The organism is Xanthomonas sp. NCPPB 3200 (genome assembly GCF_056393585.1).
Map to the genome: position 1 here is coordinate 1,605,693 of NZ_CM150785.1, position 57,377 is coordinate 1,663,069.

At 66.5% G+C, this 57,377-nt stretch carries 47 protein-coding genes (2 of these 47 cut by a window edge); 15 read left to right on the forward strand and 32 right to left on the reverse strand.

From position 1 onward, the window contains the following. Positions 1 to 838: the 3' portion of a sensor domain-containing protein gene (locus AC06DU_RS06930; protein WP_478203876.1), read on the forward strand. It extends 74 nt beyond the left edge of the window; only the last 838 of its 912 coding nucleotides appear in the window; the start codon falls outside the window, past its left edge; its stop codon occupies positions 836 to 838. An 879-nt stretch (positions 839 to 1,717) separates the two neighbouring features. On the opposite strand, the gene AC06DU_RS06935 is transcribed toward AC06DU_RS06930, so the two are convergent. Both AC06DU_RS06935 and AC06DU_RS06940 read right to left on the reverse strand, forming a co-directional pair. After that, positions 1,718 to 3,025 (reverse strand): polyhydroxyalkanoate depolymerase, encoded by a 1,308-nt coding sequence (locus tag AC06DU_RS06935; RefSeq protein WP_039520278.1) that lies wholly within the window; start codon positions 3,023 to 3,025, stop codon positions 1,718 to 1,720. 487 nt (positions 3,026 to 3,512) lie between these two features. Then, positions 3,513 to 4,115: a methyltransferase gene (locus AC06DU_RS06940; protein WP_167704363.1), complete on the reverse strand. Its 603-nt coding sequence runs from the start codon at positions 4,113 to 4,115 to the stop codon at positions 3,513 to 3,515. Between the two features lie 74 nt (positions 4,116 to 4,189). On the opposite strand from AC06DU_RS06940, the gene AC06DU_RS06945 reads away from it, so the two are divergent. Then, on the forward strand, positions 4,190 to 4,636 hold the full coding sequence (locus AC06DU_RS06945; RefSeq protein ID WP_016902407.1) for a CopD family protein: 447 nt from the start codon (positions 4,190 to 4,192) through the stop codon (positions 4,634 to 4,636). Positions 4,637 to 4,923: 287 nt separating this feature from the next. Here the strand turns inward: AC06DU_RS06945 and AC06DU_RS06950 are convergent, their stop codons facing one another. The 8 genes from AC06DU_RS06950 to lpxD form a co-directional block, all read right to left on the reverse strand. After that, positions 4,924 to 5,679 carry a tetratricopeptide repeat protein gene (locus AC06DU_RS06950; RefSeq protein WP_046342159.1) on the reverse strand — a complete coding sequence of 252 codons (756 nt, stop codon included), beginning with the start codon at positions 5,677 to 5,679 and terminating at the stop codon, positions 4,924 to 4,926. Between the two features lie 85 nt (positions 5,680 to 5,764). Next, a complete protein-coding gene (locus AC06DU_RS06955; protein ID WP_016902405.1) occupies positions 5,765 to 6,724 on the reverse strand; it encodes an acetyl-CoA carboxylase carboxyltransferase subunit alpha in 960 nt (319 codons plus the stop codon). Between the two features lie 180 nt (positions 6,725 to 6,904). Continuing rightward, positions 6,905 to 10,492: a DNA polymerase III subunit alpha gene (gene dnaE, locus AC06DU_RS06960; RefSeq protein ID WP_065031798.1), complete on the reverse strand. Its 3,588-nt coding sequence runs from the start codon at positions 10,490 to 10,492 to the stop codon at positions 6,905 to 6,907. 289 nt (positions 10,493 to 10,781) lie between these two features. Then, positions 10,782 to 11,507 (reverse strand): ribonuclease HII, encoded by a 726-nt coding sequence (locus tag AC06DU_RS06965; RefSeq protein ID WP_115676597.1) that lies wholly within the window; start codon positions 11,505 to 11,507, stop codon positions 10,782 to 10,784. Continuing rightward, positions 11,504 to 12,823 carry a lipid-A-disaccharide synthase gene (gene lpxB, locus AC06DU_RS06970; RefSeq protein WP_478203877.1) on the reverse strand — a complete coding sequence of 440 codons (1,320 nt, stop codon included), beginning with the start codon at positions 12,821 to 12,823 and terminating at the stop codon, positions 11,504 to 11,506. Before lpxB ends, AC06DU_RS06965 begins: the two co-directional genes overlap by 4 nt. Further along, positions 12,820 to 13,611, reverse strand: a complete 792-nt coding sequence (gene lpxA / locus AC06DU_RS06975) for an acyl-ACP--UDP-N-acetylglucosamine O-acyltransferase (RefSeq protein WP_478203879.1) — start codon at positions 13,609 to 13,611, stop codon at positions 12,820 to 12,822. The genes lpxB and lpxA overlap by 4 nt, the downstream gene beginning before the upstream one ends. Positions 13,612 to 13,632: 21 nt before the next feature. Further along, entirely contained in the window at positions 13,633 to 14,094 is a 462-nt protein-coding gene (gene fabZ, locus AC06DU_RS06980) for a 3-hydroxyacyl-ACP dehydratase FabZ (RefSeq protein ID WP_016902400.1), read from the reverse strand. Further along, positions 14,091 to 15,104, reverse strand: a complete 1,014-nt coding sequence (gene lpxD, locus AC06DU_RS06985; protein WP_046342162.1) for a UDP-3-O-(3-hydroxymyristoyl)glucosamine N-acyltransferase — start codon at positions 15,102 to 15,104, stop codon at positions 14,091 to 14,093. Before lpxD ends, fabZ begins: the two co-directional genes overlap by 4 nt. Before the next feature lie 128 nt (positions 15,105 to 15,232). Between lpxD and AC06DU_RS06990 the strand changes: the two genes are divergently transcribed. Next, entirely contained in the window at positions 15,233 to 15,427 is a 195-nt protein-coding gene (locus AC06DU_RS06990; RefSeq protein WP_046342163.1) for a hypothetical protein, read from the forward strand. 71 nt (positions 15,428 to 15,498) lie between these two features. Here the strand turns inward: AC06DU_RS06990 and bamA are convergent, their stop codons facing one another. From bamA to AC06DU_RS07070, 16 genes are all read right to left on the reverse strand, one after another. Beyond that, positions 15,499 to 17,904 carry an outer membrane protein assembly factor BamA gene (bamA, locus tag AC06DU_RS06995; RefSeq protein ID WP_065031795.1) on the reverse strand — a complete coding sequence of 802 codons (2,406 nt, stop codon included), beginning with the start codon at positions 17,902 to 17,904 and terminating at the stop codon, positions 15,499 to 15,501. Positions 17,905 to 17,987: 83 nt separating this feature from the next. Continuing rightward, positions 17,988 to 19,334, reverse strand: a complete 1,347-nt coding sequence (rseP, locus tag AC06DU_RS07000; RefSeq protein ID WP_039528268.1) for an RIP metalloprotease RseP — start codon at positions 19,332 to 19,334, stop codon at positions 17,988 to 17,990. Between the two features lie 26 nt (positions 19,335 to 19,360). Continuing rightward, on the reverse strand, positions 19,361 to 20,551 hold the full coding sequence (locus tag AC06DU_RS07005; protein WP_054591613.1) for a 1-deoxy-D-xylulose-5-phosphate reductoisomerase: 1,191 nt from the start codon (positions 20,549 to 20,551) through the stop codon (positions 19,361 to 19,363). Between the two features lie 2 nt (positions 20,552 to 20,553). Further along, positions 20,554 to 21,381: a phosphatidate cytidylyltransferase gene (locus AC06DU_RS07010; RefSeq protein WP_126965527.1), complete on the reverse strand. Its 828-nt coding sequence runs from the start codon at positions 21,379 to 21,381 to the stop codon at positions 20,554 to 20,556. Further along, complete coding sequence (uppS, locus tag AC06DU_RS07015) at positions 21,378 to 22,139, reverse strand: polyprenyl diphosphate synthase (protein ID WP_024940375.1); 762 nt, start codon at positions 22,137 to 22,139, stop codon at positions 21,378 to 21,380. Before uppS ends, AC06DU_RS07010 begins: the two co-directional genes overlap by 4 nt. 17 nt (positions 22,140 to 22,156) lie before the next feature. After that, on the reverse strand, positions 22,157 to 22,714 hold the full coding sequence (gene frr / locus AC06DU_RS07020; protein ID WP_016902392.1) for a ribosome recycling factor: 558 nt from the start codon (positions 22,712 to 22,714) through the stop codon (positions 22,157 to 22,159). A 198-nt stretch (positions 22,715 to 22,912) separates the two neighbouring features. Further along, positions 22,913 to 23,635, reverse strand: a complete 723-nt coding sequence (gene pyrH / locus AC06DU_RS07025; RefSeq protein WP_024940374.1) for a UMP kinase — start codon at positions 23,633 to 23,635, stop codon at positions 22,913 to 22,915. A gap of 106 nt (positions 23,636 to 23,741) precedes the next feature. Beyond that, complete coding sequence (locus tag AC06DU_RS07030) at positions 23,742 to 25,265, reverse strand: sensor domain-containing diguanylate cyclase (RefSeq protein WP_024940373.1); 1,524 nt, start codon at positions 25,263 to 25,265, stop codon at positions 23,742 to 23,744. A gap of 283 nt (positions 25,266 to 25,548) precedes the next feature. After that, positions 25,549 to 26,427: a translation elongation factor Ts gene (gene tsf / locus AC06DU_RS07035; protein ID WP_016902389.1), complete on the reverse strand. Its 879-nt coding sequence runs from the start codon at positions 26,425 to 26,427 to the stop codon at positions 25,549 to 25,551. A 169-nt stretch (positions 26,428 to 26,596) separates the two neighbouring features. Beyond that, positions 26,597 to 27,418, reverse strand: coding sequence for a 30S ribosomal protein S2 (rpsB, locus tag AC06DU_RS07040; protein ID WP_026064294.1), 822 nt, complete (start codon positions 27,416 to 27,418; stop codon positions 26,597 to 26,599). Between the two features lie 471 nt (positions 27,419 to 27,889). Beyond that, entirely contained in the window at positions 27,890 to 28,597 is a 708-nt protein-coding gene (locus tag AC06DU_RS07045) for a fimbrial biogenesis chaperone (protein WP_478203880.1), read from the reverse strand. A gap of 2 nt (positions 28,598 to 28,599) precedes the next feature. After that, entirely contained in the window at positions 28,600 to 28,932 is a 333-nt protein-coding gene (locus AC06DU_RS07050) for a hypothetical protein (RefSeq protein WP_184455460.1), read from the reverse strand. Positions 28,933 to 28,980: 48 nt separating this feature from the next. After that, complete coding sequence (locus AC06DU_RS07055; protein ID WP_478203882.1) at positions 28,981 to 30,015, reverse strand: Csu type fimbrial protein; 1,035 nt, start codon at positions 30,013 to 30,015, stop codon at positions 28,981 to 28,983. Further along, positions 30,012 to 32,363: a fimbria/pilus outer membrane usher protein gene (locus AC06DU_RS07060; RefSeq protein ID WP_478203884.1), complete on the reverse strand. Its 2,352-nt coding sequence runs from the start codon at positions 32,361 to 32,363 to the stop codon at positions 30,012 to 30,014. Before AC06DU_RS07060 ends, AC06DU_RS07055 begins: the two co-directional genes overlap by 4 nt. Positions 32,364 to 32,379: 16 nt before the next feature. Next, the gene (locus tag AC06DU_RS07065; protein ID WP_039528245.1) at positions 32,380 to 33,150 is read right to left on the reverse strand and encodes a fimbrial biogenesis chaperone; all 771 of its coding nucleotides are present in this window, start codon (positions 33,148 to 33,150) and stop codon (positions 32,380 to 32,382) included. 8 nt (positions 33,151 to 33,158) lie between these two features. Then, positions 33,159 to 33,683: a Csu type fimbrial protein gene (locus AC06DU_RS07070; RefSeq protein ID WP_039530071.1), complete on the reverse strand. Its 525-nt coding sequence runs from the start codon at positions 33,681 to 33,683 to the stop codon at positions 33,159 to 33,161. 318 nt (positions 33,684 to 34,001) lie between these two features. On the opposite strand from AC06DU_RS07070, the gene map reads away from it, so the two are divergent. From map to asnB, 7 genes are all read left to right on the forward strand, one after another. Then, complete coding sequence (gene map / locus AC06DU_RS07075; RefSeq protein ID WP_047125669.1) at positions 34,002 to 34,778, forward strand: type I methionyl aminopeptidase; 777 nt, start codon at positions 34,002 to 34,004, stop codon at positions 34,776 to 34,778. After that, entirely contained in the window at positions 34,775 to 37,384 is a 2,610-nt protein-coding gene (locus tag AC06DU_RS07080) for a [protein-PII] uridylyltransferase (protein ID WP_478203886.1), read from the forward strand. Before map ends, AC06DU_RS07080 begins: the two co-directional genes overlap by 4 nt. Before the next feature lie 22 nt (positions 37,385 to 37,406). Continuing rightward, positions 37,407 to 38,573: a 2,3,4,5-tetrahydropyridine-2,6-dicarboxylate N-succinyltransferase gene (gene dapD / locus AC06DU_RS07085; RefSeq protein ID WP_478203888.1), complete on the forward strand. Its 1,167-nt coding sequence runs from the start codon at positions 37,407 to 37,409 to the stop codon at positions 38,571 to 38,573. After that, on the forward strand, positions 38,570 to 39,043 hold the full coding sequence (locus tag AC06DU_RS07090) for a hypothetical protein (RefSeq protein ID WP_478203889.1): 474 nt from the start codon (positions 38,570 to 38,572) through the stop codon (positions 39,041 to 39,043). Before dapD ends, AC06DU_RS07090 begins: the two co-directional genes overlap by 4 nt. Continuing rightward, entirely contained in the window at positions 39,040 to 39,396 is a 357-nt protein-coding gene (locus AC06DU_RS07095) for an arsenate reductase (protein ID WP_016902377.1), read from the forward strand. Before AC06DU_RS07090 ends, AC06DU_RS07095 begins: the two co-directional genes overlap by 4 nt. A 111-nt stretch (positions 39,397 to 39,507) precedes the next feature. Then, positions 39,508 to 40,641, forward strand: coding sequence for a succinyl-diaminopimelate desuccinylase (gene dapE, locus AC06DU_RS07100; protein ID WP_478203891.1), 1,134 nt, complete (start codon positions 39,508 to 39,510; stop codon positions 40,639 to 40,641). 294 nt (positions 40,642 to 40,935) lie between these two features. Then, positions 40,936 to 42,630: an asparagine synthase B gene (gene asnB, locus AC06DU_RS07105; protein ID WP_104608006.1), complete on the forward strand. Its 1,695-nt coding sequence runs from the start codon at positions 40,936 to 40,938 to the stop codon at positions 42,628 to 42,630. A 68-nt stretch (positions 42,631 to 42,698) separates the two neighbouring features. On the opposite strand, the gene hpaM is transcribed toward asnB, so the two are convergent. From hpaM to AC06DU_RS07120, 3 genes are all read right to left on the reverse strand, one after another. After that, positions 42,699 to 43,748, reverse strand: coding sequence for a type III secretion-associated outer membrane-bound protein HpaM (gene hpaM / locus AC06DU_RS07110; RefSeq protein WP_478203893.1), 1,050 nt, complete (start codon positions 43,746 to 43,748; stop codon positions 42,699 to 42,701). A 241-nt stretch (positions 43,749 to 43,989) separates the two neighbouring features. Beyond that, positions 43,990 to 46,134 (reverse strand): TonB-dependent siderophore receptor, encoded by a 2,145-nt coding sequence (locus AC06DU_RS07115; RefSeq protein ID WP_478203894.1) that lies wholly within the window; start codon positions 46,132 to 46,134, stop codon positions 43,990 to 43,992. Positions 46,135 to 46,357: 223 nt separating this feature from the next. Continuing rightward, positions 46,358 to 48,760 carry a penicillin acylase family protein gene (locus AC06DU_RS07120; RefSeq protein WP_478203896.1) on the reverse strand — a complete coding sequence of 801 codons (2,403 nt, stop codon included), beginning with the start codon at positions 48,758 to 48,760 and terminating at the stop codon, positions 46,358 to 46,360. 146 nt (positions 48,761 to 48,906) lie between these two features. Between AC06DU_RS07120 and bfr the strand changes: the two genes are divergently transcribed. Then, complete coding sequence (gene bfr, locus AC06DU_RS07125) at positions 48,907 to 49,392, forward strand: bacterioferritin (RefSeq protein WP_039511630.1); 486 nt, start codon at positions 48,907 to 48,909, stop codon at positions 49,390 to 49,392. Between the two features lie 275 nt (positions 49,393 to 49,667). Here the strand turns inward: bfr and AC06DU_RS07130 are convergent, their stop codons facing one another. The 3 genes from AC06DU_RS07130 to AC06DU_RS07140 all read right to left on the reverse strand — a co-directional run bounded on the left by AC06DU_RS07130 (position 49,668) and on the right by AC06DU_RS07140 (position 54,078). Continuing rightward, positions 49,668 to 50,324: a thiopurine S-methyltransferase gene (locus AC06DU_RS07130; protein ID WP_211915028.1), complete on the reverse strand. Its 657-nt coding sequence runs from the start codon at positions 50,322 to 50,324 to the stop codon at positions 49,668 to 49,670. A 598-nt stretch (positions 50,325 to 50,922) separates the two neighbouring features. Continuing rightward, entirely contained in the window at positions 50,923 to 53,166 is a 2,244-nt protein-coding gene (parC, locus tag AC06DU_RS07135; protein WP_065031781.1) for a DNA topoisomerase IV subunit A, read from the reverse strand. Between the two features lie 60 nt (positions 53,167 to 53,226). Beyond that, positions 53,227 to 54,078 carry an AraC family transcriptional regulator gene (locus AC06DU_RS07140; protein ID WP_478203897.1) on the reverse strand — a complete coding sequence of 284 codons (852 nt, stop codon included), beginning with the start codon at positions 54,076 to 54,078 and terminating at the stop codon, positions 53,227 to 53,229. Positions 54,079 to 54,201: 123 nt separating this feature from the next. Here AC06DU_RS07140 and AC06DU_RS07145 point away from each other — a divergent pair, with 123 nt between their 5' ends. The 4 genes in view from AC06DU_RS07145 to AC06DU_RS07160 are tightly spaced (at most 23 nt apart) and all read left to right on the forward strand, a layout consistent with a single transcriptional unit that may run on beyond the window. Further along, positions 54,202 to 54,642 carry a MarR family winged helix-turn-helix transcriptional regulator gene (locus AC06DU_RS07145; protein WP_016904051.1) on the forward strand — a complete coding sequence of 147 codons (441 nt, stop codon included), beginning with the start codon at positions 54,202 to 54,204 and terminating at the stop codon, positions 54,640 to 54,642. Positions 54,643 to 54,665: 23 nt separating this feature from the next. After that, a complete protein-coding gene (locus tag AC06DU_RS07150; RefSeq protein WP_311548425.1) occupies positions 54,666 to 56,153 on the forward strand; it encodes an AdeC/AdeK/OprM family multidrug efflux complex outer membrane factor in 1,488 nt (495 codons plus the stop codon). A gap of 10 nt (positions 56,154 to 56,163) precedes the next feature. Beyond that, positions 56,164 to 57,357 carry a multidrug transporter gene (locus AC06DU_RS07155; protein WP_478203899.1) on the forward strand — a complete coding sequence of 398 codons (1,194 nt, stop codon included), beginning with the start codon at positions 56,164 to 56,166 and terminating at the stop codon, positions 57,355 to 57,357. 6 nt (positions 57,358 to 57,363) lie between these two features. Beyond that, positions 57,364 to 57,377, forward strand: partial view of a DHA2 family efflux MFS transporter permease subunit gene (locus AC06DU_RS07160; RefSeq protein ID WP_024938907.1) — the 5' portion only. It continues 1,567 nt past the right edge of the window; 14 of the gene's 1,581 nt are visible here — the first part of the coding sequence; it begins with the start codon at positions 57,364 to 57,366; its stop codon lies off the right edge, out of view.

The window sequence follows — 57,377 nt, forward strand, 5'->3', positions numbered from 1 at the left end:
GGCCGGCGCGGACCCGGCGATGATCCAGGACGCGCTCTACGACGCCGAAGAGTACTTACGCGCCGAACTGGCCGAGCAGGCCGGCAAGAGCGAAGCGGAGGTGATCGCCGGCGTGGCAGGCAGCTATGGTGCACCGGATGAAGTGGCCGAGATCTATCGCGAAACCGAAGTGACAGTGACACGTGCACTGCGCCCGCCGCTGCCGCGCAGACGCAGCACATGGTTCGGCAGGTTCTTCGGCGTGGCTGCCGATCCACGCAGCTACGGCGCGCTGTTCTACATGTTGTTGTCGTTGGTCACCGGCGTGTTCTATTTCACCTGGGTGATCACCGGTGCGAGTCTGTCGGCCGGTTTGATGATCCTGATCATCGGCGTGCCGTTGCTGGTGCTGTTCTTCGGATCGGTGCGGGTGCTGTCGCTGGTGGAAGGCCGCGTGGTGGAGACGCTGCTGGGCGTGCGCATGCCGCGTCGTCCCGCCCATCCGGGGCCGCAAGGTGGCTGGCTGCAACGCATCGGCGCGATGTTCACCGATGCGCGTACCTGGAGCACGATGCTGTACTTCCTGCTGATGCTGCCGCTGGGCATCGTCTACTTCAGCGTGTTCACCACCTTGTTGTCGTTGGCGCTGGGCCTGGCCGCTTCACCGCTGGTGCTGCTGTTCGACAACACGGCGGTGCTGACCTGGGATGGTGTGGATGTCACCAGCGCTTGGCTGACGCTGCCGTTGTTCGTCGTGGGCGTGCTGCTGCTGTTCGTCACGCTGCATCTGGCACGCGCCTTCGGCAAGCTGCACGGCATGTTCGCCAAGCACCTGCTGGTCAAGAGCGGTGAAGGCTGAGTGCAGCGTGTGGTTGCGGGTTGTATGGCACGCGGCTGCGATCGCTGCAGTGTTACGTAGTCTGCAGTGCAAGGCCTGACAGACGCGACGATATGAAGTTCGTTTGTCGCGTGGGTGATTGGGTAGTTCGGATGGAGCAGTTGCAGGGCGACTGCCCTGTGGCTTGGCTGCAGGGCCCTTGCCCGCCCACCCTCGCAGGACACGCCGCAAGTACGTCCTTGTCGGCTCTTACGCGGCATCCATGCCGCGTAAGGTCCCGCGACGGTGAGCGGGCAAGGACCAGTCGAGATGGTCGTTGTGCAGGGTTTTAAACAAAGCAACCAACCAACTCTCTGGTGCGGTGTCCTCGCCGGTTGCGGGACCCTCAGCGGCATGGATGCCGCTGAGGAGCCTCCAGGGACGGATTCACGGCGTGTCCCGCGAGCGGCGAGGGCACCGCGCGCTCGAATCACAAGCTTTTGAGTTAAGCATCCGATTGTGGCTAAACGACGCCACCGTTTTAAGTCTCGATTGTTCTAGACGTTGCGTCATGAGGAGTCTGGATAGCGCGCATGGATCAGTTGTGGAGCGGCGGATCTGCAGCTTGGCTGCAGGCCCTTGCCCGCCCACCCTCGCAGGACACGCCGCAAGTACGTCCGTGTAGGCTCTTACGCGGCATCCGTGCCGCGTAAGGTCCCGCGACGGTGGGCGGGCAAGGACCATCGAAGATGGTCGGTGGGCGTGGTTGCAAGCAGTTTCAATAAAGCGACCGGCAAACTGTCTTGTGCGGGCGCCACGCACGTTGCCACGCAGTGCGCTGTCTTTACGCGAACCAAAAATCTGCGCATAAAAAAACGCCCCTTGATCGGTCTCGATCAAGGGGCGTTTTTTGTCGGCCGATCAGGCGCGCTTGCCGCGCTTGCGGATCGGGGTGACGGTGGCGGGGTCGCGGCTGCCGACCGGGTCGGCATCGTAGCGAGCGATGAATTCGCGCACCTGCGGGTACACCACTTCGCGCCAGCGACGGCCGCTGAAGATGCCGTAGTGACCGGCACCTTCCACCACCAGATGACGACGATGCGCCGCGTCGATCCCGGTGCACAGATCGTGCACCGCTTCGGTCTGACCAAGGCCGGCGATATCGTCCAGTTCGCCCTCGATGCTGAGCAGTGCGGTATTACGGATCGCCGACGGCTTGACCAGCTGGCCATCCACTTTCCACTTGCCCTGCGGCAGCAGGAAGTCCTGGAACACCACGCGGATGGTGTCCAGGTAATACTCGGCCGGCATGTCGAGCACGGCGTTGTATTCGTCGTAGAACTGCCGGTGCGCCTGCGCGTCCTGCAGGTCGCCCTTGACCAGGTCGGTGTAGAAATCCCAATGCGACATCACGTGCCGGTTGGGGTTCATCGACAGGAAGCCGGCATGCTGCAGGAAGCCCGGATACACCTGCCGGCCGTGGCCCGGATACGGGAACGGCACGGTGTGGATCAGGTTGTTCTGGAACCACTCGATGCCATTTTCGGTGGCCAGGTTGTTGACCTGGGTCGGGCTGCGGCGCGCATCGATCGGCCCGCCCATCATCACCAGCGAGCGCGGCGTGGGTTCGTCGTTGGTGGCCATCAGCGACACCGCCGCAAGCACCGGCACGGTGGGCTGACAAACGCTCACCACATGCAGGCGCTCGGCGCCGATGTGACGGATGAACTCCTGGATGTAGCTAATGTAGTCCTCGAGCCTGAAGGCGCCGGCTTCCAGCGGCACCATGCGCGCATCGACCCAGTCGGTGACATAGACCTTGTGGTTGCGCAGCAGGGTGCGCACGGTGTCGCGCAGCAGGGTGGCGTGGTGGCCGGACAACGGCGCCACCACCAGCACGGCCGGCTGCTGCTTCATCGTGCCGATCAGCTCGACATGGTCGCTGAAACGCTTGAAGCGCAGCAGACGGCAGAACGGCTTGCTCAGCACCTCGCGTTCGATGATCGGCAACGAATGGCCGTCGACCTCGACATCGTCGAGCGCCCAGGCCGGCTTTTCGTATTCCTTGCCCAGGCGATGGAACAGCTCATTGCTGGCCGCCATGCGTTCGGCGCCCGGGAGCGAGGCCCACAGACTGTCGGGGTCGGAGAACATCTTGGCGTTCGCCTGGGCCTGGTGCACCCAAGGGGCTAGCAGATTGCGGGTCAGCTCGTGCAGTTGATAAAGCATTCCACCCATCCGTGCGGCTCTTTGCTGCCGCGCAGCATACCCCCTTTGGCGCATTTGCACCTTAATGGGGCTGCGGACGGTAGAGGCTGTCATACGACTTATGGCAGGCGTCAGCGCGTTGATTGGCCGCGATTTTGTTTGCCGCGATTGGTGATCCTTCGGATGGCTGTGCGAGCCGAAAGCGCGCGTTCGTCCCAGAACCCTATGGCTGCTGGACGCGTCCTCTTTCCTGCAGGGCAGGGATGGGTGAGGTGCGCGGCAAAGCCCAGTGCACTCAACCCTCATCAGCGCTCGATCCCCACCAGGCTTCGCACGCACCCTCATCCGCCCCTGCGGGCACCTTCTCCCGGCGGGAGAAGGAAATGAAGCCGCTCAGCCTGCGAGGAGGGATGCGTGAACTAAAGCCCCTCTCCTGCAGGAGAGGGGGTGGGGTGAGGGGACGCGGCGAAGCCACTCGCCGTGCGTGCCTCACCGGCCAACGTCTTGCTCAGCCGCGCTCCAGCGCAGCCGCCTCATCGGCCAACTGCGGCGACAACCAGCAGTGCGAGCCGAGTGCAGCAAACCCCACGCTGGCGAAGCGGCGCCGATACCAGCGCGCCGGCCGCGCCTGAAAACCATCGTGGTCGCCTTCGAAGGCATCCTCTTCGGCGAAGGTTTCCAGAAATGCCACGCCCGCGCACATCTCGGCCAACCCCGGCAGGCCCTGGTTGAACTCGCGCGTGGGTACGTAATGCAGCACGTCCGAGCAGATCAGCAGATCCACCGGCGCGCACGGGCGCAGCCAGGCGAAATCGCCGAAGCGGGCAGGGTGGATCTGCCGGCTGCGTCCGTAACGCTGCACCGCGTAGGCGCTGCTGTCGAAGCCCAGATAGCTCAGCTTGGGGCGTAACGCCAGCAATGGCGCACGCCAGGCCGCCTCGCCGCAGCCGATATCCAGCACGCTGCGGATCGGGCGCTCCAGGTAGTACTCGGCCTGGCTCACCGCCAGTGCGACCTTGCGTCGCAGACGCGCAGGGTCGGCCAGCCCGGCATCCCGGTACCAGCGGCGGAAATAGTGGGCGTCGTACTGCTTGTCGTCGGGTTCGGACATGGACGTCAGGTGCTTTCGCGTCGGCGGATAGGTGAAAATGCGGGCCATCCTACGCCAGCCAGCGAAGCCAGCACATGACCCTGTACCTGTGGATCAAGACCTTCCATCTGTTGTTCGTCACTGCGTGGATGGCGGCGGTGTTCTACCTGCCACGCATCCTGGTCAATATCGCCGAAGCCGGTGCCGAGCCTGCGGTGCGCACGCGCCTGGTGCTGATGGGGCGCCGCCTCTACAAATTCGGCCACAGCATGCTGGGACTGGCGCTGCTGCTGGGCGCGGTGCTGTGGCAGGGCTATCGGGTGATTCCGGATTTCCCGACGATGGTGGCCGGTGGCTGGCTGCACGCAAAACTGTTTGCGGTGGCCTTGATCCTGGCGCATTACATCGTGGCCGGGCGCTGGTTGAAGGGCGTGGATCAGGGCCGCAGCCTGCCCAGCGGCCGCGCATTGCGGCTGTTCAATGAAGTGCCGGTGGTGTTGCTGGTCGGGGTGATCTGGCTGGTGCTGGCCAAGCCGTTCTGACACAACACCCGGGCGGTGCATGCGCTCGCCGGATGCGCCGGTCGTCGCTGGCGTGTTCGCGCAGCACGGCGGTGATGTGGCGCGGATGGTCGAGGGATTCCGCCAGGGCGCGATTGCGAAACGGCTGCATCGACGATTGCAGCAGGTGATCGATCCGGGCCTTCAGGCTTGCCGCCATCCCAGGCTTTCTGGGCATCGCGGCACTCTATCGTTGCGTACCAGTCTTCTGGGAACACGGTGCTCTCACCATCCGTGTTTCGCCGCTTGAGTATCGCGTCAGGCGGAGATCACGCCTGGGCACCGAGCTCGCTCAGTCCCTTGCGCGCTAGGTCGATCCAGGCGCGCTGCTCGCGCTGGTAATGCTTGGGGGAGGCGGCTGCGTGGCGCAGCACCTGCTCGAAGACGGCCCTGGCGTCTTGCGGGCGCGCGGCGCGCAACAACAGCTGCGCATAACGCACGCGTGCTTCTTCGCCCGGATAGCCTTGCGCAAGCGTCTCGTACTCGTGCAGCGCCTCGTCGATGCTGCCGCTGTCTTCGACTGCGCGTGCGTACAGCAGGTGCCCGTCGTGCGAACGGAAATTCGGATTGGCCGCGATCAACGCGTCCAACGTCTTGCGTGTGTCTGCGGCCTGGCCCAGCCCGTATTGGGCCTTGGCCAGGCCCAGCATCAGGTCCGGATCGTCCTGGTAGATGCCGCGCAGCGCGCCCTGATACAGCTCGGCGGCACGCGCGTAGTCACCCTGTTCCAGCAGCGTCTGCGCGAGGCGACGGCGATTCTCGGGGGTGTCGGCCACATCCAGCTGGCGCGATGCGTCGCGTTGTTCGCGTTGCGGATCGATGCGCTGACGCACCTTGCGCAGGCCACGGCGCGCCGTCGGGTCGTTGCGCAGGTCCGGGATCACCGCCACGCACACGTAGACCAGGACCGCCAGCAACGAAAACGCCAGCAGGATGAAGATCCAGTACAAGGGGCGGCCGCTGCGCACCACGTGTACGCAGCAGGCGGCCTGCAATACCAGCGACAGCAGAAGTAGCGGGCTCATATCTGAACAGGTCCTTCCATGGTGGGCAATCGTCTTGCTGGCTGGCAATGCTGCGTGCAGCACCATCGCCCCGGCAGACCTCCGATCAGTTGCCTTCGTAGGCGCCGTAGCTGCGCAGGCGCTCGTAACGACGCTGCAGCAGGCCCTCGACCGGCAGCTTTTCCAGCGCTTCCAGCTCGTTGAGCAGCACCGCCTTGAGGCGCTTGCCCATCTGCTCGGGATTGCGATGCGCGCCGCCGGTGGGTTCGCGGATCACCTTGTCGACCAGGCCCAGGCCTTTCAGGCGCTTGGCGGTCAAGCCGAGCTGCTCGGCCGCGTCCTTGGCCTTGGCCGCGTCCTTCCACAGGATCGAGGCGCAGCCTTCGGGCGAAATCACCGAATAGGTGCCGTATTCCAGCATCAAGGTGCGGTCGCCCACGCCGATCGCCAGCGCGCCGCCGGAGCCGCCTTCGCCGATCACGGTGCAGATCACCGGGATCTTCAGTTCGGCCATCTCCAGCAGGTTGCGCGCGATCGCTTCGGACTGGCCGCGCTCTTCGGCGCCGATGCCCGGATAGGCGCCCGGGGTGTCGATGAAGGTCAGCAACGGCAGGCGGAAGCGCTCGGCCAGCTTCATCAGGCGCAGCGCCTTGCGGTAGCCCTCCGGGCGCGGCATGCCGAAATTGCGGGCAACCTTGCTCTTGGTGTCGCGGCCCTTCTGGTGGCCGATGATCACCACCGCGCGGCCATCGATACGGCCCAGGCCACCGACGATCGCCTTGTCGTCGGCATAGGCGCGGTCGCCGGCCAGTTCCTGGAATTCGTCGCAGATGGTGTTGATGTAGTCCAGCGTGTACGGGCGCTGCGGGTGGCGCGCCAGCTGCGAGACCTGCCAGGCCGACAGGTCGCGGAAGATCTGTGCGGTACGCACGCGCAGCTTGTCGCGCAGCGCGCGCACCTCGGTGTCCACGTTGACTGCAGGACCGGTGCTGGCCTTGCGCAGTTCCTGGATCTTTGCTTCCAGATCGGCGATGGGTTGCTCGAAGTCGAGGTAGTTAGGATTCATGCAGTGGTGTCGTCGACGTAAGGCGGGGAGTGTAGCTGAAGCGCTGCCTTCGACCCGTACGGGGCCGTTCGGATGCACGGCAGGGATTCGGGAGTGGGGATTCGGGATTGGCAACAGCGGCGCTGCTGCGTCCGGGCTGCTGTTGCCAACCCCGAATCCCGAATGTCCAATCCCCGCCCCTCAAGCCCATGGAGGGCTGTACTTGATCTTCAAGGTCCGCACCGCGGGATCGGCGCGCAGGTTGTCCATCAGCTGCTGGTCGATCCGCACCGAGTGGCTGCCGTTGAGGTCGAGCATGCCGGCCACGCCGCCGGTCGGGGCGCGCAGCAGTAGGTCCAGGCGCAGGGGGGTCTTGCCGGGGCGGTGCTTGGCCAGCAGCGCGTCGATGCGCTTCCAGGCCTGTTTCTCGCGCAGGTCCAGGCGCAGCGACAGGCGCTGTGCGTGGTCGGCGCAGATCTGCTCGTAGTCCCAGCATTGGCGGATGCGCAGGCTGTAGCCGCCGTTGAATTCGTCCTCGCGCAGGCCGCCCTTGACGATCAGGATGCGGTCGCGAGTGAGCAGATGCCCGAACTCGGCCATCGCATCGGAGAAAGCGCTGCATTCGACCCGGCCACGGCCGTCTTCGAGCTGCACGAATACCTGGCTGTCGCCCTTGCGCCGCACGCCGATCACCTGGCCGGCCAGGATCGCGCTGACTTCCGGGCGCCAGGCGCGTTTCTCGCCATCGCCACCGCCGCCACCGCCGCGTTGTTGCGAGGCGAGGATCTTCTCCAGCGCGCCCAGGTCGCAGCCGACCAGCTCGCGCACTTCGTCGCGGTGCGGGTCGAACGGGTGACCGCTGAGATAGAAGCCCAGCGTTTCGCGCTCGCCGGTGAGCAACTGGCCCAGCGGCCATTCCTTGCTTTCGGGCAGGTCCAGACGCAGCGCCGGCGCGCTCGGGTCCGGCCCGCCGAACAGCGAGTTCTGGCCCGAGGCGCGTTCGCGCGCCAGCTGCTCGGTGGCCTTGACCACTTCCGGCAGCTGCAGCATCAGCGAGGCGCGGTTCTTGCCCAGCCCGTCCATCGCGCCGGCGTTGATCATCGCTTCCAGCGTGCGCCGGTTGAGCTTGGCGGTGCCCACGCGCGTGCAGAAATCCAGCAAGGTGGTGTAGGGGCCGCCGCGCTGGCGTTCTTCGACGATCGCCTCGCAGGCGCCCTGGCCGACGCCCTTGATCGCGCCCAGGCCGTACTGGATGGTGTCCGGGCTGGCGGCCTCGAACATGTAGGCCGACTCGTTGACGCGCGGCGGCTTGACGGTCAGGCCAAGATTGCGCACCTCGTCGAGAAAGCCCACCACCTTGTCGGTGTTGTCCATGTCCGAGGACAGCGTCGCGGCCATGAATTCGGCCGGGTAATGCCGTTTCAGCCAGGCGGTCTGGTAGCTGACCAGCGCGTAGGCGGCGGCGTGCGACTTGTTGAAGCCGTAGCCGGCGAACTTCTCCATCAGGTCGAAGATTTCGTCGGCCTTGGCCGCGCTCACTCCGCCCTTGGCCGCGCCTTCGCGGAAGATCTCGCGGTGCTTGGCCATTTCGGCCGGCACCTTCTTGCCCATCGCGCGGCGCAGCAGGTCGGCGCCGCCCAGCGAATAATCGCCGACGATCTGCGCCATCTGCATCACCTGCTCCTGGTACACCATGATGCCGTAGGTGTCCTTGAGGATGACTTCGGTGCGCGGATCCGGGTAGACGATCTCCTGCTGGCCGTGCTTACGCGCGTTGAAGTCCGGGATCAGGTCCATCGGGCCGGGGCGGTACAGCGACACCAGCGCGATCAGGTCTTCGAAACGGTCCGGGCGCGCGTCCTTGAGCAGGCGGCGCATGCCCGAGGATTCGAACTGGAACACCGCGCCGGTATTGCCCGAGGCGAATACGCCCTTGTAGGTGGGGGCATCGTCGAGCGGAATGGCGCTGATGTCGACCGGGTCGATGCCGGCGCGTGCGTGGCGCACGTTGATCGCCTTGACCGCCCAATCGATGATGGTCAGCGTGCGCAGGCCGAGGAAGTCGAACTTGACCAGGCCGACCGCTTCGACGTCGTCCTTGTCGAACTGGGTGACCTGGTTCTTGCCGCGTCCGTCCTGGTCGTGTTCGGCGAACAGCGGGCAGAACTCGGAGAGCGGTTCGGGCGCGATCACCACGCCGCCGGCGTGCTTGCCGGCGTTGCGGGTGAGGTCCTCGAGCTGACGGGCCAGATCCATCAGATCGCGTACGTCGTCTTCGACCTGGTAGCGCTGGATCAGGTCCGGCGAGGCCATCTCCGAGTCCTTGCCTTCGCCCATCGCATCCTTGAGCGTGATGCCCAGGATGTTGGGGATCAGCTTGGCGACGCTGTCGACCAGACCATAGCTGAAGCCAAGCACGCGCCCGGCGTCGCGCACCACCGCCTTGGCCGCCATGGTGCCGTAGGTGATGATCTGGCTGACCCGGTCGCGGCCGTACTTGCGCGCCACGTAGTCGATCACCTCGTCGCGGCGATCCATGCAGAAGTCGATGTCGAAGTCGGGCATCGACACGCGTTCCGGGTTGAGGAAGCGCTCGAACAGCAGGTTGTACGGCAGCGGATCCAGATCGGTGATCTGCAGCGCCCAGGCCACCAGCGAGCCGGCACCGGAACCGCGGCCCGGGCCGATCGGAATGCCCTGGTTCTTGCCCCACTGGATGAAGTCGGCCACGATCAGGAAGTAGCCGGGGAAGCCCATCTTGATGATGGTGTCCAGCTCGAATTCCAGCCGGTCGACATAGTCCTGGCGGGTCTTGCCGGGCGCGATCGGGTTCTTTTCCAGGCGTGCGGCCAGGCCCGCGCGCGACTGGCTGCGGATCCAGCTGTCCAGCGTCTCGTCTTCCGGCACCGGGTAGGCGGGCAGGAAGTAGGTGCCAAGGCGCATCTCGATGTTGCAGCGCTGTGCCAGCGCCAGCGTGTTGTCGATCGCGTCGGGCACGTCGGCGAACAGCGCGGCCATTTCGTCGCCGGACTTCAGGTATTGCTGGTCGCTGTACTCGCGCGGACGTTTGGGATCGTCGAGCACGCGGCCGGAGGAAATGCACACCCGCGCCTCGTGGGCATTGAAGTCGCTGGCGTACAGGAAGCGCACATCGTTGCTGGCCACCACCGGCAGGCCGCGCACACCGGCCGCATGCAGCGCGAACTGGTTGAAGCGTTCCTCGCCTTCGCGCCCGGTGCGGGTCAGTTCCAGATGCAGTCCATCGCCGAACACGCGCTGCCAGTCGGCCAGTTGCTGCTCGGCGAGGTCGGCGCGGCCCTCGCCGAACAGGCGCCCGGCCAGGCTGTCGCGCCCGGCCAGGGCGAACAGGTTGGCGTGGCCGCTCTGCAGCCACTCCGGGTGGATCGCCACGCCGCCTTCGGGGCGGTGGCCTTCCATCCAGGCGCGGGTCAGCAGGCGCGACAGGCTCAGGTAGCCTTCGCGGTCGCGGCACAGCAGGGTCATGCGCCAGGGCGTCATGTCCGGGGTGGCGATCATCACATCGGCGCCGGCAATCGGCTTGATGCCCACGCCTTCGGCGGCCTTGTAGAACTTGACCAGCGCGAACAGGTTGTTGAGGTCGGTGACCGCCAGCGCGGGCATGTCGAGTTCGACCGCGCGGCTCAGCAGGTTGGCCTGCTTGGCCTTTTTCGGGTCAGCCTGATCCGGTTTCTCGGGCACACGGATGGTGGAATCCGCCAGCGAGAACTCGGTGTGGACGTGCAGATGGACGAAGCGGGAAGTGGACATGCGAGACCGGAATAATGCGTGGTCAGGGTAGCGAGCGTGGTCGGGTCGAACAAGGCTTGACAGCGCCGGCGCAGGGCCGCGGCCAGCTGCCACGGGGGCTGGGCGGTGCGGCCGATTCAGGCTTTGGCTAGCTGCGCGCAGCGCGACGGTGGCGATTGCGCGGATCGGCAGGCGTGCGGGGCTGCGTGTGCGGGACGCGACGCTCCAGGCCATGGCCGCAGCGGCGGCATGCGCGCCAAGCGATGGGAGGACGCCATTACCGTTCCAGGTTCACCTGGAGGGCGGTCGGTCAGTCGGCCAGCAGCAGGTCATCGGCCGGGGCCGCGCAGGGCACGTCCCACGGCGACTGCGTCGCCTCGATGCCCAACGCACGCCGCACCGGGGCGAAGCTGCGGCGGTGCTGCGGGCAGGGTCCGTGGCTGCGCAGCGCGGCCAGATGCACTGGCGTGGCGTAGCCCTTGTGCTGATCGAAGCGGTATTCCGGATGCTGGGCGTGCAGGGCGTGCATCAGGCGGTCGCGGGTGACCTTGGCCACGATCGAGGCCGCCATGATGGCGCGATCGAGCGCATCGCCGCCGATCAAGGCCTCGGCCGGGCAGGGCAGGCCCTTGGGCACCCGGTTGCCGTCGATGCGCGCAAACCCGGCCACATGCGCCACGCCCTCCACCGCACGCCGCATGCCCAGCATGGTCGCCTGGTAGATGTTGATGCGGTCGATCTCCTCGCTGTCGATCAGCACCACCGACCACGCCAGCGCCCGCTCGACGATGCGCGCATACAACTGCTCGCGCCGCTGCGCGCTCAGCTGCTTGGAATCGTCCAGCCCGTTGATGCGCGGCTTGCTCGGGTCGAACACCACCGCCGCCACCGCCACCGGCCCGGCAAGCGGGCCGCGGCCCGCTTCGTCGACACCGGCGATCAAACGCGAATCGGGAATCGGGACTGGGGAATCGTGAAAAAGCGCGTCCTGCGCCGTCGGAACGAGAACGGCACCGTGGGAAGTTAAGCGCTTCACGACCCGGCTCCTGCCGATTCCCGATTCCCGATTCCCGATTCCGGCTGCGTCAGCAGCCCAGCCACCGCATCGGCCGCGCGTGCCGATGCGTCGCGGCGCAGTTCGGCGTGCAGGGCGAGATAGCGCGGTTGCAGGGCGGCGACCTTTTCCGGGTGCTTGAACCAGTCCAGCAGGGCCACGCACAGCCGTTCCGGGGTGCAGTCGTCCTGCATCAGCTCGGGGGCGAGATCGTCGTTGGCCAGGATGTTCGGCAGCGCGTAGCGGTTGACCTTGAGCAGGCCCAGCGTCTTGACGATGCGGTAGGTGAGCGGGGCGACCTTGTAGCCGACCACCATCGGGCGCTTGACCAGCATCGCCTCCAGCGTGGCGGTGCCCGACGCCAGCAGCACCACGTCGGCGGCCAGCATCGCGGTGCGCGCCTGGCCATCGAGCAGGTGCGAACGCAGCACCGGCAGCGACGACCGCGACAATTGTTCGGCCAGCAGCTGCTTGCAGCCGGGGTTGGCCGCGGGAACCAGCACGTGCAGGTTGGGCAGGTGCTCGGACACCAGCCAGGCGGCCTGGAAGAAGGTATCGCCGAGCTTGCTGATTTCACCATGCCGGCTGCCGGGCAACACCGCCAGCACCGTGCTGGACGCGGACAGGCCCAGCTTGGCGCGTGCGGCTGCGCGATCGGCCTGGTAGGCGATGTCGTCGGCCATCGGGTGGCCGACAAAGCGCGCATCGATGCCGTGCCTGGCATAGATCGGCGGTTCCATCGGAAACAGGCACAGCACCAGGTCGGCGCTGGCACCGATCTTTTCCGCACGCTTCTCGCGCCAGGCCCAGACCGACGGGCTGACGTAATGCACGGTGCGCACGCCGCGCTGCTTGAGCCAGCGCTCGACCGATAGATTGAAATCGGGTGCGTCGATGCCGATGAACACGTCCGGCTTCCACGCCAGCACCCGCTCGCGGAAGGCGCGGCGCAGCTTCAACAGCCGCGGCAGATGCTGCAGCACTTCGGTCAGCCCCATCACCGCCAGTTCGCTGGCATCGAACCAGGTCTGGCAGCCGGCACCACGCATCGCATCGCCACCGATGCCGACGAATTCAGCGCCCGGATAGCGGCGCCGCAGCTGTTCGATCAGGCCCGCACCCAGGATGTCGCCGGAGGCTTCGCCGGCGATCAGCGCGATGCGCGGGGCGCGCGTTTGCGCGCTGGGAATCGGGAGTGGGGAATGGGGAATCGGAAGTGCTGACGATGGGCCGGCGGCAGGCGCGTCTGCATGCACGCCTGCATCGATTCCCGATTCCCGATTCCCGATTCCCGTCATCGCAACAACGGCCTTTCCGCCGCCTCGATGAACTCGAGTAGTCCGCGCACGTCTTCGCTGCTCTTGGCCTGTTCGGCCAGTTGCAGCTTGGCTTCGGCCAGCGGCAGGCCGGCGACGTATAGCGTGCGGTAGGCGCGCTTGATCGCAGTGATGCGCTCGGCATCGAAGCCGCGCCGCTTGAGCCCTTCGCTGTTGATGCCGCGCGGGCGGCCCAGCGATTCGCTGCCGACCATGGTGAACGGCGGCACGTCGCCGTTGGTCAGCGCGCCCATGCCCAGGAAGGCGTGCGCGCCGATCCGGCAGAACTGATGCGCGCCGGCAAAGCCGCTGATGATCACGTAGTCGCCCACGGTGACGTGGCCGGCCAGCGTGGTGTTGTTGGAGAACACGCAGTGGTTGCCGACATGGCAGTCGTGCGCCACGTGGGTGTAGGCCAGCATCCAGTTGTCGTTGCCAACCACGGTGATGCCGCCACCGCCGCCAGTGCCGCGATTGATGGTGACGAATTCGCGGATCACGTTGCCGTTGCCGATCACCAGTTCGGTGCGCTCGCCGGCGTACTTCTTGTCCTGCGGTTCGCCACCGATCGCGGCGTGGCCGATGAAACGGTTGTTGCGGCCGATCCGGGTCGGGCCGTGGATCGAGCAATGCGGCCCCACCTCGGTGCCCGCATCGATCTGCACATCGGCGCCGATCAGCGAAAACGCACCCACGCGCACATCGCTGGCCAGTTGCGCCGACGGATCGATGACGGCGGTGGGATGAATCAAGGGTGCTTGATCACGCATCGTGTCTCACCTCCAAAACGGTTATTCCTTGGCGCCGGCGCACATGACTTCGGCACTGGCCACGACTTCGCCGTTGACCTTGGCCTCGCCGTAATAGCATCCCATGTTGCGGATCAGGCGCTTCATCTGCACTTCCAGCATCAGCACGTCGCCCGGCACCACCTGCTTGTTGAAGCGGGCGTTGTCGACCTTGACCATGTAGAACAGCTTGGACAGCGCGTCGCGCCCCAGGCCGAGCTGGGTCATCACGCCACCGGCCTGCGCCAGTGCCTCGATGATGAGCACGCCGGGCATCACCGGGCGGGTGGGGAAATGGCCCTGAAAAAATGGCTCGTTGATGCTGACGTTCTTCTGCCCGACGATGCGCTTGGCATCCAGGTCTAGCTCGATGACCCGGTCGATCAGCAGGAACGGGTAGCGGTGCGGGATCAGCGTCTGGATCTGGTTGACGTCGATCGGCAGCTCGTAAGTGGGGTGACTCATTCTTTCTCCTTGCCCACAGCCAGGATGCGCCTTGCCAGCACATCGAGTTGTTTGAAGCGCGCGGCATTCTTGCGCCACGTGCGATTGTCGGTGAGAGGGGTGCCGGACGAATACTCGCCCGGCTCATGGATGGAATTGCGCACTACCGACTTGCCGGTGATCACCACCTTGTCGCAGATCTCCAGATGCCCGACCACGCCGACATGCCCGCCGAGCAGGCAGTAACGACCGATCTTGGCGCTGCCGGCGATCCCGGTACAGCCGGCGATGGCGCTATGCGCGCCGATGTGGCAGTTGTGCGCGATCTGCACCAGGTTATCCACGCGCACGTCTTCTTCCAGCACGGTGTCTTCCAGTGCACCGCGGTCGATGCAGGTGTTGGCGCCGATCTCGCAGTCGTCGCCGATCACCACGCCGCCCAGTTGCGGGACCTTGATCCAGTGCCCGGCATCCATCGCCAGGCCGAAGCCGTCGGCACCGATCACCGCACCGGGATGGATACGCACGCGCTTGCCCAGGCGCACCCGGGTGACCAGGGTGACGCGGGCGAGCAGCTCGCTGCCGTCCTCGACCACGCAGTCTTCGCCGATGATGCTGCCGGTGCCGATCACGCAGCCGTCGCCCACGCGGCTGCGCGCACCGATGCTGACGAACGGGCCGACGTGGGCGTTCGGCGAAACCTGTGCGCTGGGATCGATCACCGCGGAAGGGTGGATCCCCGGTTCGCGCACCGGCGCCACGTCGAACAAGGCCGCGATCTTGGCAAAGGCGGTATAGGGATCCTTGGCGACCAGCGCGGTGCCGCGTGCATCCGCCGCATCGTCGGCGCGCAGGACCACCACGGCCGCCTGGCTCTGGCCCAGTTGCGGCCGGTAGCGCGGATTGGACAAAAAGCTCAGTTGCCCGGCGCCGGCATGCGCCAGGGTGGCGACGCCACTGACTTCGACGGCGCCATCGCCAACGACGGTCAACCCAAATTGTTCGGCAATTGCACTGGCGGTCAAGCGCATCGGGGTGAACCTCTTGTAAATGTGGGAGCGCCGCTTTAACGGGGAAAAAACACCATTAAACAGTTCCCAACAAAGCCTGCGTATCTAGGGTCCTGTCGCAATCAAGCGGCGAATCCAGGAGCAAGCATATGAAAACCGTTCTTTCCATCCTTGGTGGTCTGGTCATGATGGGCGCGGTCGCGAGTGCATCGGCCCAATCCTTCGATATCGAGCAGGGCAAGGCGATCGGTGAGCAGCAGCTGCAGTGTCTCAGCCTGCCTGCCGGCGACATCGCCAGCTGCCTGTCCAACACCGTGTCCACCTGGTTCGACAGCTGGTTCTGACCGGCCGACACCCCACCTGCGATACACGGGCGGCCCGCACGCGCGGGCCGCCTTTTTGTTGCCGTTGGCTGTTAGAACTGGCCGCCGAAGGTGAACTGCAGACGTTCGATCTCGTCGTTGTCTTCCTTCTTCAGCGGGAACGCGTAGCTGATCGAGATGGGGCCGACCGGTGCGCGCCACAACAGCGCCACGCCGGTGGACGCACGCAGCTCGTTGGCCTTGAAGTTATCCACGCCGTCGTAGACGTTACCGAAGTCGAAGAACGCCGATACGCGTGCCGACGGGCTGTCGAACAGCTTGGGGAAATACATTTCCACCGAACCGACGGTCTTGAACGAACCACCCAGCGGCTGGCCGCGCGTGTAGTTCAGGGTGCGTTCCGAACGCGGACCCAGCGTGTTGTCTTCGAAGCCGCGCACCGAGTTGGTACCGCCGGCGTAGAAGTTCTCGTAGAACGGCAGGCCGGTGGCAGTGATGGTGCGAAGCCGGTTGTTACCGTCGCAAGCCTGTTCCGTGTAAGCGTTATTGGCAACGACGCCACATACGTCACGCGTGCTGTCGTTGCCATAGCTGTCGCCGTAGCCCAGCTCGAAGCGCGTGTTCAACACGATCGCCGGGATGATCGGCCAGTAATTGGAGATCTGGTAGTTGAACTTGTAATACTCGACCGTGGAGCCGGGCAGGGTGGTCTCCAGGCCGACGCGCTGGTACATGCCGCGGGTCGGCATGAAGAAGTCGTTGCGGGTGTCGCGTGCCCAGCCCAGCTCGGTGCGCCAGGCATGGAAGGTGCGCGTGCCGACCGCATCGATGTAGTCGATGATCGCCTGCGGGGTTTGGTTCGGGAACGTGTTGATCTGGTTGCTGTCGACGCCGACCATCGCGGAGATGGTGTCGTTCTCGGTGATCGGCACGCCGAACACCACCTGCGCCGAGCCATTCTTGCTGTTGTACTGCGCAGTATTGAAGTCCGAGTAGTCCAGCGAGCGCCACGACAGGTTGTAGCCCAGCGACACGCCGTCGTCGGTAAAGAACGGGTTGGTGTAGGAGAACGCGTAGCGCTGCTGGTAGCTACTGCGCGAGGCTTCCACCGCCACCCGGTTGCCGCCGCCGAGGAAGTTGTTCTGCGACAACTGCACCGAGGTGGTCACACCGAAGCTCTGCGAATAACCCAGGCCGAACACGAAGCTGCCGGAGGTGGTTTCCTTGACGTTGTAGACCACGTCGACCTGGTCGTTGCTGCCCGGCACCGCCGGCGTTTCCACGTCCACGCTCTCGAAGTAGCCCAGGCGCTGCAGACGGATCTTGGAACGGTCGATCGCCGCCTGCGAGTACCAAGTATTTTCGAACTGGCGCATTTCGCGGCGCAACACCTCATCGGAGGTGCGGCTATTGCCTTTGTACAGGATGCGGCGCACGGTCACGCGCGGGCCCGGCACCACCTGCAGGTTCACCGCAACGGTGCGGTCCTCGCGGTTCGGAGTCGGGATCGGGTTGACCTTGGCGAACGCGTAACCGACGTTGCTCAGCGTGTTGGTGATCGCATCGGAGGTGTACTCCAGCAGCGCACGCGAGAAGATGTCGCCGGCCTTGGGGATGACCAGGCGCTCGATGTCGGCCTGCGGCAGCACGGTGTCGCCGGTGACCTTGATCTCGGAAATCTTGTACTGCTCGCCCTCGGTGACGCCGGCGCTGACGAACATGTCGCGCTTGTCGGGGCTGATCGACACCTGGGTGGAGTCGATGCTGAAGTCCACGTAGCCGCGGTCCAGGTACCAGGAGTTGAGCTTCTCCAGGTCGCCGGACATCTTTTCCTTGGAGTACTGGTCGTCGCGGCGGTACCACGAGGCCCAGTTGTGCTCCTTGGATTCCCAGTTCTCCAGGATGTCCTCGTTGGCGAACTTCTCGGTGCCGATCAGGTTGACGTGGCGGATCTTGGCCGCCTTGCCTTCCTTGATCGCGATCGCCACATCCACGCGGTTACGGTCCAGCGGGCTCACCGTCGGGGTGATCTCGACGTTGTACTTGCCGCGGTTGTTGTACTGGCGGGTCAGTTCCTGGGTCACGCGGTCCAGGCTCAGGCGATCGAAGGTGCCGCCTTCGGTCAGGCCGATGTCGCCCAGGCCCTTGAGCAGCTCCTCGGACTTGATGTCCTTGTTGCCGGTCACGGTGAGCTTGTTGATCGCCGGACGCTCCTTCACGGTGATCACCAGGATGTTGCCCTGGCGATCCAGCTGCACGTCCTCGAAGAAGCCGGTGCGGTACAGCGCACGGATCGAGTCGGCGACCTTGGCATCGTCCACGGTGTCGCCGCGGTTCACCGGCAGATAGGTGAACACGGTGCCGGAGGCGATGCGCTGCAGGCCGTCGACGCGGATGTCGCTGGCAACGAACGGCTCTGCGGCCAGGGCAACAACTGGCAGGCTGAGGCCGGCGGCAAGAGCGAGGGCAAGCAGGCGGCGAGTGGGAAGACGCGTCATGTCACATCCGGTTGGAGTCGATTTCGGGTGTTGCTGGATGCCGACGTATGACGACGACAACAGGCGGAAAGAGTGGAGCAGCTTCATCGTGGAACCAGGCCGAGGATGTCGTTGTAGAACGCCAGTCCCATCAGCCCGGCCAGGACCGCCAGGCCGACATATTGCCCGGCAATCATGGCCCGTTCGCTGATCGGGCTGCCCTTGACCAACTCGATAAGGTAATACAGCAGATGCCCACCGTCCAAGATCGGGATCGGCATCAGGTTGATGATCGCCAGGCTGAGCGACAGCAATCCGAGGAAATACAGGAACCAGTCGAGCCCGCGTTCGGCCGAGGCGTTGGCCGCGCGCGCGATCGTGACCGGCCCGGAGATGTTCTTGACCGAGGCCTGGCCGGTCAGCATGCGCTTCATCATGCCCAGCGAATCGGCGGTCATCCGGCCGGTTTCACGGATCGCCGCCGGCACCGCGGCGAACACGCCGTACTGCTGGCGGCTGTCGTAGGCCGGCGCCTGCGCCGCCGCAAATCCCACGCCCAGTAGCCACTGGCCCTGCGGCGATCGGCGCGGGGCGATTTCCAGCGCCAGCCGGTCTTCGCCGCGCGCGACCTCGATCATGCCGGTACCGCCCTGCGCGCCCAGTGCCTGCAGCTGGGCGGGAATCTCGTCGGCCGAGCGGATCGGCTGGCCGTCGATGGCCACGATGCGGTCGCCCGGCTGCAGCAGCCCCTGCGCCGCAGAGCCGGCGACCACCTGGCCCACCACCGGCGGCTGTAGCATGAACTGCCAGCCGATGCCGGCCAGCGAGGCCACGCGGCGCTCGTCAAAGCCGGCCGGCAGCTGCGACAGCCGCAGCGTGTGCTCGCGGTTGCCGGCGCCGTCGGTGGCGGTCAGCACGCGGATATCGCGCTTGTCCATGGCTGCGGTGGTGAGCTGCATGCTGGCATCGCTCCAGCTGCTGACATCGCGCCCATCGATGCGCACGATGCGCTCGCCCGGGGTCAGGCCGGCTTCGGCGGCCAGGCCATCGGCACGGCCGACGGTGGCCGAGTAATCCTGTTTGCCGACCACGAACATCGCCCACAGCATCGCCATGCACAGCAGCAGGTTGGCGATCGGGCCGGCGGCCACGATGGCGATGCGCTGCCACACCGTCTTGCGGTTGAAGGCCTGGTCTTGCTCGGCCGGATGTACGTCGCCTTCGCGCTCGTCGAGCATCCTGACGTAGCCGCCCAGCGGGATGGCCGCCACCACGAACTCGGTGCCGTGACGGTCGCGCCGCATCCACAGGGGTTTGCCGAAGCCCACCGAAAAGCGCAGCACCTTGACGCCGCAGCGGCGCGCGACCCAGAAGTGGCCGAATTCGTGGAAGGTCACCAACACGCCCAGGCTGACGATCATCCACCAGACCGAACCGATGAAATCACCCATGGATGCAACTCGTCTGCGTAAATCGATCAGGCATGAAGGCGGTGATGGGCGAGGGCGCGTTCGGTGATCTGCCGCGCTTGCGCATCGGCAGAAAGCAGGGTGTCGAGGGAGTCGGCATTGTGCCGTGGGAGCGTTGTCAGTGTGTGTTCGACCAACGCGGGAATCGCTAGGAAACCCACCTGGCCCTGAAGAAACGCTGAAACAGCCACTTCATTGGCCGCGTTCAGGACCGCAGGGGCGGTTCCACCGGCCTCCAGCGCCTCCCAGGCCAGGCGCAGGCATGGGAATGCGGCGGTGTCCGGCGCCTCGAAATCCAGCCGCCCCTGGGTCAGCAGGTCCAGCCCGGCAACCCCGGACTCGACCCGCTCCGGCCACGCCAGGCCGACCGCCAGCGTGGTGCGCATGTCGGGCAGGCCGAGCTGGGCCAGGGTGGAACCGTCGACGAATTCCACCAGCGAGTGCACCAGGCTCTGCGGGTGCACCAGCACGTCGATCTGCGCACCGGGCAGGCCGAACAGGTGATGCGCTTCGATCACTTCCAGGCCCTTGTTCATCAGCGTCGCCGAATCCACCGAGATCTTCGGCCCCATCGACCATTTGGGATGGGCGACCGCCTGCGCGGGGGTGACAGCGCTCAGCGCGGCGCGGTCCCAGCCGCGGAACGGCCCGCCGGACGCGGTCAGGATCACCCGGCGCACGCCGCGACTGGCGTCGCAGGAGCGCAGGCACTGGAAGATCGCGCTGTGTTCGCTGTCAATCGGGATGATCTCGGCGCCGGCCGCCGCCGCGGTGCGGGTCAGCAGCTCGCCGGCCAGTACCAGCGATTCCTTGTTGGCCAGCAGCAGGCGCTTGCCGGCGCGGGCTGCGGCAAGCGTGGAGGGCAGGCCGGCCGCTCCCACGATCGCCGCGACCACGGTGTCGCAGGCATCGCTGGCGGCCAGCGCGTCCAGGGCGTCGGAGCCGGCGTGCGCCTGGGTGGCCAATCCGGCCGCGCGCAGACCGTCGCGCAGTGCCGGATACAGGGATGGGTCGGCGATCACCGCATGCGCAGGGCGATGGGTGACGCAGAGCGCCAGCAGCTCGTCGACCTTGCTGCCGGCCGACAGCACGCTGGCGCGCAGCCGCTGCGGATGACGGGCGATCACATCCAGTGCCGACGCACCGATCGAGCCGGTAGCGCCGAACACGGCGACCTGACGGAGAGGGGAGCCAGCCATGCCTAGAATCCGAGAATTTCCTTGCCGAGTGCGAACACCGGCAGGGCGGCGAGCACGCCGTCGATACGATCCAGCACGCCGCCATGGCCCGGAATCACCGCACCCGAGTCCTTGGCGCCGGCGTGGCGCTTGAGCAGGCTCTCGAACAGATCGCCCAGCACCGAGGCCAGCACCGCCACCGCCGAGACCAGCACCAGCTGCGGCACGTGCGCCAGGGTCAGCCCGGCCAGCCAGCCGAATGCGCAGGCGACCACGATGCCGGCGACCAGGCCGCCGAGCAGGCCTTCGATGGTCTTGTTCGGGCTGACCCGCGGCGCCAGCTTGTGCTTGCCGAACGCGCGGCCGGCGAAATAGGCGCCCGAATCGGCCGCCCACACCATGGTCAGCGCGGTCAGCAGCCACAGGTTGCCCTTGTCCGGGTTGGCGTGCAGCAGCACCAGCGCGGCCCAGGCCGGCAGGACCGCCAGGGTGCCGGCGGCGAGCTTGAGCGCGCGCGCCTGGCCGTTGCCGTGATCGGCACCGAAGGTGAAAAAGCGCAGCCATAGCAGCGCCAGCAGCCACCAGACCACCCCCACCAGGGCGGCGATCTGGAACAGCACCATGGAGCCGGCCGAGGCCCACACCATCAGCACCATCAGCAGCAGATTGAGCATCAGCAGCACGGTGCGCGGCAGGCTGTCGTCGATGCCGGAGAGCTTGAGCCACTCCCACAGGCCGGTCAGGAACAGGATCGCCGCCAGCGCCGCCAGCCATTGCGTGGGCAGCAGCACGATCGCGCAGATGGCGAGCGGCGCCATGATCAGCGCGGCAATCACGCGGGTCTTGGTCATGCGGAGGAGCTCTCCGTCGCCTTGTCGGCGATCTGGGCGCTGGTCAGGCCGAAGCGACGTTCGCGCCCGGCATAGTCATCCAGTGCCTGCTGCAGTACGCCGGCATCGAACTCCGGCCACAGGGTTTCGGTGAACCACAGTTCGGTATAAGCCAGCTGCCACAGCAGGAAATTGCTGATGCGGGTGTCGCCGCCGGTGCGGATGAACAGGTCCGGCGCCGGCAGATCGGCCAACGCGACGCGGCTGGCCAGCAGCGCTTCGTCGATCTGCTGCGGTTGCAGGCGGCCGGCGGCCACTTCTTCGGCCAATGCCCGCGCGGCCAGCGCAATGTCCTGGCGGCCGCCATAGCTGGCGGCGATGCTCAGCACCAGCCGCGCATTGGCGGCGGTGACGCGCTCGGCGGCGGCCATGCGTTCGCGCAGCGGCGTAGCGAAACGGCTGCGATCGCCGATGAAGCGCACCTGCACGCCGCGCCGCTGCAGTTCGTCGACCTCGCGATCGAGCGCATGCAGGAACAGCTTCATCAGCGCATCGACTTCCTCCTGCGGGCGGCCCCAGTTTTCACTGGAAAACGCGAACAGGGTGAGCGCCGAGACGCCTTTTTCCAGGCAGAAATCGATGGTGCGATTGACCGCACGCGCGCCGGCGCGATGACCGATCATGCGCGGACGCCGCCGACGCTGCGCCCAACGCCCGTTGCCATCCATGATGATGGCAATGTGGCGCGGCACGGCGGCAGCGGAAGGTGCTGGATGCATGGCAGGCGATGCCACGATCAGACTGTCATCAGTTCCTGTTCCTTGGCCTTGACGACCTCATCCACATCCTTGATGGCCTTGTCGGTGAGCTTCTGGATGTCGTCTTCGGCGCTGCGTGCCTCGTCTTCGGTGACCGCCTTGTCCTTGAGCAGGTCCTTGACCTGCTGGTTGGCATCGCGACGGATGTTGCGGATGGCCACCTTGCTGTCTTCGCCCTCGCCATGCACGGCCTTGCTGAGCTCCTTGCGGCGCTCCTCGGTCAGCGGCGGCAGGTTCAGACGGATCACGGTGCCGACCACGGTCGGGGTCAGGCCCAGATCCGAAGCGTAAATCGCCTTTTCCACGTCCTTGATCATGCCCTTGTCGAACAGGCTGATGACCAGCGAGCGGCCTTCGGAGACGCTGATGCTGGCGACCTGGTTGAGGGGGGTGTCGGTGCCGTAGGCCTTGACCTTGATGCCGTCCAGCAGCGCCGGAGAGGCGCGGCCGGTGCGCACGGTGGTCAGGGAATGGCGCAGAGCATCGATGCTCTTGGTCATGCGCGTCTGCGCGTCTTGTTTGATCTGGTTGAGCATCGCCGGAATCCGTGTGGAGCTGAATCCGGAGATTATAGCCGGGACTGGGGTTTCACGACTCGCGGGTCGTCAGGACCCGCGCAGCCGGTTCACTTGCCGGCGCCGCTTGCCGCTGGAGGCGCGCGACGGACAGGCGCCAACGCAGGCGTCAGCACTGCGCTTTGACGAATCCCCAATCCCGATTCCCGATTCCCGCCCTCAGCTCCGGCCCTGCACCAACGTGCCGATCTGCTCGCCATGCAGGATGCGCAGCAGCACCCCGGGCTCGCTCATGCCGAAGATGCGCAGCGGCAGGTCGCTGTCGCGCGCCAGCGCGAAGGCGGCGGTGTCCATCACTTCCAGGCCCTGCAGGATGACCTGGTCGTAGGTCAGGCTGTCGTAACGCACTGCGTCAGAATGCTTCTTCGGGTCCTTGTCGTACACGCCGTCGACCTTGGTTGCCTTGAGCAGCAGGTCGGCGCCGATCTCGATCGCGCGCAGTGCCGCGCCCGAGTCGGTGGTGAAGAACGGGTTGCCGGTACCGGCGGCGAAGATCGCGATGCGGCCCTTTTCCAGATGGCGGATCGCGCGCCGGCGGATGAAGTCCTCGCAGACATCGTTGATCTTGATCGCGCTCATCACGCGCACCTTGGCGCCGAGCTTTTCCAGCGCGTCCTGCATCGCCAGCGCGTTGATCACGGTGGCCAGCATGCCCATGTGGTCGCCGGTGACGCGGTCCATGCCGCTGGCGGCCAGGCCGGCGCCGCGGAAGATGTTGCCGCCGCCGATCACCAGGGCGACCTGCGCGCCGGCCTGCTGGGCTTCGATCACTTCATGGGCGAGGCGGTTGATGACCTTGGGATCGATGCCGTAATCCCCGTCCCCCATCAGCGCCTCCCCGGAAAGTTTGAGAAGAATGCGGCGATAGGCAAGTTCAGACATGGGGGAGACCTCGGTGTGGGGGATCGGCAAACGCCGGCAAGTCTAGCGGAAGCCTGTCACCGGGCGTGGTAAAAATTCGGTAGTTGGCGATGCCGTGACGCGTTGCTCAGTGCGCGCGCGGAGGTTGCGGCGTCGGCATGTCGGTCGCATCGTAGGCGGTAACGCGGTTGCGGCCGCGATGTTTGGAGCGATACAGCGTGCTGTCGGCGGCCTGCAGCAGATGCTCGATGCTCTCGAACTGCCGGTCGCCACCGCCGTGGGTGGCCAGTCCCGCCGAGAAGGTGATGTGCAGCGGGCCGCCCTGCAGTTGCGCCATCGGCGTGCGTGCGGTCTCGGCCAGGATGCGCTCGACTACCATCAACGCCGCCTCGGCTGCGGTGTTGGGCAAGATCACCAGGAATTCCTCGCCGCCATAGCGGGCGACCAGGTCGCTGGTGCGCACCATGCGCTGCAGCGTCTGCGCGAAGTTGCGCAGCACCTCGTCGCCGACCAGATGGCCATGCGCATCGTTGACGCGCTTGAAGTCGTCCAGATCGATGAAGGCGATCGACAGCGGCCAGTTCTGGCGCGATGCCAGCTCGAACTCGTGCGCGAGCGCGGTGCCGAGCTGGTGGCGATTGAACACGCCGGTCAATGCATCGCGGCTGGCCTGTTCGGCCAGATGGCGCATGCGGTTTTCCGATTCGTCGGCATGCCGGCGCGCTTCGGCCACGTCCTGCAGCTCGCGCAGGCTGCGCAGCATCGCCAGCTCGCGGGCCTGCTCGAAGATCATCTGGATGTGCTCGGGCTGCGGCACGCGGATGTCGAACAGGGCTTCCAGTTCGGGCAGCGACTCGGCGATGCGTTCGATCACCTTTTCGAAGCGTTCGGCATCCAGTTCCAGCACGTCCTGCGCCTGGCGCTGCGCGTGCTCGGTGGCGGCCACGGCACTGGCCGACAGCCAGATGTCCGCCAGGCGTCCGGACAGCGCGACACAGGCCATGAACGGCTCCAGGCTGGCGGGCTCTTCCTCGCTCTGCGCGATGGCGTTCTGCAGGTACGGCGGCAGTTGCCATTGATGCGCGAGCCAGGCGCCGACTTCGGCATGGGTGGCGCCCAGATGCGCACGTTCGGCCTCGATCAGCGCGGCGTTGTCGGGCGCCTGTTCCAGCAGCGGCGCATACAGCTCGGGCGCGCCCTGCAGCAGGGCGAGCTTGCCGATGTCCTGCAACAGGCCGGCCAGCATGAGTTCTTCGGGTTTGCGGATGCCGTAGGCCTGGCCGAGGATGCGGCTGGCCAGCGCACACAGGCCGGCACGGCGCCAGATGCGCTCATGCAGCGGATGCGCGGTGAAGGTGCTGCGCACGCCATGCACCATCGAAAACCCCAGCGCCAGGCTCAGGGTCGCGTTGAGGCCGAGCATGGTCAGTGCCTGGCCGAGGTTGTCGATGCGGCGGCGGCTGGCGTACAGCGGCGAATTGGCAACCCGCAGCATGCGCGCGCTCAGGGCCATGTCCATGCCGATGACGTTGGCCGTGGTGGTCATGTCCACGTCGGGGTCCTGCGCCAGCTCGATGACGCGCAGCGCAACGCCCGGGGGCGATGGCAGGTTGCGGCAGTAGTGCAGGGCGGCCTGTAGATCTGGTTGCATGGGTCATCGCCGACGGTGGGCGCAAGCATACCGCTGCGCTCGTTAATGGGGCACGCCATGCTCCGCCGTCGCCGCGCGGCAACGCGTGCGCGATAGGGGCGGAAAAGCCTGGTCGGCATCCAGTTCTAGCGGCAACCGCCACCACATCTGTAGAGTTGAGGCCGGTCGCGGGCCCGGCGGATGCGTTCGCTTCAGCTTCGCGCTTTCATGGGCCTGCGCGACAGTGTCGGGCCCAAAAAAAAAGCCGCGGCAGGCCGCGGCTTTCTCTATGCAGTGGCGAGGATCAGGCCAGGCCAGCCTGCTTCATCACTTCGGCGGCGTAGTCTTCCACCACCTTCTCGATGCCCTCGCCGACGGCCAGGCGCTGGAAGCCGACCACTTCGGCACCGGCAGCCTTGACGGCCTGCTCGACGGTCTGGTCGGTGTTCAGCACGTACGGCTGGCCGTACAGGGTCACTTCGTTGACGATCTTGCTGATCTTGCCGCTGATGATCTTTTCCAGGATCTCGGCCGGCTTGGCCTTGTCCTTCTCGGACATCTTGGCCAGTTCGATTTCCTTTTCCTTGGCCACGAACTCGGCCGGAACATCGGAGGCCTTGACGTGCGGCGGGTTCATCGCGGCGATGTGCATGGCGATGCCGCGTGCCAGCTCGATGTCGCCACCCTTCAGCTCGACCAGCACGCCGATGCGGCCGCCGTGCACGTAGGCCGCGACGTTGTTGGCGCTGTCGATGCGGACCAGGCGACGCACCTGCAGGTTCTCGCCGACCTTGGCGATGACTGCGGCGCGACGCTCTTCGATGGTCTCGCCGCTGTCGAGCTTGACGCTCTTGAGCGCTTCGGCATCGGCTGCATCCGAGTTCAGCGCGGCGGTGGCCACGGTCTCGGTGAAGGCCAGGAAGTTCTCGTCCTTGGCGACGAAGTCGGTCTCGGAGTTGACTTCGACCAACACGGCCTTGCCGCCGGCCTGTGCGGTGGCGATGCGGCCTTCGGCGGCAACGCGGTCAGCCTTCTTGTCGGCCTTGGCCAGACCCGACTTGCGCAGCCATTCGGCAGCGGCGTCGATGTCGCCTGCGTTTTCGACGAGTGCCTTCTTGCACTCCATCATGCCGGCGCCGGTGCGCTCGCGCAGTTCCTTGACCAGGGAAGCAGTGATTTCCATGGAATTACCTCATATGGACGAATGCGTGCGGCGGAGGGTTCCGCCAGTAGGAGACGGCGCAGCCAGGCCGGCCGCCCCCGTAGAAATGTTCAGTGGCCTCGGCGACGGGCCGCGCTGGGCCCGTCGGGGCTGCGGCCGCACAGCATGGTGCGGCCGCATTGCAGGCCGATTACTCGGCAGCCGGAGCGGCAGCGTCGGCCGGTGCGTCAGCCTTCTTGTCGCCCTTCTTGGCCGGAGCGCGACGGCCCTTGCCTTCGTCGGCGGATTCGGCCGAGAACTCTTCTTCGCGGACCGAAGCGGAGTTCGGCGCAGCAGCCTTGCCTTCCAGCACGGCGTCGGCAGCGGCGCGTGCATACAGCTGCACGGCACGGATGGCGTCGTCGTTGCCCGGGATGGCGTAGTCGACCAGGGCCGGGTCGTAGTTGGTGTCGACCACTGCGATCACCGGGATGCCGAGCTTCTTGGCTTCCTTGATGGCGATGTCTTCATGGCCGATGTCGATCACGAAGATCGCGTCGGGCAGACGGTTCATTTCCTTGATGCCGCCCAGCGAGGCGTCCAGCTTCTCGCGCTCGCGACGCAGGCCCAGCACTTCGTGCTTGACCAGCTTGTCGAAGGTGCCGTCGGTCTCGGCCGACTCCAGTTCCTTCAGGCGGGCAACCGACTGCTTGACGGTACGGAAGTTGGTCAGCGTGCCGCCCAGCCAGCGCTGGGTCATGAACGGCATGCCGCAACGCTCGGCTTCTTCCTTGATGGACTCGCGCGCGCTGCGCTTGGTGCCCAGGAACAGCACGGTGCCGCGCTTCTGCGCGATCGAGGAGAGGAAGTTCATCGCGTCATTGAAGAGCGGAACGGTCTTCTCGAGGTTGATGATGTGGATCTTGCCGCGCGCGCCGAAGATGTACGGCGCCATCTTGGGGTTCCAGTAGCGGGTCTGGTGACCGAAATGGACGCCGGCTTCCAGCATCTGACGCATGGTGACTTGGGGCATTGAAGTAACTCCTGATAGCGGAATCTACGTGCGCGGACTGGACTTTGAAGAGTCCGCGCATGGATGTGCGGGCCCTTGCGAAAGGATGCGCACAAACGATTCCGGGGTTGGGCTTCCCTGTCGCCTCCGTGACGAACCCCTTGCGGGGCACCCCGGCACGGATGGTGGCGGCAGGTGTGAATTCGTCGATGACGTCCGACGTGAACGACGCAATGCGCAAGAGACGCAAAACAGCCGGCGGAGTATAGCCGGCTGAGCGGGCGGGCGCAATTGGCGAATCGGGATTGGGGAATCGGGAATCGGGAATCGGGAATCGGGAATCGGGAATCGGGAATCGGGAATCGGGAATCGGGAATCGGGAATCGGGAAAGCTTAGCTCCGTGCGCGTCCACACGCCCACGAAGGATCAGCTACCGCGATGCGCTGTACCGAATCCCCAACCCCCAATCCCGAATTCCCAATCCCCAGAGCTCACGGCTCCAGCGCCAGCGTCGTTTCGATATCGCTGTTGATCCGCGCCACGAAGCGGCCATTGCCGGCGGCCACGTTGGCGGGCAGCGACCATTGGCGGGTCTGGCCGGGAAGCACATAGCCGGCAAGGTCGTCGCGGATGCTGCGGCGGGTGCCGCCGGCATCGATGTAGGCCAGGTCGGCCAGCCGGGCATGGCCGAGCCCGGCGTTATGGACCTTCAGCGCGCGGCCGCTGCCCTGGCCGGACAGGCTGGCCTGCAGCAGCGGGCGCAGGTCGCCGGGCTGGCTTGGCAGGGCGAACACCGGCGTGGAATAACGCAGCAGTGCGGTGTCGCTACCGGAGGCATGCTGGGTCACTATCAGGCGGTAGCTGTCTTCGCTCTGCACCGGGCTGGGGCCCAGGCGGATCACCCGCAGCAATTGCCGGCCTTGCGGAGGAATTTCGAATTGCGCCGGGCTGACGGTGGCGGCGGTGGCCGGTTCAAGCAGTTCGCGGTCGCCGTCCTGGCGCCAGCGGTAGAGTTTGGCTTCGGCGCGCCATGGCAGGGCCGCCTGGTTGTAGAGCCAGACGGTGGTCTGGTCGCTGTCGGCGGGAATGCGGGCGGTGGTCGGGGCGATGGCGATCTCGGCGGCAACGGCGCTGCCACCGATGGCCAGGCCGGCGAGTGTCAGTGCCAGCAGGCCGCAACAGGAGCGGGACGCGGCCATGGTCAGAACGCGATCGTGGTGATGGGCGCGCTGCCGGCAGGCGTTGGCCCGGCGAGTGCGCTGGCATCCTGCCCGGTGCTGGCGGCGGTTGGGGTGTCGGCGCTGCCGGCCGGCGGGGCGATCGCCATCGGCGTGCCCCTGGAGCAGCTGGCGCGCGGCGGCGCAGTGCGCAGTTCGCAGCCGCTGAGCAGGCGCAGGCCGATGTGCAGGGTGAAGTTTTCCGGGCCAGGCGCGGTGGCCGCGTTGGCCGCGGTAGAGCTCGCGCTGCAGACGAGGGCGACCAGCGTCAGGCGCTTCAACAAAGTGACCAGCGTCATGAAGGCAATCGTTTGCATTGGAGACGTAACAAATAGCGACGCCCCCAATGCGAACTTTATTAACTGTCAGTAAGTGATGGAGACGGTCACCGTGTCGTTGTAGGCACCCGCGATGGGCTGTTGGGGTGCCGGCGCGCGGCCATAGACGGTCACCGTCTGCGCGACTCCGTTGCCGGTGCCGCTGAGCGTATCGACGCCGATGCTGGTGCCCCAGCGGTTGCTGCGGCCGGCGTCCCGATACAGTTCATAGGCGATGTAGTTGGCACTGCTGGCGTGGCGCATGCGCCGCACGTTGCCGGTGGCATTGATGCCATCGCCCAGCCCGATATTCCAGGCAGTGCGGTTGGTGCATGACAGGCTGATGGTGGAGGTGCGGTCGATGGCGGTATCGATGGTGCCGGCGATGCTGCCGAAATCCAGGTCGGTGGTGACGTAGGTACTGCAGCGTGCCGGCACGTTGGCCGAGGCCGTGAACGGAAAGGCGTTGCTGGCGGTCTTGGCACCGCTGCCGCCGGCCGTGCAACTGCTCGGCGCCGGCGGCATACCGATGACGCTTTCGTTGTAGGAGTAGCGCAGCACGGTGTCGGCACCGCCGAAGCTGCTGGTGTGGTTGCCGACCGACAGCGTCTGGTTGGCCGGAATGCGCCCGTACAGGGTAATGCTGGCCGTCTGCGAGCCGCCGGTGACCACCGGAACACCGTAGGACAGTGTCACCAGGCGCGGCGAGGGCGTCGTCGACCCGGTGGCGCCCCAGACCTGGGTCCGCGTGGCCTCGCTGTAGATCTGGAAGTCCAGGCTGTCGCTGGTGGGGTTGAGCATGCGGCGTGGCGCATACAGCCCGTTGCTGGCGCTGCCCGGCCCGAGGTCCAGGCACAGACTCACCTGGGCATAGCCGAGCACGCTGAGCGCTGCGGTCGCGCAGGAGACGTTGAGCGTTGCCACCGCATCGGTGGTGCCATTGGCCGCCACGTTGCCGAACGCCAGCGGGGTACCGAGGGTGACGCTGCAGGTGGTGTCCGCGTGCGCGCCCTGGCAGGGGGCAAGCCACAACGTTGCGATCGCTAGCGCAACGACCAGGCGCCACAGTGTGGTCAGGCTCATGGGGTTTGCTGCTCGAGAACGCAGGGCAGCGGGCCGACCCGCGGAATGCCGCCGAGGTTGGTCGGGTAGGTGAAGCGCGCGCTGCAGCGGCCATCCGGCAGCTCCACCAGGATGCGGTTGTCGATCTGCAGATTGTCCAGATAGGTTTCGCCGTCGTAGCCGACCACCACGCGTTCGGCGTTGCCCTCGCGTTGCACCACGCTGCCGACCGGCAACGGCACGCCCTGGGCGTCGTGCAGCACGATCATGGCCGCGCGCACCCGGGTGATGCCGAAGCGCACCGCCACCCCGGACTGCTGGCGCGGTGTCACCGCGGTATCGACGCGGTCCACGCGCAGGTCCGCCGGCAGATTCAAGGTGTCGATGGACAGCTGGTTGCGCTGCCACGACTGCAGCGGGGTGACCAGCAGCATCCCGCGCGCATCGGTGACGCCGATCAGGCGATTCTCCAGCCGCACCGGAATGCCGGGCTGGCCGTCGGTGGAGACCACCGCGAAGGCATCCTGGATATCGCGCGCGGCAAAGCCGCGGCCGTTCATCCACACCAGGCTGCCGCTGGCGCTGGCATAGCCGAAGTTGGCGCCATCCTGGTTGGCGACGCCGAGGTTGTAGCGGCCGACGCGGTTCAACCAGCCCAGCTCGGCCAGGCCGCCGTTGGCATCGTCGCCGGCACGCCCCTGTAGGCGCCAACCGATTCCGCCCAGGTCGCCGTCGCCGGGCAGCGGCTGGCTGACATCGGCCACGAATCCGGTGCGGTTGCCGTTGCGCTGCATCGAGGCGCTGGCCTGGCGCAACTCGCCGAACGTGGTCGACAGCGACAGGTACAGGCTGCGGTCGCTGCGCACGTCCAGGTTCTGGTTGCCGGACAGATTGGCCGCCCAGTTGCGCCCGAAACTGCGCGACCAGAACAGACTCGCGTAGCGCGAGGTGTCGCCTTGCGGGTAGCTCAGCCGCACATAGCTGGTGCCCAGCGAGCCGATCGGATTGACGTTGACGCCGAACACCGCGCGGTCGCTGATGCGCGCCGGCAAAGCGCCCTGCAGCGCGCCCAGGTCGCGATAGTCGCCGTGGGTGCGCTGGGTGCCGGCAGTGAAGTTGAAGCGACGGTTGTTCCAGGCATACCCCAGCACGTACTGGCCGCCGCGCAGCGCATCCATCCGGCTATGTGCATAGGCGGCGTTGACCACGCCGCCTGCGCCGAGCAGCCACACGCCGCCGGCACCGGCATTGACCACGCCGCCGCCGGCCTCGGTATGCGCTTCGATGGTGAAGTCATCGCGCAGGCCCTTGCGCAGGGTGGCGCTGGCGACCGTGCGCGACTCGTAGGAAAACGAGCGCACGCCGTAGTCCTGGCGCAGATGGCCGATGCCGGCCGACCATTCGGAAATGCCGCGCGCCAACAGTTGCGGCGTGCCATAGAAGGCGAAGTCCAACCGGCGCACCTGGCCGAACGCATCGGTCACCACGATCTGCGCCTGCCCGGTGCCGCTGATGCCGGGTTGCGCGGCCAGCTGGAACGGGCCGGCCGGCACCTGGCCGCTGTACTGGCGCAGCCCGTCGACGTAGAGCTCCACCGTCGACGGCACCACCGCCTCGCCCAGGAAGCTTGGCGTGGGAGTGAGCACGCGGTACGGCTGCAAGGCGTAATTGCGGCCGATCTGTATCCCGCCCAGGCGGATCGAGCGGCTCCAGTCGACAAAGCCGCTGTAGAAGTCGCCGACCGTCAGGCTGGTGGCGCTGTCGGGGAAATCCATCTGCCAGGCGCTGTCCAGGCGCACCGCTTCGCTGCGCCAGCGCTGGTCCTGCGGGCGGTCGTAGGCCAGGAACACCGCGGTGGTGTCGACCATGCCGCGGCCGATGCCGAAGCCGCGCACTTCGGTCGCCAGCGACACGCTGCTGGCCCCGGCATTGCGCGTGGCATAGAGGTCGTAATTGAGCAGCATGCCCGGCGAGGCAGTGGCGCTGGGCGGTGCGACCTGTTCGGCCTTCAGTACCGTGGTGGAGAGCGACAGCTGCGCCAGCGGCACCTGCAACGCGAGCCGTTGCAGCGCAGCGTCATAGCGCACCTCCACGTCGGGCAGGCGATCCAGGTCGATCAGCTCGCTGGCGGCGCGGTCGGCCAGGAGGAAGCCCAGCTTGCGCAGCGTGTCGACCGAGCCGCGCAGATGGCCGTCCACCAGTTCGAACGGTGCCAGGCCGCGGTCGGCCTGGTTGAGGCTGACATCCAGGTACAGCGTCTGCGGCAGAGCCGCAACGTTCTGCGGCGCCTGATCGGGCAACGGCGCCATGTCGGCCAGATCGCCGGAGGCGGCATGTGCCAGGCAGGTGGCGGTCGCAAGCAGCGTCATCGCCAGCCGGCCCGCATCACGGCGCTGCTGGCGCGGCCAACAAGGTGCGTTCGTCCGCCTCACCATTGATCCTTGCGATGATGGTGCCGCGGCCGAACTGGGCCAGCGGTGCCCCCAGCGACCAGCGCATGGTCTGGCCGGGCAGGACATAGCCCACCAGCCCGTTCAATGCCGTCTTGGTCGTGCCATCGACCCGATGCTGCAGGTCGGCGACCTGGGCGTGCCCATTGCCGGTGTTGCTGATCTGGATCTGTGCATTGCCGTCGCTGCCGGCAATCACCTGCGTGCTCAAGGTCGGGGTGGATTCGGTCTTGCCCGGCGGCAGCAGGAAGATCGGCACCGAGTAGCGCAACACGAACTGCATACCCTTGCGATCCGCATCGGCGTTGGGCAGTTCGTCGACGATGATGCGGTAGCAGACTTCCTCGCTGGTCGGCGCGGGCCCGGCGCGAATCACCCGAATCAGCTGGCGCTCGCCGGCGGCCAGCGTGCGCATCGGCGGGCTGATCAGCAGTTCCTGGGTCGGGTCGAGCTGATCCTTGCCGTCACGCTGGGTCCAGCGATAGGCGCGGGTCTGCACCTGCACCGGCGCGCTGCCGCTGTTGCTCAACCAGAGCCCGTCGGCGGACTGCTGTGCGCTCAGCGTCAGCGAGGTCGGCGCCAGCTGCAGGCTGGCCGCATGGGCCGGCTGCAGCGGCACGCCGCTGCCAAGCGCCAGCGTCAGGCTCAATCCGGCCGTGACCAGCCAGGCCGGCATCCGGTACGACAGGCGGTGGTGCAGTGGCATGCGCGCGCTCAGTAGACGATCGTGGCGGTGATGGTGTCTTGGTAGGTACCGGTCGCGGGATTGTTGGCCGACGGGTTGGTCACGCGGCCGTAGACCGGATAGACCTGGTTGATGCCGGTGGCGGTGCGGCTCAGCGTATTGGTGCCGGTGGTGCTGCCCCATACCGTGCTGCGGCCCAGATCCTGGTACAGCTGGTAGGCGATGAAGTTGTTGGTGGTGACCAGCGCATCGGTGTTCTTCATGCGGCGGGTGGTGACGTCGTTGGCGGTGCCAGCATTGCTGCCCGCGCTCAAGGCGATGTTGTACGGGGTCAGTGCGGTGCACTGCGCGGTCACGCTGCCGTTGGCGTCGGCATTGGCGGTGGAGGTGGACAACACCGAGCCGAAGTCGACGTCCGTCGCCGAGGCAGCGGTGATGGTGCAGGCCTTGGTGACGGCGATCTTGACGTTGAATGTGGTGGTATCTGCTGCGGTGGCAACGCCAATGGTCGAGAGCAGGCCGAGGGACAGCAGGACAGGGCGGACAGTACGCATGGACATTTCCTTGACCGGTCTGGTCATTGGTGACGCGACGACTCGTCGCCCTGCCTCCAATGCATCAGCTGTGCCAAAGATTACCCTGAATGATTTGGCTATCTCGCTGTTTATCCTCAGAGTTTTCCCGAAATTGCGATGTCTCTCGGATGACCCCGTTCATTGAGTTTTTGACGCGCGCGGTAGTGCGTCACACATGAATGCGCGGTACCGCCAGATTCCTGCTGCCCGGTCCGTCTGAGCGCCTGATCGGCTGCGGCATGAAAAACAACCGCGCGGGTCGTTCAGATTCAGCCCGAATCGGCGATAATCGCTGCCATGAGCGTCAATCTGAAAACCAAAGAAGAAATCGAACTGATGCGGGTCGCCGGCCGTCTGGCCGCCGAGGTGCTCGATGTCGTGGCGCCGTACGTGCAGGCGGGCGTGACCACGGCCGAGCTGGACCGCATCTGCCACGACCACATCGTCAACGTGCAGGGCACCATTCCTGCCAACGTCGGCTACCGCGGCTTTCCCAAGAGCGTGTGCACCTCGGTCAACAACGTGATCTGTCACGGCATCCCGAGCGCGGCCAAGGTCCTGAAGGACGGCGACATCGTCAATATCGATGTCACCGTCATCAAGGACGGCTGGCATGGCGATACCAGCCGCATGTATTACGTCGGCACGCCGTCGGTGATGGCCAAGCGGCTGGTGGAAACCACCTACGAGGCGATGTGGCGCGGCATCCGTGTGGTCAAGCCGGGTGCAACGCTGGGCGATGTCGGCCACGCGATCCAGAAATTTGCCGAAGCCGAGCGCTTCAGCGTGGTGCGCGACTACTGCGGCCATGGCATCGGCAAGGTCTACCACGACGAGCCGCAGGTGATGCATTACGGCCGCCCCGGCGAAGGCCTGGTGCTCAAGCCCGGCATGACCTTCACCATCGAACCGATGATCAACGAAGGCACCTACCACCATAAGACCTTGCCGGACGGCTGGACCGTAGTGACCAAGGACCGCAAGTTGTCCGCGCAGTGGGAACACATGGTCGCGGTGACCGAAGACGGCGTGGATGTGCTGACGCTGTCGCCGAACGCTCCCGCTCCGGTATGACGGCCACGCCGGCGGACCGACCCGACCCGGGTGTCGCCGGCGATGCCGAGTGGGCCGCGCAAGCGCGCCCGCTGCTGGTGCATGCCGACATGCGCCTGTGCAAGCGCTTTGACCAGGGCGAGCCGATCGAGCGCCTGGTGGCCTTGCGCGCCCGCGCAGTCGATCAATTGATGCGCAATGCGTGGACGCGTTGCATTCCGGCCGATGCCGGGCTGTCGCTGCATGCCGTGGGTGGCTATGGGCGCGGCGAACTGTTCCCGCGCTCGGACGTGGATGTGCTGGTACTGGGCGAGACCGGCGTGCAGCAACAGCACGAGCAGGCCCTGGCGCGGCTGTTCGCCTTGCTGTGGGATGTGGGCCTGCCGATCAGCCACGCGGTGCGCTCGCCGGCGCAGTGCACCGCCGCGGCCGCCGATCAGACGGTGCTGACTGCCTTGATCGAGTCGCGCCCGCTGGTGGCCGGCAGCCAGGCGCGTGCCGCGCTGGCCACAGCGATTTCGCCGCAACTGGTGTGGCCGGCGCGCGAGTTCTTCCAGGCCAAGCGCGAAGAGCTGCTGGCGCGGCACCAGCGCTTCGGCGATACCGCCGACAATCTGGAGCCGGATATCAAGGACGGCCCCGGCGGTCTGCGCGACCTGCAGACGCTGGGCTGGATGGCGCTGCGCGCATTCGGTGTCAAGGATCTGGAGGCGCTGGTCGGGCTCGGCCATGTCGGTTTCGACGAGGCCGTAGCGCTGCGGCGCGAACGCGAGGAACTGGCGCGCTTGCGCTTCGGCCTGCATCTGGTCGCCAAACGGCCGGAAGAGCGGCTGGGGTTCGATTACCAGAAGACGCTTGCCGAGCGGCTGGGCTTTGCCGACGACCCGGAAAGCCTGGGCGTGGAAAAGATGATGCAGCGCTTCTACCGCAGCGCTGCGTTGATTCGCCGTATCAGCGACCGCTTGCTGCAGCGCTTCGAAGAACAGTTCGACGGCGAGGCGGTGCCGGAGCCGCTCGGCGAGGGTTTCAGTCTGCGCCGCGGCTATCTGGCCGCAGATGCAGAGGACTGGCCGGCCGGCGATGTGCTGCAGGTCTTTGCGCTGTTTGCGCAGTGGGCGGCGCATCGCGAGGTACGCGGGCTGCATTCGCTGACCGCGCGCGCGCTGGCCGAGGTGCTGCGCGATTTGCCGGCCTACGACGTCGCCGATGCGACCGCGCGCGACCGCTTCATGGCGCTGCTGCGCGGCCCGCGGGCGGTGGAGTCGCTCAACCGCATGGCGCGCCTGGGCGTGCTCGGTCAATGGATTCCGGCATTCGCCAGCGTGTCCGGGCGCATGCAGTTCGACCTGTTCCATGTCTACACGGTGGACCAGCACACCTTGATGGTGCTGCGGAACATCTCGCTGTTTGCCGCCGGCCGCGCCGACGAGCGTTTTTCGATCACCCACGAAGTCTGGCCGCGCCTGCGCAAGCCGGAATTGCTGCTGCTGGCCGGCCTGTTTCACGACATTGCCAAGGGCCGCGGCGGCGATCACTCCGAGCTGGGCGCGGTGGATGCGCGCGCGTTCTGCCAGGCGCATCGGCTCAGCGAAGGCGATACCGCGCTGGTGGCCTGGCTGGTCGAACAGCATCTGCGCATGTCGGTCACTGCGCAGAAGCAGGACATCTCCGACCCGGAGGTGATCCACCGTTTCGCCACCCTGGTCGGCACGCGCGAGCGCCTGGATTACCTGTACCTGCTGACCTGCGCCGACATTGCCGGCACCAGTCCCAAGCTGTGGAACGCCTGGAAGGACCGGCTGCTGGCCGACCTGTATTTCGCCGCGCGGCGCGCGCTGCGCGAAGGTCTGGAACATCCACCGCCGCGCGAAGAGCGCCTGCGCGAAGCGCGCGAGTCCGCCCGCGCGCTGATGCAGGCGCAAGGCCACGACGATGCCACCATCGACCGCCAGTTCGCCGGCATGCCGGATGAAAACTTCCTGCGCTTCCGTCCCGAGCAACTGGCCTGGCAGGCGGTGTCGCTGATCGAAGTGCAGATCGGCCAGACCATGGTCAAGGCGCGGCGCGCGGTGCCGGACAACGACGCGCTGGAAGTGTTCGTGTATTCGCCCGATCGCGATGGGTTGTTCTCCGCGATCGTCGCCACGCTGGATCGCAAGGGGTATGGCATCCATCGCGCCCGCGTGCTGGATGCGCCGCACGATGCGATCTTCGACGTGTTCGAGGTGCTGCCGCAGGACAGTTCCGCCGATGGCGACCCGCAGCGCCTGGCCGCGGCCTTGCGCCAGGTGCTGGCCGGCGACCTGCACAAGGTGCGTCCCTCGCGGCGTGCGGTGCCGCGCCAGCTGCGCCACTTCCGCTTTGCGCCGCGCGTGGAATTCAGCGAAAGCGCCGGTGGCCGCCGCACCCGCATCAGTCTGGTCGCGCCCGATCGCCCAGGCTTGCTGGCCGATGTGGCCAATGTGCTGCGCCTGCAACACCTGCGTGTGCACGATGCGCGCATCGCCACCTTCGGCGAGCGTGCCGAAGACCAGTTCCAGATCACCGACGAGCACGACCGCCCGTTGCCCGAATCCGCCCGGCAGGCGCTGCGCGATGCGCTGTGCGCCTGCCTCGATCCCACCTGAGTAGTCCGTTCGGAGACCCCCCATGGCCACCAGCAAGAAGACCGCGCGCAAGCAGGGCGCGACCCCCACCGGCGCAGCGCCCAAGCGCGCGCCGAGCAAGAGCGGCAAGGCGCCCCCGGCGCCGGCCGTCGACAAGCGCAAGGCCACCGCGGCGGCTGCTAAGCCGGTGGCCGCCAGCAAAAGCGTTACCAAGCAGGTCACCAGGAAAAGCGCGACCAAGCCGACGACCAGTGCGGTCCCGCGCGTGGCCAGGCAGCCGGCCAGCGTGGTGTCCGCACCGGCCGCCAAGAAGGCTGCAGCTGCGAAGAAACTGCCGATCGCCGAAAAGGCCGTCGGCGGCGCTGCAACGCCGGTGGGTGCTGACGAACTCAAGTTCGGCATCGAAAGCGCCTTCGAGCGCCGCGCCAGCCTGACCGTCGACGAGATCGATGGCTCCACCCGTGCCATCGTCACCCGTGTCATCGACGGCCTGGAAAGCGGCGAGTTCCGCGTCGCCGAGCCGGACGGGCAGGGTGGCTGGAGCGTCAACGAGTGGTTGAAGAAAGCCGTACTGCTGTATTTCCGCGTCAACGAGATGGCCGTGATCGACGCGCAGCCGGCACCGTTCTGGGACAAGGTGGAGTCGCGGTTTGCCGGCTTCGGCGAAGCCGAGTTCCGCAAGGCCGGCGTGCGCGTGGTGCCGGGTGCGGTGGCGCGGCGCGGCAGCTACTTCGGCAAGGACGTGGTGCTGATGCCGAGCTTCACCAATATCGGCGCGTATGTGGGCGAAGGCACCATGGTCGATACCTGGGCCACGGTGGGGTCGTGTGCGCAGATCGGCGCGCATTGCCATCTGTCCGGCGGCGCCGGCATCGGCGGCGTGCTCGAACCGCTGCAGGCCAGCCCGACCATCATCGAGGATCATTGCTTCATCGGTGCGCGTTCGGAAGTGGTCGAAGGCGTGGTCATCGGGCACCACAGCGTGATCGGCATGGGCGTGTTCATCAGCCAGAGCACGCGCATCTACAACCGCGCCACCGGCGAGATTTCCTATGGCTACGTGCCGCCTTACAGCGTGGTGGTGTCCGGCCAGCTGCCGTCGAAAGATGGCTCGCACTCGCTGTATTGCGCGGTGATCGTCAAGCAGGTGGATGCCAAGACGCGCAGCAAGACCAGCGTCAACGAGTTGCTGCGCGGCCTGGCCGATTGAGCACTGCGCAGCCTGCACGCGGCACCATGCTGTCGCGGCCGCTCAGTGGTTGGGTGCGTTGGGGCATCCCGGCCCTGTGGTTGGGATGGGTGGCGCTCTACGTGGCCGGCTCGCTGGCGCGCGATGGAGTGCCGCAGCAGCTGGAGGTCCTGCGGTGGCTGGCGCCTGCGCTGACGGTGCTGATGACCCTGCGTCTGGCATGGGCATCCAGCCGCTGGGCACAGGTCCGCGATGCGGGCGATGCGCTGGAGATCGTGCAGCAAGGACGATCGCAGCGTGTGGACCTGGCCGAGCTGCGCTCGGTCGATGCCGCATGGCTGATCCCGCCACGGCGGATGGCGCTGAAATTCCACGGCGCACGTGCCGATGTGGTGTTCCTGCCCGCCCATGGGCAGGAACACAATCAACTGGTAACCACCCTGTTGGCGCGTGCAAGCGCGCGCCGCGGAGTCGAAAAGGCGACGACATGACCACGCTCTACGGATTGAAGAACTGCGACACCTGCAAGAAGGCGACCAAGTGGCTGGACCGCTTCGGCGTGGCCTACAGCTTCGTCGATTACCGCGAGCACACGCCCGCGCCGGAGACATTGGTGGATTGGGCCGGCAAGGCCGGCGGATTCGAGGCCTTGATCAACAAGTCCTCGACCACCTGGCGCCAGTTGCCCGACAACAAGAAGACGCCGGGTTCTGACGCCGAATGGAAGCTGCTGCTGCGCGAATACCCGCAATTGATCCGCCGCCCGGTGGTGGTGAGCGACGATGGCGCGCTCAGCCAGGGCTTCTCCGACAACGGGTTCAAGGCGCGCTTCAACATCGCCTGATGGCGCCACCGCGTCATCGGTCCGTACAGGCCTGTGCGGGGCGGGGGCGGGGAAGGCAGGCGACCTGCCGATGCCGGCGGCCCAGGTGCATCTTTTATCGGAAGGACGAGCATGACCAGCGACGTACTGCAACTGACCTGCGAGCTGATCGCACGTGCCTCGGTGACACCGGACGATGCCGGCTGCCAGGCGCTGCTTGCGCAACGCCTGGAGGCTGCCGGATTCGCTTGCGAGCACCTGCGCCTGGGCCAGGTAGACAATCTGTGGGCCACGCATGGCAGCGGTGCGCCGGTGCTGGTGCTGCTTGGCCACACCGATGTGGTGCCGCCGGGGCCGCGCGAGGCCTGGACCAGCGATCCGTTCGATCCGCAGATCCGCGATGGTGTGCTGTACGGACGCGGCACGGCCGACATGAAGGGCAGCGTGGCCGCCTTCGCGATCGCTGCCGAACAGTTCGTCGCCGCCCATCCGCAGCATGCCGGCACGCTGGCGGTGTTGCTGACCTCCGATGAAGAAGGCGATGCCATCGACGGCGTGCGGCGCGTGGCCGAGCTGTTCCGTGCGCGCGGGCAGGCGATCGACTGGTGCATCACCGGCGAGCCGTCGTCCACCGAACGGCTGGGCGACCTGCTGCGCGTGGGCCGCCGCGGCAGTCTGTCCGGCACGCTGACGGTGAAAGGCGTGCAGGGGCACGTGGCGTATCCGCACAAGGCGCGCAATCCGATCCATCTGGCCGCGCCGGCACTGGCCGAGCTGGTGGCGCGGCAGTGGGACGAGGGTTTCGAGAGTTTTCCGCCGACCAGCCTGCAGGTGTCGAACATCCATGCCGGCACCGGCGCCAATAACGTGATTCCGGGCGAGCTGCAGGTGGCCTTCAATCTGCGCTACACCCCGCTGTGGGATGCGCCGCGGCTGGAGGCGGAAATCACCGCATTGCTGGATCGCCACGGGCTGGACTATGCGCTGCGCTGGCATCGCAGCGGCGAGCCGTTCTACACCCCGGAAGGCCGCCTGCGGAGCGTAGCACGCGAGGTGCTGGGCCAGTTCGCCGGCGCACCGCCGGAAGAAAGTACCGGCGGCGGCACCTCCGATGCGCGCTTCATCGCGCCGCTGGGTGCGCAATGCATCGAGGTCGGCCCGGTCAACGCCAGCATCCATCAGGTCGACGAGCATGTGCGCGTGGCCGATCTGGAAGCGCTGCCGGCGTTGTATCGCACGCTGATCGAGCGGCTGCTGGTCGATTGACGGAGCAGTTGCCGCCGTCGTTGCCGCTGAAACAGTTGCGCCATCGAAAACGAACGGTTAGCGTCGGTCACATGGTCTTCCAGCTCGCCAACCTCAATAACGCCAACCGCAACAATCTGCGCGCGAACAATCGTGCGCGGCCGATGCGGGTCTGCGACTAGGCGAAGTAAAACCAAACGCCCAGGAATCAAAGAACCCGCATCGGCCGATGCGGGTTTTTTTATGGGTGTCATTCTCGTGCAGGACGCTTGCCACCGGCCGCCAACCCCCGCAGTTTCATCCAGGAGTGTTTCCATGTGTTCCATCTTCGGTATTTTCGGCCTGCAACCCGGTGACGATCTGCAGGCATTGCGCCGGCAGGCGCTGGAATGTTCGCAGCGGCAACGTCACCGTGGCCCGGACTGGAGCGGCGTGTATGTCGACGCCGGCGCGATCCTGGTGCACGAGCGCCTGGCCATCGTCGACCCGGCTGGCGGCTCGCAGCCCTTGTTGTCAGAAGATGGCGCGCTTGCGCTCGCGGTGAATGGCGAGATCTACAACCATCGCGAGCTCAAGCAGGAGCTGGTGCAGCCATACGCCTTCCAGACCGGCTCCGATTGCGAGGTGATCAACGCGCTGTACCGCGAGGATGCGCCCGCCTCCTACCTCAACCGCCTCAATGGCATCTTTGCGTTCGCGCTATGGGACAAGGCGGCCGGGCGGGTGCTCATCGCGCGCGACCCGATCGGCGTGGTGCCGCTGTACTGGGGCCACGATCGCGAAGGCCGGCTGCGGGTAGCCTCGGAACTGAAGTCGCTGGTGGACGATTGCGCCGATGCGGCGCAGTTTCCGCCCGGCCATTGGTACGACAGCGCCACCGGCGCACTGAGTCGCTATTACGAGCGCTCCTGGCGCGAATACGCCGAGGTGGAAGGCGTGCAGGTGCAGCTGCAGGAATTGCGCGAGGCCTTCGAGCGCGCGGTGCATCGTCAGTTGATGACTGACGTGCCGTACGGCGTATTGCTGTCTGGCGGTCTGGATTCGTCGCTGGTCGCCGCCGTTGCAGCGCGCTATGCACGCCATCGCATCGAGGAGAACGACACCACCGAAGCCTGGTGGCCACGCCTGCATTCGTTCGCGATCGGCTTGAAAGGCTCGCCGGACCTGGCCGCGGCCGAAGTCGCCGCCGCCGCGCTGGGCACCGTGCATCACGGCTTCGAGTACAGCTTCGAGGAGGGCCTGGATGCGCTGCCGGAGGTCATCCGCCATATCGAAACCTACGACGTCACCACCATTCGCGCCTCCACGCCGATGTTCCTGCTGGCACGACGCATCAAGGCGATGGGCGTGAAGATGGTGCTGTCGGGCGAAGGCAGCGACGAAATCTTCGGTGGCTACCTGTATTTCCACAAGGCACCCAACGCACGCGAATTCCATGAGGAACTGGTACGCAAACTGGATGCGCTCAACAACTACGATTGCCTGCGCGCCAACAAGTCGATGATGGCCTGGGGCGTGGAGCCACGCGTGCCGTTCCTGGATCGCGAGTTCCTGGATGTGGCCATGCGCATGGACGCCAGTTTCAAGATGATCGACAAGACCAGCAGCGGCGCCACGCGGATGGAAAAGGGCGTGTTGCGCGAAGCGTTTGCCGGCTATCTGCCCGAATCGATCCTGTGGCGGCAGAAGGAGCAGTTCAGCGATGGCGTGGGCTATGGCTGGATCGATGGACTCAAAGCGCACGCCGCCGCGCATGTCAGCGACCGCGAGCTGGCTGCCGCCTCCAGACGCTTTCCGGTCAATCCGCCGCAGACCAAGGAAGCCTATTTCTATCGCACGCTGTTCGAGCAGTTCTTCCCCAGCCAGGCGGCTGCGGAGACGGTGCCGGGCGGCAAGTCGATCGCGTGTTCGTCGCCGACCGCGATCGCCTGGGATGCCAGTTTCGCCGCGATGGCCGACCCGTCCGGCCGTGCGATTGCCGGCGTGCACGAACAGGCCTTGGCGTCGTAACGCTGCTGCATCGAAGTTGAAACTCCAGCGGCCGGCATGCGCTCACGCGCTGCCGGCCGCTGCTGCGATCACTCGTGGCGCACGCAGTATCCGTAGCGTTGCGGCTCGATATCCACGCCTGCCACGTCGGCCTGGTTGTTGCGCCACAGGTTCGGCTTGAAGTCGGCCGCCGTGCAGTTGGCAGCGCGGTCCACACCGATGGTGTAGGTGAACGGCGTATTGGAGAAGCGGTTGTTCTCGAACACGTTGTCCTGGCTCATGCTGTTGTCCCAGCACAGGATTTCCGGTGTGCGGTAGCGAATGGCGCAGGCCAGGAACACGCCGGCGACCTTGTTGCCGTCGAACTGATTGTTGCTGAAGCGGTTGCGGCGCGCGTCCGACAGATAGATGCCCTGGCTGCCGTTGCGCTCGAAGCGGTTGTTGCGGATCTCGCTGTCTTCCAGATGCTCGGTGGTCAGGCCTGCAGCCACGTTGTCATGGATGTAGTTGTTGACCATGGTGACCTTGGCGGTGCGATTGAACGACACGCCATCCCAGATCGCGCCGGACACATCGTTGTTTTCGATGGTGATCTCGCGGGTGTCGTACTCGCTCAGCAGGCAGGCACTGCGGCACTTGTTGACCTGCAGGCCGGCGAGCCGAATGCCCTGGCCGGAACGCACCACCACCGCGCTATTGCTCAGGTACGGACGCTCGGGCATGAACTCCTTGTCGCCGGTGCTGGCGACGATCTGCATGTCTTCGATGCTGACGTTGCGGATCACGCCGGTCGGCTGCTGGTTTTCGTAGTCGCCGACCACCAGCGCCGGTTGCTGCACGCCATCGGCCATGCGCAGTACCGTGGTCGGGCCCTTGCCGCGCAAGACGAGATTGCCGCGGTGGATGGAGATCAGGCCGTTGAGCGGAAATTCGCCTTTTTCCAGGCACAACACCGCGGGCGTATCACTTTGCGGAAGCTTGTCGATGGCTTTCTGCAGATCCTGCCCGGGGCGCAGCTTGGCGGTACAGGCGGCGACCGGCGCATCCGGTGGGCCGGATTTGGCGGGCGGCGCTGCCGAGCAGGCAGTGGCAACGAGCAGGGGCAACAGGGCGGAAACGGAGCGGGCAAGCTGAGGCATGCGGATTCCGGTCAGTGGGGGGAGGAGGGCGATCGTGCGCAAACACGTTGCAGATCGCGACGGCCTCTAGTGTGTCCCACCGGACGTTAAAGTCTGGCTGATTCCGGCCTGCCTGATTCGGCGCAGGTTCATTGCACTGCCGTAGTCGAGGCCGCAACTGTGCTTGCGGCGGCCGCTATGGTCGACGAAGGTCACAGTTGCAGCATCGCCCAAGGCCTGGGCAGGCGCCCGTTCGCCACACTTAAAAACTGTAGGCCAGCTGCGCGTAGATACGGCGCGGTTCGCCAGGAAAGTGCCCGGTGCGTTCGGTGAACCCGCTGGCGGCATAGACCTTGTCGAACAGGTTCTTGACGTTGACCTGCAGTTTCCAGGCATCCCACTGCGTTTGCCAGCTGATGTCGAAGATGGCGTACGGCTTGACGCGCTGGCCTTCCAGGCTGACCCGCTCGCCCACGTAGTCGGCACCGAAGGCAATTGCCGAATTCCAGGCCGGCAGGTCGTAGCGCGTCCACAGACCGAAGGTGTTGCGAGGTGCATTGGCGAAGCGGTCGCCGGACGCATTGGTGATGCCGTTGGTGCCGGCATCGAGCACGCGTGCATCGTTGTAGGCGTACGTCAGGTTGAGCACCCAGCGTTCGGTGAGGTCGGCCAGCAGATCCACTTCCAGGCCCTCGCTGCGCACCAGGCCGAGCGCGGAGAGCTGATTGACGCCATCGACGATCCTGCCGTTGGCCTGCACGATATTGCTGCGTTCGATGCGATACAGCGCGGTGTTGAGCGTCAGCCCGCCATCGTTGAGCGCGGTCTTCAGGCCCACTTCCCACTGTGTGCTGCGTTCGGGATCGAACGGCCCGCCGACGCTGCTGTCCTGATTGGCCGCATCCTGCGGCAGGAAGCCGCTGGCATAACTCGCGTACGCGTTGATGCCATCGCGCAGCACGAAGGTGCTGCCCACACGCCAGCTGAGATCGTTGCCGGTGACGCGCGAGCCGTCCAGACGGTTGTCGTCCTCGAAGCCGTCCCAACGCAGTCCGGCCATCGCAAACCAGCGCGGCGTCAGCGTGAGTTCGTCCTGCAGATACGCGCCATAGCGCTGGCTGCGGGTACTGGTGGCGCGCCAGGGCAGGCTGTCCAGGCCGTAGTCGTAGAAGCCGCTGCGGCCATACACCGGGTTGAACAGGTCGATGCCCGGCACCGGCCCACGCACGCGGCCGGTGTCTGCGGTGTTGGCGGTCTGCGCGCGGAAATCCGCATCCAGCCGATAGTAGTCCGCGCCCATCAGCAGCTTGTGCTCGATCGCGCCGATGCGGGTGCGGAACACCGCGTTGACGTTGCTGGAAATCGCATCGTTGTCGCGGAACTGGTTGCGCAGCTGCCGCGTCATCCATTCGGCGGTGCCGTCGCCATCGCGGTCGATCAGGCCCATCGGCTCGTGATAGATCTGATGCTCGTCGTTCTTGAACCAGCGCATCGCCATGTCCACATCCCACGCATCCGATGGCGCAAAGCGGTTCTGCGCGAACGCCACCTTGGCGCGCATGTCGAGGAAATCGGTGGGCTCGTTGTGGTTCCAGCGACGGTCGGTGAGGAAGTTGCCGTCGTCGTCCACCGGCACGCCGCGCAGGCGATTGCCGCCCAGGTTCTGGGTGATGTCGGTGTACTGCAGCGTGAGCTCGCCGGTCTGGCCGATGTCGAACGCCACCGACGCATCGCCGATCTGGCTCTGGCTATCGGTATTGCGGCGAAAGCCATCCTCGCCATCGGCATAGGCGCCGATGCGGTAGCGAATGCGCCCGTCATCGCGTGCCGGCCCGGTGGCCTCGAACGAGGCCGCCCCGAAGGATTGATTGCCCACCTGCAGCTCGACCCGACGCGCGGCCTGATGGCCGGGCTTGCGGGTGACGTAATTGATGACGCCACCGGGTTCGCCGCCGCCGTACAACGCACCGGCCGGGCCCTTGAGCACTTCCACGCGTTCGATATTGAACAGCTGCGGCACCGAGAAGCCGGCATACGGATCGCCACGCAATCCGTCGTAGAGCACGTTTTCCTGGCGGAATCCGCGCAGGGTGACGCCGGCATAGCTGAAGAAACTGATGCCGCTGATGCTGCGATACAGATCGGTGATCTGGCGCGCGGCCTGGTCGTCGATCAGTTCGCGCGGCAGCACCTGCACCGACTGCGGCACCAGCGACAACGGCGTATCGGTGCGTGTGGCCACCGCGGCGTCGTCGGATTTGTACAGCGTCTGCGCACGGCCGACGACGTCGACGCCATCGAGGTCGGTGACGGTTGCCGAGGTGCTGGTGTGTTGCTGGGCGAAGGCGCGGGGCGAGGGTGACGCCAGGACAGCGGCGAGCGCGGTGACAAGGAGCGTGGGGCGCATTGGTCACTAATGGGAATGGTTATCAAATGCATCTTAGCATGTTGTGCTCGCTTGATTGGGCAGATCGGTGGGCGGGCGTGGTTGCGGATACTTGGGTATCCAGATGTGCCAGGTGCAAGGTGCGGGGTGCGATCTGCAGAACGCAGACACCGATTTTGCGTTCGTCCAGCCCCCCAACGACGGTCGAAACCTGTGTCGACACTCGAGACAGCAATGACCCCGCCTACTTCGGCTGCAGTTGCAACGTATAGCGGGTCGCGGTCGGCAGGAACGGGGTCGGCCGGCCGTGTACCCAGTCGTCGTGGCCTGCGCCCCAGAACGGCGACAAGGGGTGTCCGCTCTGGCCGCCCGGCATGTGCACGATGCCGTCCTGTTCGTGGCCGGGCGACACCACCATGCGTTCGGAGGCGCCGAAGGCCGGGCCTTGCACGCGCGGCATGTCGCGATCGCCTGGCAGTTGGTCGGGTGGCATGCACAGCCAGCGCTTGGCGAGCGCAGGCAATGCCCGCGCGATCGGGTGACAGATGGCGGCGGTGTTGCGTTCACCCCAGGTGCGTTCGCTCAAGGCGCCGTGCTGCGCAGCGAGATCGGTCTGCGCATTGCGTGCAGCCGCGGCAAGCAGCTGATCCCAGTTTGCATAGGCGGGCGGCAGCAGATGCGCCGGGCGCTGCTGCAGCAACGGCCAGACGATGCCTTCCAGCTGCGCGCGACGCGGCGGCAGGAAGTCCTTGCCAAGCGCGGCTTTTGCCGGCGCCAGCAGGCCGGCTTCCACTGCGTCGATGGTCATGCCGCGAAAGCCGCGCACGATGCGATAGCTGGCCGAGCGGGTGGATGCGTGCCCATCCCACTGCCGGGTGGCGGCTTCGATCTGCTGCAAGGCCGGGTCCTTGCTGTGCTCGACCACGCTGCGCAACAACTGCCACCACCGCGTGAGCAGCACGGCGCGATCGTCGAGCTGGATGGCGAGCAGGTCCAGCTCGTTGAAACGTTGCCTGGCGAACAAGTCGTCGCGGATCTGCTGCGCACGCGCACCCAGGTCGTAGCCGGCATTGCCGAGCGTGGCCAACTGCTGCGCATCGACGACGCGGCTGTTGGCGGTCCAGAGCCGGTGCGAGGGAGGATCGATCAGGGCGGGGGCAGCGTCGCTGCGCACCGGCCAGGGCAGGCAGCCGCCCTGCGCCGATGCCGCCGTTGCCGCAACCGAAGGCGATGCCGCGTCCGCACCCTGCGCCGAGCTTGCCAGTTCGGCGATGCCGCTCGGGCCACAGCCGGCATTGCGTACCGGGCGCGCACCGATCAAGCGCCAGGCGATGCGCCCGCTGCGATCGGCCAGCAACAGGTTCTGTGCCGGAATGCCCGAGCGATCGGCCACTGCAAAGGCGGCCTGCACGTCGGCCGCCGTACTCATCTGCGCAAAGTCCAGCCGGATCGCGCCGGGCAGCTGCGCGGCCCAGCGTAGCGCGAGCAGGCTGCCATCGGCGTTGTCGTGCAGGACCGGGCCCCAGGCGCTCTCGCGCACCGCAAAGCGCACCGGCGCGGCGCCGGCCACGCGAATGGTCTCGATATGGGTGGTGAGCGCTTGCGGATGACCCGGCGTGGCCGGCGCAATCCGCGCAAAGTCGGCGGTGTCGATGTAGCTGTTGGTAAAGGCCCAGGCCACATGCCCGTTGCTGCCGACCACCACCGCCGGCAAGCCGGGCAGGGTGAAACCGGTGACGTCCACCTTGCCGTCGGGCGCACTGGTGTCCGGGTAACGCAGGCGTGCGCGGAACCAGATGTTGGGCGCGCGCAGGCCCAGGTGCATGTCGTCGGCGACGATGGCGCGGCCATCGCTGGTGAGGCTGCCGTCCACGGCGAAGTTGTTGCTGCCCGGCGTCGGCGGCTCGGCGCCGGTGGTGGCGGCTGGATGCGGAAGGCGGCGCAGATCCAGCATTGCGGCGTCGGGCAGCACGGCATCGCCTTGCGCGGGGCCGAACAGTGGCGCATCCCAGCTGGAGCCTTGATGGTCGAGCAATGCCGCCAGCGCCGCCGGCACCACCGCACGGATGCGGGCGGCAGCCAGTTCGGTCTGGTTGTCGTTGTCCTGCAGGTCGGCATACATCGCCATGCCGGTGAGGATGGAGTCGTCCAGCGTCCACGCGCGCGGTGTCTGCCGCAGCAACAGGTACGGCCACGGGCGCACGCGCAGTGCGGCCAGCCCGGCATTGACGCCCTCGGTATAGGCCAGCAGCGCGGCGCGCTGGCTGCCGGCGGCGACATCCAGGCTGGCATGCACGCGGGCGCGCAGCCGGTGCACGCGATTGCGTTTGTCCAGGTCCAGCGCTGCGGCGCCGAACAGCTCGGACAACTCGCCGGCCGGTGCGCGGCGCATCAGGTCCATCTCGAAGTAGCGCTCCTGCGCGTGCACATAGCCGAGTGCGCGCATGGCATCGACCTGGCTGGCCGCATCGATGGTGACCACACCACGCCGGTCGCGTTGCACGCTGACCGGTGCCGCCAGGCCCTGCAATGCGCTGTTGCCAGCCAGCTGCGGCAGGCTGCCACGCATCAGCAGATACACGGCCAGCACGGCCGCCACGATCAACACCACGATTGCCAGCAGCAGCCGGCCCAGCCATTTGCGCATTGTCGAGTCCTTGAGTTCGGTCACAGTGTGGCGGCCGGTCATGACCGTGGCGGGTCCGGCCGCAAGCGCAACTGAAAGTGATTCCGATTAGATCATTGCGCCGCGGCTTAGGGCACCATGCGCGCATTGCGTCGCTGGAGCACATCATGAAAGGCCATCCCGAAGTCGTCGACTACCTCAAGCAGCTGCTGCGCGGCGAGCTGGCGGCACGCGACCAGTATTTCCTGCATTCGCGCCGTTACGAGGACCAGGGCCTGATGGCGCTGTACGAGCGCATCAACCACGAAATGGAAGAGGAGACCGAGCACGCCGATGCGCTGCTGCGGCGCATCCTGTTCCTGGAAGGCGACCCGGACATGCGGCCGGCCGAGTTTGCGCCAGGCAAGACCGTGGTGGAGATGCTCGAGCGCGACCTGGTCGTGGAATACGAAGTGCGCGCCAATCTCGCTGCCGGCATGAAGCTGTGCGAAGAACACGGCGATTACGTCAGCCGCGACATCCTGCTCAAGCAGCTGCAGGACACCGAAGAAGACCACGCCTGGTGGCTGGAGCAGCAGCTTGGCCTGATCAAGCGGATCGGCCTGGAGCTGTATCAGACCTCGAAGATCGACAAGGGCCACGTCGCCGGCTGAGCCCGGTGACTGGGCGCTGCGCAGCCGCTGAGCGTGCGTAGCGCAGATTTGCAATCGGCAGGTGCCGCGCGGGGCATCGCCTTGCTCCGTGGTCTGCGTCAGCTGCCGGCGGCCTGCGGCGGTGTTGCTCGGTGGCTTGCGCTGTTGTGCGAGCCATCGCGTGGCGCAACGCCGCGCGGTGCTGATCGGCGCGCGCTGCGCTGCCTGTGCAACGTCTGCGTCGCCCGACTGGAGCGTCGGCAGCGCTCGCCGATGACAAAGTTCGCCCGCGACCGTCAGTTGCGTTGCAGGCGATAGACGCCGGTCGACAGGGCAGTGACGCCGTCGGCGCGGAAGCGCGGCTCCTGATCGAGGATGTCGCGGCGTTCCAGTGGCTGCACCCGCCATTGCGTGTTGAACAGTGCGTGCACCGCGGCAGCGTCCACCGAAAACGGCGGCCCGGCCTTTTCGGCCTGCGGGTATTCCAGGGTGATCAACAGCCCGCGGCATCCCGCAGGCAGGCGCGCGTACGTGGTGTGCAGATACTGTTGGCGCAAGCCGGCCGGCAGGGCGATCAATGCGGCGCGGTCGTAGACGGCGCTGCAATCGGCCAGCACGCTTGGCTCCAGTGCAAACGCGTCGCCGCAGATGATTTCGATCGGGCCGGCGATAAAGTGCTCGCCCGCGCGGCTGCTGTGGCGCTGCGGTTGCAGGCCGGCATCAGCGAAGAATTGCGTCACCGCCAGCGGCGATATCTCCACGCCCAGCACGCGATGGCCTTGTGCGGCCAACCAGTGCAGGTCCAGCGTCTTGCCGCATAACGGTACCAGCACGCGGGCAGCCTTCGGCAGCTGCAACGCCGGCCAGTGCTTTTGCAGCAACGGCATCACCTGGTCCTGATGGAAGCCGGTCTGACCGTTCTGCCAACGCTGCAGCCAGAAATCTGTGTCCATGATGTTGTCTTGTTGGTTTGCGTTGACGAGTGCCGTGATGCAGCCAATGGCACTGACACTGCAGATCGAAAGGAGGCGATCACACCGCATCGCCGCGCGACATGCACTGCGCACAACCACGCACGCCGCGCTCGCAACCACCCATACCGACCATCTCGACCGGTCCTTGTCCGCCCACCGTCGCGGGACCTTACGCGGCATGGATGCCGCGTAAGAGCCTACAGGGACGTACTTGCGGCGTGTCCTGCGATGGTGGGCGGGCAAGGGCCCTGCAGCAAGGCCGCAGATCTCTCGCTCTACAGCCGACGCATCCGCACCGTTCGATTACCTCTCAAGGCAATGCAGAGCTTGAGCCTCAGCGTAACCTCGCCGTTGCAAGCCAAACTGGCCGATCGCGCGATGCCCTAACGCCGGCAGCGTCCAGCTGGCGGTAGTTTTGTGGGTCGCTCAAGACCGCACGGCCAGTGCGCCATCGCGCGGCGCGTCAGCGAATCACCGTTACTGCACTTCCAGTCCGTCCACCTTTTGCCGCGCCTCAGTAAATCGAGGCAGCGGCAGCGTCGAACGCGCCGCTGCGCGCCACGTCGGTGAACAGCCGTTACTGCACTTCCAGCCCGTCCACCTTTTGCCACCCTCGCGGCAGCAATGCACCGCGACTCGCACGCGCGCCCACATAGCTATCCAGATCCTTGAACGACAGGCTCATGGTGCGTGCGCCGCTGCGCACCAGCAGCGTGTTGCCCGGAGCCACCGCCACCACCGCGACCACGCGCTCGGTGCCGAGCTTGGCCTTGGGGATGTCGATGATCTTGTTGCCTTTGCCCTTGTCCAGCTCGGGCACATCGCTGGCGGTCACCGCCAGCAGATTGCCGGCACTGGTGACAGCGACGATGCGGTCGCTCTGCGGATTGGTCACCTGCGCAGGCGTCAGCACATGCGCGCCGGTGGTCAGGTTGAGCATCGCCTTGCCGGCCTTGTTGCGGCCGGTGAGGTTTTCGAAGCGGGTGACGAAGCCATAGCCGTGCGAGGACGCCAGCACGAAGCGGGTGGCGTTGTCGGCGCTGGCCATGACCTGGAACGCCGCGCCCGAGGCCGGCGAGAAACGTCCGGTCAACGGTTCGCCATTGCCGCGTGCCGAGGGCAGGGTATGCACCGCGGTCGAATAGGCGCGGCCTTCCGAATCCAGGAACGCCACCTGATGGGTGCTGCGGCTGCGCACCGCCGCCAGCAGGCTGTCGCCTTCGCGGTAGGACATGCCGGCCGGGTCGACCTCGTGGCCCTTGGCCGCGCGTACCCAGCCCTTCTCCGACAGCACCACGGTCATCGGTTCGCTGGCGACCATCTCGGTTTCGTCGATCGCCTGCGCGGCGCCACGCTGCACCAGCGGCGAGCGACGTGCATCGCCGAACTTCTTGGCGTCGGCGGTCAGCTCGTCCTTGATCAACTTCTTCAGCTTGGTCTTGCTTTCCAGGATGGCCAGGATCTGCGCGCGTTCCTTGGCCAGTGCTTCCTGCTCGCCGCGGATCTTCATTTCTTCCAGGCGCGCCAGCTGGCGCAGCTTGGTTTCCAGGATGTATTCGGCCTGTTCCTCGCTGAGCGCGAAGCGCGCGATCAACACCGGCTTGGGTTCGTCCTCGCTGCGGACGATGCGAATCACTTCGTCCAGGTTGAGGAAGGCGATCAGCAAGCCTTCCAACAGGTGCAGGCGGCGCTCGACCTTCTGCAGGCGATGGTTGAGGCGGCGGGTGACGGTGTCGCTGCGGAAGCTCAGCCACTCGCTCAGCAAATGCCTGAGGTTCTTGACCTGCGGGCGGCCATCCAGGCCGATCACGTTGAGATTGACGCGGTAGCTGCGCTCAAGGTCGGTAGTGACGAACAGGTGGCCCATCAGCTGCTCGGCATCGACACGGTTGGAGCGCGGCACCAGCACCACCCGCACCGGGCTGGTGTGGTCGGACTCGTCGCGGATGTCTTCCAGCCATGGCAGCTTCTTGGCGCGCATCTGCTGGGCGATCTGTTCGATCACCTTGGACGGCGAGACCTGGTACGGCAACGCATCGATGACGATGTTGGCGTGTTCTTTCTTGTAGGTGGCGCGTGCGCGCACGCTGCCGTGGCCGGTCTCGTAGATTGCGCGCAGATCGGCCGCCGGGGTGATGATCTCGGCGGTGGTCGGGTAGTCCGGGCCGAGCACGTGTTCGCACAGCTCGGCGACCGTGGCATCGGGGTTGTCGAGCAGGCGCAGCAGCGCGCTGACGATCTCGTTGAGGTTATGCGGCGGCACGTCGGTGGCCATGCCCACCGCGATGCCGGTGGTGCCGTTGAGCAGCAGGTGCGGCAGGCGCGCCGGCAGCCAGGTCGGCTCTTCCAGGGTGCCGTCGAAGTTGGGCGCCCAATCGGTGGTGCCCTGGCCGATTTCGCCCAGCAGCACCTCGGCGATCGGGGTCAGCTTGGATTCGGTGTAGCGCATCGCCGCGAACGACTTGGGGTCGTCGGTGGAGCCGAAGTTGCCCTGGCCCTCGATCAGCGGGTAGCGATACGAGAACGGCTGCGCCATCAGCACCAGTGCTTCGTAGCAGGCGCTGTCGCCGTGCGGATGGTACTTACCGATCACATCACCCACGGTGCGCGCGGATTTCTTCGGCTTGGCAGCGGCATTCAGGCCCAGCTCGCTCATCGCGAAGATGATGCGCCGCTGCACCGGCTTCAGGCCGTCACCTAGGAACGGCAGGGCGCGGTCGAGCACCACGTACATCGAATAGTCGAGATAAGCGCGTTCGGCGTACTCGCGCAGCGGCAACTGCTCGAAGCCGTGGAAGGTGGGGCGGGTCAGATCGGTCATGTAAAGCCAGGTCCTACGAAAGAGGAGCCCGCGCCGTGGCGCGAGCTCGAAGAGCGCCGATTATCCGGATGCGGCGGGGGATGCCAAGCCGCGCGCATGCGTGCCGGCCAGATAACGCGTGGGTGGAGCGCCGAAATGGCGGTGGAACACACTGACGAAGGCGCTGGGGCTGCTGTATCCGAGCTGGTCGGCGACCTGGGCGACCGGGCTGCCCTGGCTGAGCCGCCGCAGCGCCTCTGCCAGCCGCGCCTGCTGCCGCCACTGCGCGAAACTCAGCCCGGTCTCGCTGCGGAAATGCCGGCTCAGGCTGCGCGCCGACAGCCCGCCCCAGTCGGCCCAGGCGTCCAGCGGGCGCGGGTCGGCCGGGGTATCGAGCAACTGCCGGGCGATGCGCAGCAGCCGCCGGTCGGCCGGCATCGGCAGGTGCAGGTGGTCGATCTGCACCTGGTGCAGTTCGTCCAGCAGCACCGCGGCCAGGCGTTGCCGGGCGGGGTCGAGCGGCTGGCCCAGCGGCCAGTCGGCCGCGCGCATGATCACCTCGCGGGCGAGCCCGGTCAGGCGGATCACCCCGCCTTGCGCGGGCAACGCGGCGCAGGCGTCCGGCCGGACCACCACGCCCCAGCCGCGCAGCGGACCCGCTAGTTCCACGGTGTGCTGCTGGCCGGGCGGCATCCAGCCGGCGCAGCCCGGCGGTAGCGACAGGGTTCCCTGCTCGGTGTGCACCGTCAGCACGCCGTGCTCCACATACATCAGCTGCCCGCGGACATGCGCATGCCGAACCGTCTCCGGCGCCCATACCGCGCGCAGATCGGCCAGGAACGCGATCACCTCCGGTCCGTCGGCCCACTCGAAGCTGGCACGCACGCCGGGCGGCAGGGCATCGACCCTGGTTGGCGGGTTTTCGACAGTCATTGGCGCAATTGTATTACCAGGCCAGCGGCACAGGCGCGTAAGGTGGCGATCCTTGCTGGCGGTTTAATCCCGTTAGAAATATTTGCGTTGACAAATATATTTTTCGGAAGAAAATAGCCCGCCATGAATGACCTCTCCACCGCCTCGCCGTCGTTCGGCCTGCTGCTGCGCCAGGTGCGCGATGCGCTGATGCGTCAGCTCGACGCCGAAATGAAGGGCGAGCTGCCGGACTTCGGCTTCAGCCACTACGTCGGCCTGAAGATCCTGGCGGTGCGCTCGCCCTGCACGGCCAACGAACTGGCGCTGGCGCTGGACCAGACCCCGAGCGCGGTCACCCGCCTGCTCGACAAGCTGGAAGCGCTCGGTGCGGTGCGACGCGAGCCACACGCGCAGGACCGGCGCGCGCTGCAGATCGTCATGACCGAACAGGGCGTGGCGCTGTGGGAGCGCCTGAAGCTGCGCGGCGAGCGCGCCATCGAGCATGGCTTGCGCGATCTGGCCCCGCCCGAGCGCGAGCAACTCACCTCTCTTCTCATCCGTGTCCGCGATGCACTCAACTCATGAACGCTGCTAGTTCCCCGATCCAGATACTGCGCCTGCGGTCCACGCAGCTTGCGCGGCCGCTCGTCCTCACTGCGCTGACGCTGGCGCTGGCCGCCTGCGCCAGCAGCCGCGGGCTTGCCCCGCAGGGCACCATGCTGGAGCCGGGCGCAGTGCATGCCGAGCGCACCCTCGCGCAGGCCAACCTGAGCCCGGCCGCCTGGCCGGCCAGCGACTGGTGGCGCGCCCTGGGCGATGCGCAATTGAACGCGCTGATCGCCGAAGGCCTGCAGCACAGTCCCAGCCTGGCGGCGGCCGATGCGCGCCTGCGTCAGGCGCAGGCACGCATCGGTAGCGCGCAGGCCGATCGCGGCCCCAGCCTGTCGGTGTCCGGTGGCTATGCGGGCGTGCAGTTGCCCGAATCGATGGTGGGCGATGAGCGCGGCGGCAAGTTCGGCGGCAACGGCCAACTGGTGCTGGACTTCCGCTATGGCGTGGACCTGTGGGGCGGCAAGCGCGCCACCTGGGAAGCGGCGGTGGACCAGGCGCATGCGGCCGAGGTGGACGCACAGGCGGCACGCCTGAACCTGTCGGCGGCGATCGCCGAAGCCTATGCGCAGCTCGACTACGCATGGCGCCTGCACGACGTGGCCAACGATGAGTTGACCCGCGTGCAGAAGACCCTGGAGCTCACCCGGCAACGCCGCGGCGCCGGCATCGACAGCGATCTGCAGGTGCGCCAGGCGCAGGCCCGCGTACCGTCGGCGCAGCAGCAGCTGCAGTCCGCGCAGCAGCAGATCGACGAGGCGCGCAACGCCCTGGCCGCGCTGGCCGGGCAGGGCCCGGATCGCGGGCTGGAGATCGCGCGCCCGACGCTGGGGGCGGCCATCGCCACGCAGCTGCCGAGCAACCTGCCTGCCGACCTGTTGGGCCGCCGCCCCGACGTGGTCGCCGCGCGCTGGCGCGTGGAGGCCGCCGATCAGGATATCGCCGCCGCCAAGACCCGCTTCTACCCCAGTTTCAACATCACGGCGCTGGGCGGTGTGGTGAATCGCGATGTCGGCCAGTTGCTGGAAAGCGCCTCGGTGTTCGGCGTGGTTGCGCCGGCGCTGAGCCTGCCGATCTTCGATGGCGGCAAGCTGCGCGCCAATCTGGCCGGCAGCGATGCGCAATACGACCTGGCGGTGGCCGATTACAACCAGAAGGTGATCGACGCCCTGCGCGAGGTGGCCGACCAGGTCAACGCCGTGCGTTCGCTGGAGCAGCGTGCGCGTGCGCAGGACGACGCGGTGCAGACCGTGACCGCCGCCTTCGCGCTTGCGCAGCAGCGCTACCGCGCCGGCATCGGCAGCTACCTGGAAGTGCTCAGCGTGCAGGAGCAGCTGCTGCTCGCACGCCAGCGCATGGCCAGCCTGCAATCGCAACAACTGTTGGCCTCGGTGAGGTTGCAGCGTGCCCTGGGCGGCGGATTCACGCCGGAACCTGCGCGCGATACCGCACACGCCGCGACCACTTCCGCACAACCGAATTCCTGAGACAGCGACGATGAGCCAGACGACTCCAACTTCTTCCCAACCTGCGCCGGCCGCGCCCAGCAAGCGCCGAGCGGCGCTGCGCATCGTGGCCATTGTGGTGATCCTGGCGATCATCGGTCTTGTGGTGTGGTACTTCCTGGTCGGCCGCTGGCACGAGGACACCGACGACGCCTACGTGCAGGGCAATCAGGTGCAGATCACCCCGATGGTCGGCGGCACCGTGGTCAGCATCGGCGCCGAAGACGGCATGCGCGTGGAGCGCGGCCAGTTGCTGGTGCAGCTGGACCCGGCCGACACCGCAGTCGCGTTGCAGCAGGCCGAGGCCAATCTGGCCAAGACCGTGCGCCAGGTGCGTGGTCTGTACCGCAGCGTGGAAGGCGCGCAGGCCGAACTGTCCTCGCGCGAGGTGAGCCTGCGCAGCGCACGTGCCGACTTCGCACGCCGCAAGGATCTGGCCGCCAGCGGCGCGATCTCCAATGAAGAACTGGCGCATGCCCGCGAGGAACTGGCCGCTGCCGAAGCGGCGGTGAGCGGTTCGCGCGAGAGCTTCGAACGCAACCGCGCACTGGTGGACGACAGTGCGGTGGCCAACCAGCCGGACGTGCAGACTGCCGCCGCGCAGCTGCGTCAGGCCTATCTCAACCATGCGCGCACCGGTGTCATCGCGCCGGTGTCCGGCTACGTGGCGCGTCGCTCGGCGCAGCTGGGCCAGCGTGTGCAGCCCGGCAGCGTGCTGATGGCAGTGGTGCCGCTGGAGCAGGTGTGGGTGGAAGCCAACTTCAAGGAAACCCAGCTCAAGCACATGCGCCTGGGCCAGGAAGTGGAACTGCATTCGGATCTGTACGGCGGCGGCGTGGACTACACCGGCCGCATCGAAAGCCTGGGCCTGGGCACCGGCAGCGCGTTCTCGCTGTTGCCGGCGCAAAACGCCAGCGGCAACTGGATCAAGATCGTGCAGCGCGTGCCGGTGCGCATCGCGGTCGATGCCAAGCAACTGGCCGGCAATCCGCTGCGCATCGGTTTGTCGATGAAGGTCGACGTCAACCTGCACGACCAGCAGGGCAGCGTGCTGCCGACCAGGTTCGCCAATGGCGCGGTGTTCTCCACCGACGTGTATGCGCAGCAGTTGCAGGCCGCCGACGCGGACATCCAACGCATCATCCAGGACAACCTGCCTGCGCAGGCTGCGTCCAAGGCGGGCTAAGCCAGCATGTCTTCGCAAGC

What these genes read in the sequence shown, in the direction of transcription:
- bamA (WP_065031795.1), bottom strand. Translation starts at nt 17,904, where the DNA reads ATGACGCGTCTTCCCACTCGCCGCCTGCTTGCCCTCGCTCTTGCCGCC.
- dapE (WP_478203891.1), top strand. Translation starts at nt 39,508, where the DNA reads ATGACCAGCGACGTACTGCAACTGACCTGCGAGCTGATCGCACGTGCC.
- lpxD (WP_046342162.1), bottom strand. Translation starts at nt 15,104, where the DNA reads ATGCGCTTGACCGCCAGTGCAATTGCCGAACAATTTGGGTTGACCGTC.
- hpaM (WP_478203893.1), bottom strand. Translation starts at nt 43,748, where the DNA reads ATGCCTCAGCTTGCCCGCTCCGTTTCCGCCCTGTTGCCCCTGCTCGTT.
- AC06DU_RS06950 (WP_046342159.1), bottom strand. Translation starts at nt 5,679, where the DNA reads ATGAGCCCGCTACTTCTGCTGTCGCTGGTATTGCAGGCCGCCTGCTGC.
- AC06DU_RS07130 (WP_211915028.1), bottom strand. Translation starts at nt 50,324, where the DNA reads ATGGACACAGATTTCTGGCTGCAGCGTTGGCAGAACGGTCAGACCGGC.
- AC06DU_RS07010 (WP_126965527.1), bottom strand. Translation starts at nt 21,381, where the DNA reads ATGACCAAGACCCGCGTGATTGCCGCGCTGATCATGGCGCCGCTCGCC.
- lpxB (WP_478203877.1), bottom strand. Translation starts at nt 12,823, where the DNA reads ATGACGGGAATCGGGAATCGGGAATCGGGAATCGATGCAGGCGTGCAT.
- AC06DU_RS07050 (WP_184455460.1), bottom strand. Translation starts at nt 28,932, where the DNA reads ATGCAAACGATTGCCTTCATGACGCTGGTCACTTTGTTGAAGCGCCTG.
- map (WP_047125669.1), top strand. Translation starts at nt 34,002, where the DNA reads ATGAGCGTCAATCTGAAAACCAAAGAAGAAATCGAACTGATGCGGGTC.
- AC06DU_RS06935 (WP_039520278.1), bottom strand. Translation starts at nt 3,025, where the DNA reads ATGCTTTATCAACTGCACGAGCTGACCCGCAATCTGCTAGCCCCTTGG.
- AC06DU_RS07005 (WP_054591613.1), bottom strand. Translation starts at nt 20,551, where the DNA reads ATGGCTGGCTCCCCTCTCCGTCAGGTCGCCGTGTTCGGCGCTACCGGC.
- AC06DU_RS07045 (WP_478203880.1), bottom strand. Translation starts at nt 28,597, where the DNA reads ATGGCCGCGTCCCGCTCCTGTTGCGGCCTGCTGGCACTGACACTCGCC.
- tsf (WP_016902389.1), bottom strand. Translation starts at nt 26,427, where the DNA reads ATGGAAATCACTGCTTCCCTGGTCAAGGAACTGCGCGAGCGCACCGGC.
- AC06DU_RS07145 (WP_016904051.1), top strand. Translation starts at nt 54,202, where the DNA reads ATGAATGACCTCTCCACCGCCTCGCCGTCGTTCGGCCTGCTGCTGCGC.
- AC06DU_RS07065 (WP_039528245.1), bottom strand. Translation starts at nt 33,150, where the DNA reads ATGCCACTGCACCACCGCCTGTCGTACCGGATGCCGGCCTGGCTGGTC.
- dnaE (WP_065031798.1), bottom strand. Translation starts at nt 10,492, where the DNA reads ATGTCCACTTCCCGCTTCGTCCATCTGCACGTCCACACCGAGTTCTCG.
- lpxA (WP_478203879.1), bottom strand. Translation starts at nt 13,611, where the DNA reads ATGCGTGATCAAGCACCCTTGATTCATCCCACCGCCGTCATCGATCCG.
- pyrH (WP_024940374.1), bottom strand. Translation starts at nt 23,635, where the DNA reads ATGTCTGAACTTGCCTATCGCCGCATTCTTCTCAAACTTTCCGGGGAG.
- AC06DU_RS06940 (WP_167704363.1), bottom strand. Translation starts at nt 4,115, where the DNA reads ATGTCCGAACCCGACGACAAGCAGTACGACGCCCACTATTTCCGCCGC.
- bfr (WP_039511630.1), top strand. Translation starts at nt 48,907, where the DNA reads ATGAAAGGCCATCCCGAAGTCGTCGACTACCTCAAGCAGCTGCTGCGC.
- AC06DU_RS07155 (WP_478203899.1), top strand. Translation starts at nt 56,164, where the DNA reads ATGAGCCAGACGACTCCAACTTCTTCCCAACCTGCGCCGGCCGCGCCC.
- AC06DU_RS07030 (WP_024940373.1), bottom strand. Translation starts at nt 25,265, where the DNA reads ATGCAACCAGATCTACAGGCCGCCCTGCACTACTGCCGCAACCTGCCA.
- AC06DU_RS06945 (WP_016902407.1), top strand. Translation starts at nt 4,190, where the DNA reads ATGACCCTGTACCTGTGGATCAAGACCTTCCATCTGTTGTTCGTCACT.
- rpsB (WP_026064294.1), bottom strand. Translation starts at nt 27,418, where the DNA reads ATGCCCCAAGTCACCATGCGTCAGATGCTGGAAGCCGGCGTCCATTTC.
- AC06DU_RS07115 (WP_478203894.1), bottom strand. Translation starts at nt 46,134, where the DNA reads ATGCGCCCCACGCTCCTTGTCACCGCGCTCGCCGCTGTCCTGGCGTCA.
- AC06DU_RS07095 (WP_016902377.1), top strand. Translation starts at nt 39,040, where the DNA reads ATGACCACGCTCTACGGATTGAAGAACTGCGACACCTGCAAGAAGGCG.
- AC06DU_RS07140 (WP_478203897.1), bottom strand. Translation starts at nt 54,078, where the DNA reads ATGACTGTCGAAAACCCGCCAACCAGGGTCGATGCCCTGCCGCCCGGC.
- AC06DU_RS07060 (WP_478203884.1), bottom strand. Translation starts at nt 32,363, where the DNA reads ATGACGCTGCTTGCGACCGCCACCTGCCTGGCACATGCCGCCTCCGGC.
- AC06DU_RS06955 (WP_016902405.1), bottom strand. Translation starts at nt 6,724, where the DNA reads ATGAATCCTAACTACCTCGACTTCGAGCAACCCATCGCCGATCTGGAA.
- AC06DU_RS07120 (WP_478203896.1), bottom strand. Translation starts at nt 48,760, where the DNA reads ATGCGCAAATGGCTGGGCCGGCTGCTGCTGGCAATCGTGGTGTTGATC.
- AC06DU_RS07080 (WP_478203886.1), top strand. Translation starts at nt 34,775, where the DNA reads ATGACGGCCACGCCGGCGGACCGACCCGACCCGGGTGTCGCCGGCGAT.
- dapD (WP_478203888.1), top strand. Translation starts at nt 37,407, where the DNA reads ATGGCCACCAGCAAGAAGACCGCGCGCAAGCAGGGCGCGACCCCCACC.
- AC06DU_RS07055 (WP_478203882.1), bottom strand. Translation starts at nt 30,015, where the DNA reads ATGAGCCTGACCACACTGTGGCGCCTGGTCGTTGCGCTAGCGATCGCA.
- parC (WP_065031781.1), bottom strand. Translation starts at nt 53,166, where the DNA reads ATGACCGATCTGACCCGCCCCACCTTCCACGGCTTCGAGCAGTTGCCG.
- uppS (WP_024940375.1), bottom strand. Translation starts at nt 22,139, where the DNA reads ATGCATCCAGCACCTTCCGCTGCCGCCGTGCCGCGCCACATTGCCATC.
- rseP (WP_039528268.1), bottom strand. Translation starts at nt 19,334, where the DNA reads ATGGGTGATTTCATCGGTTCGGTCTGGTGGATGATCGTCAGCCTGGGC.
- AC06DU_RS06990 (WP_046342163.1), top strand. Translation starts at nt 15,233, where the DNA reads ATGAAAACCGTTCTTTCCATCCTTGGTGGTCTGGTCATGATGGGCGCG.
- frr (WP_016902392.1), bottom strand. Translation starts at nt 22,714, where the DNA reads ATGCTCAACCAGATCAAACAAGACGCGCAGACGCGCATGACCAAGAGC.
- fabZ (WP_016902400.1), bottom strand. Translation starts at nt 14,094, where the DNA reads ATGAGTCACCCCACTTACGAGCTGCCGATCGACGTCAACCAGATCCAG.
- AC06DU_RS07070 (WP_039530071.1), bottom strand. Translation starts at nt 33,683, where the DNA reads ATGCGTACTGTCCGCCCTGTCCTGCTGTCCCTCGGCCTGCTCTCGACC.
- asnB (WP_104608006.1), top strand. Translation starts at nt 40,936, where the DNA reads ATGTGTTCCATCTTCGGTATTTTCGGCCTGCAACCCGGTGACGATCTG.